Consider the following 56,181-nt stretch of genomic DNA (forward strand, 5'->3'; position numbering starts at 1 on the left):
GAGAGTAGCTGGAACGAGCCAGGCGAGAAGGCCAATGACGACGCCGCTTGCCAGCGTCCACAGGACCCTCCGTCGTCTCTGTCCCGGCGGGCTTTCCAGCGTGCCCGGCACGAGAGCTTCGGCGATCAGTTCGCGCCGACGTAGCCTGGGCGGACTCGGGTTGGGCGCTGCGGCCGCAGAGTCGGGAGTCGTCGCGCCTCGGGCCGGTGCGGGTGGAGTGGCCGCCGGAGCCGGGGCGATGCCCGTGCTCTGCGGGGCTGTTACGGGCCCGGAAGGCAGTGCGACCCCGGTGGGTGGTGCGGAGTGCGTGTTGCCCGTGGCGGAGGAGGTCGCTGCCTCCGGGTCCGTGCCGTGCATGGCGCCCTCGCGGGGAATCGACCGATGGGAAGGGCTCCCATGATGCCCGCTGGCCGGGATGATGCTCAACGGCCCCCTTCGCGGGCACCAGCTTCCGCGAAGTTCTCCGTCTCGCCTCGCCCGGCCCACCGCCCTGCCCTGCCCACCCCTTCGCCCCTCGGTATAGGTCCCGCCGTGCCGTCGAGAAGCGGCGCAGGGCATCGGCGAGCGGCACACAGGCTGGAGGGAGGAGCCTGATGGTTGGTGGCGGGCGCTAGGAATTGCGGTACAACTCTTGCAATGAGCCTCCGCTCGGCGTCCTCTTGGGACCAGTCCAAACAGATGTACCTCTAGTGCTCGCGGTGTCGTTCTAGGACACTATCTGCCTGGGGGTGAGCACATGACTGAACTATTCGCTAAGCGCGAGCACTTGTACGGGCAGGCGTACCTGGAGGCTTTGGGCGCTGTGTCGAGGTGAGTCGCACACGCGCTCAGCGGCGAGGGCAGAGGGAGACGCTGCAGGAGCGGCGGGAAGCTCAGATGCGCCGGCGTGCCGAGACAGCGGCAAGTGCGGCTCGTGGCCAGCAGAGCCGCGCTGCTGCACGCCAACAAATCAAAATGTGGGACCTCGCTGGCTTGGACACGAAGCCCAAGAAGGAAGCTAAGCCCAAGAGCGTTTGGGTTCCGTTCCTCCAGGGTGGCTCACCGGGCCTCGGTAGATAGATTCAAGGGTCGCCGCAGCTTCCCAAGCTAGGAAGCTTCACGCCCTCAGCTCGGGGAGCTCCGGGTATTTGGGGCTGGTCCGGGCGCTGACCTGGGCCAACGGCCACAGCCCGGCGTCGTCGGGCCCAGCTGCCCTCACCGTGGCTCCCCGCTGTTCCCCGCTCGATCTGGTGCGGTTGTGGTGCGGCGTCCTGAGCGCTGCCATACAGGTGTGATCGTCAGAGAAGGCGCCACCCTCAGCACCATGGTTCCCAGCGGCCGGCTGGTGCCTCCACGTGCCCGGCCGCGCGCATCAACCCAAGCTGTCAGGCGTGCCGGCTGCGTCCCGGCTGGAGCGCGGCGCAGACAGGAGAGCAGGTCCGGGCGACGAGCCGCGTGCGCCGCGCTGTGTGCGGCGAGCGCCCTTGACGGGCCAGTTGAGACTTGTCTTCTTGCCCTGGGTCTTGCCGGGGATCTTGGTGAGCTGCTGCTTCCCAGCTCAGGGGCGGTGGGATCGTGCGCCTGGTCGTCGTCGTTGGTCGTCATTGGCTACTGTTGATCAACGTCGGACGGCCCAGAGACGGCCCAGCTTTCGGCCCGTTCGACTACGGCCCGGACCTTCGATACGCCCCGTCTGAACCTCAGCCGACGACAGTCAGCCACGACGACGGGCACGCCGACCGACCACGCACGCGTATGCCTCGCTGCACCCCGCTGACCTCAGCCACGCTGCCGGTGCCGTCGACCCCAGCAAGCCGTGACGGCCGACCCGTGACGACAACGCCTGAGCCAACGGCTTGGGAAGCGGCTATCACTAGGGGCCAACTCGGGCGCAGATTTCGGCGTTCGAGTTAGGCATGACCCGTCCGGCTCGGCTGACACTATTGTCATTCTCCACTGCGCCCTTTTTGATCTGGTGGGCAGTGCCTATGGGGCACATCAGAGAGCGGAACGGTTGGCGGCCGGGAGGCCACCGTCGACGCGGCGCTCCCAGATCAGGTTGAAGCCAGTTCTCCTTCTCGCTGGCCACACGAGTTCAAGTGGCGAGCACGTCCACTTGGGTGTCAAATGGAGATGTAGCTCCTCCAAGTCTGGCCACGCAACGTTGCCAGGAGCGCGCTCCCCTCATGTGCCATGAGCCACTTAAGACTGCACTTCGGATTAGTCATTCAGCAGGCAGACCTTGCCGCGTAGGTGATTTCCGTGAGCGACTCATTTAATGCCAAGCTCGTTTTCGTTACAGGCGATCAGACGGTGGATTGGGCTGTATTGCCGTCCAGTAAATACAGCAGTCGAAATGTGGATGAACGACTGCACGTCTCGGTCAGGTTGTGTTGGCACAAAGGCGGGATTTTTCTCCTGAAGCACATGATCAAGGATGCCCTTGGGAGCAGGACTACGCCAACCTGCGCTGCGAGAGATCCAGAGCCGGCCACATTGTCACCCTACGACAGCGGCTACAATTATTCATTTGCGGTATTTCGGCAAGCTTACGCTGGCGGCAGCAGTAGCAACTATAGGATTGATCAATACCTAGGGTTCCGAAAGAATCGACATCACCGAAATGTCGAATTTGAGACGGACGGGTCAGATCGATGCAAGGTGTTGGTAATAGACGATGCCGCTCTGGACTTCCGCAAGCGGAGAGATCACTGGTTGGCTTTGCTGCCGAAAGCCGAGGATTCCGGAGACAAGCCTTGGGTTGTTCTGAAAATGAGTCACGAAATCGCGAGCGGAGACTTCTGGGAGTGGCTACATAAGCGACTGGTGAATCCGAAGGACTGGGTTCGGGAAAGGCTGATTGTAACCACTGCGGTAGCTCGACTAAGAGATAAAGGGGCTGAAATAAGTCGCGATCTCTCTTGGCAGCGCTCCGCGTACGATCTCCTCACGGAGTTTTCGCGCCCCGCCCTGAGGGATCTGATGGACTGTCCTCGTCTTGTTGTTTCGTTTGGGCCGTCCGGCGCCCTAGTGATTGATAAAAGCGATTATCCGGCTAAGCGGCAGCTCGTATACAACCACGAAGTAATGGAAGGGGATTGGTTGCATAGCCACGGGGACGGGATGATGTTCGGTTATGGGAGCGTGCTTTGTGCATCTCTTGTATCCGAAGTTGTTGCATGCGAACGGCGTGGTACTTCACCCGACTTGGGCGCCGCAGCTCGCAGAGGCCTTGCTGCCATGCAGCGTCTGTACGACCGCGGCTTCGCCGTCAATGGACGAAAAAATCATCCTCCCGAGGGAGAATTCACTTCTCCACGCGTCTTCAGTGGGGAGGCAGCGGATCGCTATGAGTTCAGTACGCTCGATCTATCTCGCGATCCACAGCATGACATAGAAGATCACGGCGATTTGCCGATTCCCTGTGATCTGAACGATGAGGACTCTCCACTGTTCGACATCGCTTGCCGCGGTAAGCCAGCCCTTGACAGGAATCTGGATAAAACGCCCGTAGCCGTTGTTGGGGATTTGCTAACGGCTGACCAGGCGGAAATAGAGGGCCTCCATTCAATTTCCAACATCATGGGCACCTACTGCAGTAGCGGAAGAAATTTGCTCAAGTCCAAACCGCTTGCCGTCGCTGTATTCGGTGAGCCCGGTTCTGGAAAAGGTTACACAGTGGAACAACTGGCTAAGCAATGGAGTAGTAAGGATATAATCCGGTCGCTAACGTTCAACCTTTCCCAATTCAGCTCCTCCCGGGAACTAGTGGGGGCTCTGCATCAAATTCGCGATGTAACTCTTACGGGCAAGGTGCCTCTGGCTATGTGGGACGAATTTGATTCGTCTCTCGACGGTACTCCGCTAGGGTGGCTTAGGTATTTTCTGGGTCCTATACAAGATGGCAAGTTCCAGCAAGAGGATACGATCCACTTGATCGGACCGTCGATATTCATGTTTGCTGGGGGGACTAGTCATAGTTACGAGGAATTCAGTAACAAGGTGAACGACGCGAGTCCAGACGTTAAAGCAAGCGATTTCCTGAGCCGGCTGCGAGGGTTCATTGACGTTGCGGGAATAAATTCGGAGACGCGTGGTCGGCAACCAAGCAAGAAAGTCATGCTGCGCCGAGCCCTACTTCTCAATTCCCTCTTTGGGAAGCATGAAGTAGCGAGGAATGAGGGCAATGCTTACATGGTTGATAAGGGAATATTGCATGCCTTCTTGGTGGTGCCTGAGTATGAACATGGGGCACGCTCCATAGAGGCAATTATTCAGATGAGCAGACGAGGCATGGGTGACCCTTACGAGCGCATATCTCTTCCTAGTCTGGCTCAGCTAAATATGCATGCGGACGGCAATGCTTTCCTGAAGGCTATGCGAGAGCACAGGGATGCGCATGCTTGAGGTTGGTTTTAGAAGTCGGTGCGCATGCCTCACGCGCTACTCCTCCTCCGGGTCGGTGGAGTCTCGATGGGCGAGTCAATCGGTACACGGTCTTGAAAACCGCGTCGTGGCAGCGATGTCACCGTGGGTTCAAATCCCACACCCACCGCAGGTGAACGGCCCCTGACCAGGTGAATCGGTCGGGGGCCGATCTCATGTGGGCTGCCCGTCAACGCCCGTGGTTCCCCGCCGGTTACCGGGCGATCGGGCACGGCAGGGGCACGGCCCTTCGGCTACTCGTAGACGACGGCCGCACTGAGGGCCCGCGCAAAAAAGGTCCAGTCGCCGTCCGGCGGCATCTCTTCGCCGAGGTACCGGTACGAGCCGGGCGAGTCCGTGATCCACGCGGCGAACGCACCGAGGTAGTCCTCCACTGTGCGGTTCTCCCACTCCTTGCCCCGTCGTTGAAAGTCATCGCAAAGGCCATGGATCATGGCGGCAAGGGACTCTCGCGTCATGACTTCCTTGAAGGGATCGGGCGCATCGTTTGACATGGCCGGACCCTAGCGTGGCCGACGTAGCCGCCCGTCGCCTGGGGACGGCTCCACGCTGGCTTTGCAGTCTGGCCTCATCCCGACCAGGTCGATCACGGGGGTCTGTCGACATCGACCAACGGGTGCTGCGCATCGGTTGGTCGGTCGCTGCAGTTCGTCGTCGACCGCTGTCGTTCGCGGCTGTTGGTGTCAGCTGCTGGTGTCAGGAACCGGGGCGGACTTGGCTCGGGCCCACCTTGCAGACTCCCGCCCGTAGCGGATAGCTGCCAGCGTGAGCCCTGAAGCCAGGAAGCATCGTGTGATGGGGTCGTCTTCGGTGATCAGGAAGATCAGAAGCGGTATCACGATCATGAGGTGCCAGTGCGGGTGGTTCCACCGACTGTTCTTGTCTGCCATTTCGCCCCTTCTGCAAGCGGCACCTTAGCTCGCGGTTGGCTGAACGGTTCCCGTGATCCTCAACCCACCACTTACCCCAGCTCCCATCCCGTCTGCCGTCGACCCACACACCGTGGAGCGGGCGTGGTTCAGGGCGTCAAGGTGGAGCGCGCCACTGTACGAACGACCTTGACGCCCTGGGCCGCGTCTGCTCGGCTCTGCCTGGGTCGACGGCAGACGGGATGGGAGCTCCCGCACCAGCCACTCACGGCCGGCACCCGCGAACGGCGCCCCCGCCATCCTGGAGCCTGAGCGCCCCCGCCGGAGGCATGTCCTTGACCTGCGGATGACTTCTCACTTCTGCCCGCTGCACGTAGCGCGCCGCCGGGCGCGGCCAGCCGGGGCGCAGACAGGAGGCAGGCCGCGCCGCAGAGGCGGCGCGCGCCCGCGCTTGCGCGGGCCTTGAACCAGTAGAGAAAGTTTGAATCATGGTCCGGCTGTAGTGGTGATCATCAAGGTTCATGGGCCCGGCTCCTGCTGCTCTGTGGTGTAGAACCCTTGGTATGGGGAGTGAGCGGCGGGAGCTGATGAAGGCGCTTGGGGTGCGCCTTCGAGGACTCCGAACAGAGGCTGGCCTGACGGGTGCCGTCTTGGCGCAACGTGCTGGCGTGGGGCAGCCGACCGTGTCCAAGGTAGAGAACGGACGCATGGTTCCCAGCCTCGACGTCCTGGGCCGCTTGTTGCTCGCTCTCGACCTCGACGAGTCGACCTCTCGCGAAGTGCGTGACCTCCTGGACGCTGTGGAAGTCGCGCCGGACACCGTCGAATCGTCCGACGAGGAGACTCCTGTTGGGGCAGTCCTCGATGAGGCGGTGCGGTCTGCTCGGCTGGTTCGCTCATTCCAGTGCGTTGTTCTGCCGGCGATGCTTCAGAGCGCTGAGTACGCCCGGCACGTTTTCGCGAGTGCGCCGAACTCGACGCCTGAGGCGGTCGGTCGTGCTGTCGCTGCCCGCGTCGAGCGGCAGAGCCTTTTGTACGAGCCGGGGCGGGAGTCGGTGTTCGTGCTCACGGAAGCCGTGTTGCGGACCTGGCCGGGGAATCCCTCGCTGATGCTTGCCCAGTTCGACCGGCTCTTGGCCGTCGAGAGTCTCAGCACCGTGCGGCTCGGGGTGATCCCCTGGCGGCGCGCGGTTCCGGTCATGCCTCGCCATGGGTTCACCTTGTGCGATCAGCGGGCGGTTGTCGTCGAGACCTTCCGCGGTGAGCGAGTCGTGGACGAGTCCGATGAGGTCGCCGCGTACGAGGAGACCTTCCGGCGCTTCGAAGAGGCTGCGATCTTCGGCCGTGAGGTGCGTGAGTTCCTGCTCCGGGTGATGCAGGAGTTCCGGGAGATAGAAGACTTCGCCACCCGTTAGAGGAATAATTCCTCAAGATGCCTGGCTCATCGGTCATGCATGGGAATACTCTGCTCGCTGTGTCGTCTAGCCCCCTAGACGAGGAGGAGTGTTCCCATGTCCCAGAGTTGGTGCCGCATGTTTCCCGGCTTGGCCTGGCAGGTGGCGCAGGCCCGTCACTTCGTCGCCGCCCTGCTTGAGGACGAGGCTTCAGACCTCGTCGACGACGCCGTCCTGGTCGTCGGCGAGCTGGCGGCCAATGCCGTCCGGCATACGCGGAGCGGCTGGTACCGCGGATGGTTCCTCGTGGTCATCCACTTCCGCGACGACCTGGTCCGCGTCGAAGTCGTCGACCAGGGCGGCGATGAGGAGCCCCAGGTTCGAAGTGTGGCCAAAGGCGTGGAAGAGGATGGCCGCGGGCTGATGATGATCGCGGCCTGCGCCAAAGACTGGGGAGTGAAGGACCGACCCTCCGGTGCGCGCTGCGTCTGGGCCGAGCTGGTGCGGAACGGCTCGTGAGGGGCTCACGCGCGGCGGTGATCCGTAGCTGTCTCGTGGGCAGTGGCGGGTGAGCCCTCGGGGAGTGCCCCGGCGGAGGGCCGCGTTCTATGTGATCAGTGTTCATTCGGGCAGGCGACTCCCGCCCATTCCGTCTAGGGCCCTAGACTCCTGGTTACTTCTAGGAGGTGTGGTCATGTCGGACGAGTTGCAGCGGATCATGGCGATCGATGATCCGTACCTGCTCCTGCGTGAGGTCACGACGCGGTTGGCCGACGCGCAGCAGGAGGTGACCGAACTCGCCCGGCTCCGCCGTCGTGTGGTTCAGGATCTCCACTCGCAAGGGCTGTCGTACGCGCAGATCGCCGAGAAGGCCGGCCTGAGCCGCGGCCGGATCCATCAGATCCGGCATACCGGCCCGGCCCCCGAGGGAGCCTTCCTCGGCGCGGGCGCCGTCACGATCGTCACTCCGCTCCGCTGGGACGGCGAGAAGAAGCGCCCGGTCGTCGCCATGGCCGACGTCAACTCCGGGAAGCGACTCGAAGAGTTGGGCAAGTCGTACGGGCTCGACGTCAGCTCCGGCCACGTCCAGGTGAGCGGTGAGGTCGACCTCAACCGAGACGGCCTGGTCGTCGTCTGCGGGCCTGGTATGTCTCAGGCCATGAGCGACCTGTACGCCCAGGACCCGGTACTCGGTTGGGAGCACCCGGAGGGTGAGCCGTGGGCTCTGGTGGACCGGCGTACCGGCACGTCGTACCGCGCGGGAGCAGACACGGAACCGCACCGCCCGCACGACGTCGGATACCTCGGCCGACTGCCCCGCCCGGATGGCAACGGCTCGGTGCTTGCTATCGCGGGAATCCACACCGCAGGCTCCCTCGGCGTCGTGCACCTGCTCGCCTCTGACCTCAGCGCGCTCTGGGGGCAGGTGGGTGAGCGCAACTTCTCCACGCTGGTGGGCGTCGAGTACGACCCCGAGACCGACGAACCGCAGTCCGTCGAACTGCTTACCCCTCTCTACCTGCACGACGAGGAGACGACGACGTGAACGTCGCTCTCCGCTCGCTGTCTGCCGACCCCGGCCAGCAAAACGAGGACTTCGCCGCCGCCGCACCCGGGGCGGCCGTTCTCCTGGACGGGGCCGGCGTGGCCGGGGCGGAGACCGGGTGCACGCACGGCATCGCCTGGTTCTCCTCGACGCTGGGCGGGCTACTGCTGAGCACCATCACCGCGCACCCCGCCTGGTCGCTCGTCGACTGCCTGGCAGACTCGATTCGGGTCGTTCGGTCCTTGCACGAGGGCAGTTGCGACCTGACCTATCGGGCCAGTCCGACGAGTACGGTCGTCGCCGTCCGAGCTGACGCGGGAGCTCTGGAGTACCTCGTTCTCGGCGACTCGACCCTCCTCCTCGCCGACCAGGACGGGAAGACGACCGCCGTCACCGACCAGCGCCTGGACGAGGTCGGCAAGCGACTTCGCGGACCGGTCGACCAACTGCCCACCGGCTCACCCGAACACGCTGCCGCTCTGGCCCTGTACCGCGATGCCCTGACGGGGCTGCGCAACCGGCCGGGTGGCTTCTGGATTGCCGGGCCCGACCCGCAAGCGGCCGAACATGCCCTTTCCGGGGCGGTATCGCTGGAGTCACTGGCGTCCGTGACGCTGCTGAGCGATGGTGCGACGCGCCTCGTCGACTCCTTCGAACTTGCCACCTGGGGAGGAATGTTGACTGTTCTCAGCTCGGCTGGGCCGGATGAACTGATCCGCCAGGTACGCGCGGCAGAAGCTGACGACTCTGAGGGGCAGCGTTGGCCGCGCGGCAAGGCGCGCGACGACGCCACAGTCCTGCATTGGGCGCTGTCGTAGGCCTGGCGACGTCACGCGGACGCGAGGTTGCATACCGCGGAGGTCAGGTCTGGGATCGGTCTCCAGTGGTGTCAGACGTCACTGTCCTCGACTCCGCCTCGCAGCCCCCAGTCGTCAAGGCCTGAGTAGATCAGCGCAGTGCGAGCCGGGGGGAAGGACAGGGATGTGGCTTCGCCCATGTAGACCGCTACCAACGAGTCGGCTCCTCGCCACCACGTATCCGCCAACCCCTTCACCTCTCTCACCGGCTCGTAAGCGTCAAGCGCGATGCTGTCGACGTCGTCGCCGGTGACCCTGGTGATCTGCTTCGCCCACATGGACGCATGGTGGGTGAGTGCAAGCGACTCCACCCATCCCTCGACGGTCGCGTGCAGGGGCGTCCACTGATGTGCGTGGATGCCGAACTCGTTGGCTGGCCCGATCATGAACGAGTAGGGGACTGCGCTTCGCTGATCCCCTGCCTCGAATGACCACCCTCCAGTGGGAGAGCATTCCGGCACGTCAGGGTGGAAGTACCTGGGGCCCCCGTCGTACTGCGGTGCCGGCGGCAAGACGAGACCGCCCCATCGTTGCTGGTAGGCGGCCATTCGGTCGATCACCGCTGCCGGTATGTCCCGCTCAAGCCACCAATGCCTGTCGATCGACGCGGTGTCGACCTTGATGCCGTGACAGCTGACAAAGCTCCGGGCCCTGCGAGTCAGCCGACCGGGAACGTCGCTGTGGAGAGGGAAAGTCACTAGGCGGACGCTACCCCGCGCGGCTGGGCGAAGCACCGGGGGATCAGCTGCATCGGAACCGAATTGGATACCCCCCTAGACAGTTGACGATCCGGCGGTCTACCGTAGCCGTCAACCCCCCTAGACAGTTGAGGCGGGCCGCCCCTCTGCTGTCTAGGGGGGGTATCCAGACTCAAGCGGTGCGGACTGAACGCACCGCCGACCAAATGAGGTTCACGAAATGCGTGTCATCCCCGTAGACGTCTCGGCCGCGACGCTCCTCGTCACCAAGCTGCCCGAGGTCAAGGTGAAGGACCGTCAGACCGGTGAGATCGCAGTCGACCCGGTGACCAACGACCGTCTCATGGTGCTGGAGTTGGTGTTCATCGCGGCGGGCGGATCGGACATGATCAAGGTCACCGTTCCCGAGAAGGGCATCGGTGAAGGCCTGGTGATGGGAGCTCCGGTCATCCTGCCCGGCCTGATCGCCCGGCCGTGGGAGAGCGAGTTCGGCGGGCGGATGCGTCACGGCATCGCCTACCGGGCGGACGCCGTCATGGTCAACGCCCCGGCTCCGGTGCAGGGCTGAACGCCATGACCGACACCGTCTGGACGATGGCACTGTGCCTGCTGGCACTCGTCGCCCTGCTTGTCCTGCGCCGCCGAGCACCAGTCGCCTTCTGGTGGCTGGTCGGCTACCCGTTCGTCGCGCTGCGCGTGCTCACCACCTACCGGGCCACGATGGACGCGTGCGGCCTGACGGTCCCGGCCTCGGCCGTCCGTCGGGCCACGGCCCGGATGATCGGGCGGGAGGCGGCCCCCGTTCCGCCTCGGCGGTCGCTGCCGTGGCCGACCGGTTCCGGGCTCGTGATGCGGCTGCGCATGGCGACCGGGCAGGCTCCCGAGGACTTCATGGCTTCGGCCGACCGGCTGCGCCACGCCTGGGCCGCGCACGCGGTGCACATCCGTCCGACCAAGCCGGGCTGGCTCGAACTTCGGCTGATCGGCTGGGACGTGCTCTCCGACGTGCAGCCCGCACGGCGGTGGAAACAGCGCGGGCCGCTTACCCTTCCGCTGGCGCTTCGGGATGACGGACGGTGGCACGTACGGGACTTCCGTGCCGTGCCGCATGAACTCATCCTCGGAGCGACGCAGTCCGGCAAGTCTGTCTACCTGCGGAACCTGGTGTGCGGCCTGGCCCGGCAACGGGTCGTCCTCGTCGGGATCGACTGCAAATGGGGCGTCGAACTCGCTCCGTTCTCACCCCGGTTGTCCGCGCTCGCCGACACTCCGGACCGGGCGAACGAACTCCTTGACGTCCTGCTGGAAGAGATGGAGGCACGGTTCCGCCTCATCGGTCTCTCGTCTACTGCGGGCCCGGACGCCGTGCTCACCTCGGACGTGTGGGGGCTGCCGGACGCGGTCCGGCCGGTGCCGGTCGTGGTCGTCGTCGACGAGGTTGCGGAACTCTTCCTCGCCGCGAGCCGCGACGACGAGAAGAGGCGGGACGCCATGGTTACCAAGCTGATCCGGATCGCCCAGCTCGGCCGTGCGGCCGGCATCTACCTCGAGGTGTGCGGGCAGCGCTTCGGCTCCGAACTCGGCAAGGGTGCGACCATGCTCCGCGCCCAGCTCACCGGCCGCATCTGCCACCGCGTCAATGACGAGTCCTCGGCGAACATGGCGCTCGCCGACATCGCCCCGGAAGCGGCCCTCGCCGCCACCTCCATCCCGGCCGAACGGCCCGGCGTCGCCATCGTCGGCGACTCCTCCGGCGGCTGGTCCCGCGCCCGCTCACCGCACCTGTCCCTCGACGAGGCGGCGGCCATCTGCCGCGACACGGCCGCCCTGGTGCCGGAACTGCCCCGCCTCGACTCCTTCCGGCCCGCCGTCGCCGTCGAGTCCTCCAAGGCGTTCGCCCCGGCCGGCGTGCCCACCGCCCGCCCGGTGACCGAGTAACCGCACCACCCTCCCCACGGTCGGCGTGACCGCCTCGCGCCAACTCCCTACCCCTCCCATGCCTCGAACAGGAAGGAAGCCCATGTCACGCCCCTCCATCGCCGAGGTCAGCGCGCTCATCGCCGACCTGGCCGCGCTGCGCCAGAACCCGAACTGCACCTCCGCCGAGTACGCGGCGCTCATGAACCGCAAGGCAGACCTGTTGGAGCGCATCGCGGCCCGCACGCCTGGCGACGCCGACGCCGCCGAGGTGGCCCGTCTGGCCCGTGAGCGTGCCGACTCACTCAAGTCCGCCAACTGATCGCACGGAAGGGATCGCGAGCCGATGCGTGCCCAGCTCGCCCGCGTAGATGCGGTGATCGTCCAAGCAGTCATCGCGGGTGCCCTGTCCTTCTCGCACCTTCACGACCTTGCCGATGCGGCCGGGCAGGGCGGTTGGAAGGCATGGGCCTATCCCGTTTCCGTTGACCTGCTGCTGGTTGCCGCCTGGCGTCGGATGCGCGAACAGCAGCGCGCCGGACAACCGGCCGGGGGACCGCGGCTGTGGTTCCTGATCGCATTGGCCGCATCCCTCGGGGCCAACGTCGCCACAGCCGGGCTCCTCGACCTGGACGACGTCCCCGCGTCGCTCCGCGTCGTGGTGGCCGGCTGGCCCGCCGTCGCCTTCTTCGGCGGAACCCTCCTCGCCCACACACCACGCACCCCGGACGCGCCGACGGTCACCACCGCGCCCGAGACGGACACCGAACCCGCCCACGTCCCGGCTGCGGTCGACGCACTCGAACGTGACGCGCTTCCGGCCCTGGTCACCGGCCCGGAATCCGATTCGGAGTCACCCGCAACCCCCGAACCGGTCGCGGCTGTCCGCGCCCCGATGCGTGCCGCGGCCGTCACCCTCCCGCCTGCCCTCGTCGACCGCGCCCAGGCCCTGGCCGAGGAACAACGCGCCGCCACCGGTCTCGCCGCAGACCCCGACTCCGTCCGCGCCCGGCTCGGCCTGCCTCCGTCCATGACGGCCGCTGTTGCCGCCCACCTCTGAGAAGGGACGAACACCGTGAACCCGCGCTTCCGCAACGTCCGCCGCATCGGTCCCGTGCAGGTCGCCTCCTACATCGCCCGCGGCCGCAACCGCCACCTCGCCGCCTGCACCGCACCCCGCTGCGACTTCTCCACCGAGTACGACAGCCGCGCCGCTGCCGAACTCGCCGCCCGCACCCACCGCTGCAAGGCCTGACAGGAGACCGTTGCCATGACCGTCCCGCTCTGGTTCGCCGTGCTCGTCGTCGCCGTCCTCGGCATCCAGCTCGCCCGCCCGCCGTGGTGGCTGGTCGCCCTGCTCCTCCTCGGCGGCTACCTCGTCGCCAACAGCGTCCTCGCCCCCGCCGTCGCCACGCTCCTCGACTGACCACAGAAGGGACCGCCCCGTGTTCACCCCCAAGTACCCCCGCCCGGACACCGCCCCGATCCCCACCAACACGCCCACGACGACCTACAGCCCGTCGGTCTACAACCCCACCGCCTATGCCCCGGCCCCGGTCTCGGCGGCCCCCGCCTCCAGCCGGCCGACGGTCCAACTCACCCCGGGCAGCGTGCTGACCCTCGCCGCCGGTGGGGGAGCCCTGGTCCTGGTCGTCGGCGCGGTCCTGGTCTCGATGCTCCTAGCGGTCGCCATCACTGCCGCTTCCGTGGCCGTCTGCGCGGTCGTCATCCGCTCGATCCTCAAGAGCGACCGCCGCTGACCTCGTCTGCGCAGCATCCCGGCCTGCTCGTGCTGTCTAGCCCCCTATGCAGGCCGGGGTGCCCGTCCCGAACTTCCGCCCCTCCAAGGAGGCACCCGCACATGCGCCCCCAGGCTCCTGCTGGAGCCATCCGCCAACTGGCCGCCCTCGCCCAGTACGGCGACCTCAGCACCTACGCACACCAGGTTCAGCGGCTCGGCGGCTGCGAGCAGCCCGTACGAATGGAGGGCCACCGCCTCGACGTCCACGCCGCGACCGGCGAAATCGTCCGCGAGATCTTCGACCACGACCTTCCCGCCGGACAGCTCCTCATCCGCTGCAACAACCGCCGCGCGACCCGCTGCGCCGCCTGCGCCGAGGTCTACCGCAAGGACACGTACCACCTCGTCACGGCCGGCCTGAGCGGCGGCAAGGGAATCGGCCCGGCCGTCGCCCAACACCCCCTCGTCTTTGCCACCTTCACCGCCCCATCGTTCGGCCCCGTCCACAACCGGCCCGGCGGCGGTCGCTGCCGCTGCGGACGCCTCCACCCGGACGACGACCCCGCCCTCGGCACCCCGCTGAACCCGGAGCGCTACGACTACCGCGACGCCGTCCTCTGGAACGCGCACGCCGGTGCCCTGTGGGCCCGCTTCACCACCTACCTACGCCAACAGATCGCGACGCGCGCGAACATCACCCGTTCCGAACTGCGCCACTGCCTCAAGCTCTCGTACGCCAAGGTCGCCGAATACCAGCGGCGCGGAGCCGTGCACTTCCATGCGGTGATCCGCCTCGACGGTCCCGAAGGTGCCGAGGACTCCCCACCCGTCTGGGCCACGACAGAACTCCTCACCGACGCCATCCGCTCCGCCGTCCGGCTCGCCGAGACCCCCGGCCCGACCCTCGACGGGCGCGCCCACACCTTCCGCTTCGGCGAACAGCTCGACATCCGCCCGATCCGCTCCGCCGACTTCACCGGAACCACCGACCTGACCAGCCGGGCCGTCGCCGCCTACATCGCCAAGTACGCCACCAAGGGCGCGGAGAGCGCGACGGGCACCATCGACCGCCCGATCCGCAACCCCATCACCGACCTGATCGGCACCGACGTCACCGACCACGCCCGGCAGATGATCCTCACCTGCTGGCACCTCGGAGGACTGCCCGAACTCGAAGAACTCCGGCTGCGCAAGTGGGCCCACATGCTCGGCTTCCGCGGCCACTTCTCGACGAAATCCCGCGCGTACTCCGTCACCCTCGGCGCCCTCCGCCAGGAACGCGCCGACCACAACGAAGCACTCACCCGCGAACGCGCGGCCCAGGCCGGCCACCCCTTGCCGGACCCGGAGACCGTCCTTGTCCTCTCGCACTGGCGCTTCGCCGGTACCGGGCTGACCGCCGCCGAATCCTGGCTCGCCACCTCACGGCGACCCGACGCCCCCGACACGGAAGGAGACTCGTCGTGGACCGCCGACGAGACGAACTGATGACCGTCCCGCAGATCCTCGCCGAGCTGGGCGGCGTCTCTCGCCGCACCTTCTACCGCTGGCGTGAGTTGGGATACGGGCCGGCCGCGTTCAAGCTGCCCAACGGAGAGCTCCGGGTGTGGCGGAGTGACTTCGCCACGTGGCTGCGGCAGTTGGAGGCAGCGGCGTGAAGTCACTCGACGTGAAGGTCTGGGGCGTACGTAACCGCGGTACCAAGACGCCTTCCTACGGAGTCCGCTGGTCGGTGGCCGGCAATGTCTTCTCCGACTCCTTCCGCACCAAGGCGCTCGCTGATCACTACCGCTCGAAGCTCATGCGCGCGATGCGTGAGGGCGATGAATTCGACACGGAGTCTGGCCTCCCCGGCTCCATGGAAGAGCAGAAGTCGGCCGTGTCCTGGTACGACTTCGCCCTCAGGTACCTCGCGATGAAGTGGCCCCATGCCGCTCCCAACACGCGGGACGGCATCAACGAATCGCTCACCAGCGTGACGGTGGAGCTCCTCGACGAGCACGCTGGGCGGCCGTCCGACGAGGCGTTGCGCAAAGCGCTCCGCAACTGGGCCTTCGTGCTGCCGGGACCCAACGACCGGGAAGTCCCGGACGACGTGCGGAACGTTCTTCACTGGGTGTCCAAGGCATCTCGCCCGCTCGCCGATCTCGCCGAACCCGCGACGGCCCGTGCAGTGCTCGACTCACTGAAACTCAAGCTCGATGGCGCAGCGGCCGCCGCCGAAACGGTACGGCGTAAGCGCCGGACCCTCGTCAACGCGGCGAACTACGCTGTCGACCTGGGGGAGCTGCGCGAGAACCCGATCACGGCTGTCCGCTGGCAGAAGCCGAAGGTGTCCAACCAGGTCGACCCTCGGGTTGTCGCCAACCCGGAGCAGGCTCGCAATCTCCTGGCGGCCGTCTCCTACGTCGGCGGTCACAGGCGGGCTCGCGGCCGTCGTCTCGTGGGTCTGTTCGCCGCGATGTACTTCGGTGGCCTCCGGCCGGCTGAAGCGGTCGGCCTCGTTGAGACGGACCTGATCCTTCCCGAGCAGGGCTGGGGCTCGGCGTTGCTCCACCGGACTCGTCCGTCGGTCGGCAAGCAGTGGACCGACTCGGGGGAGACCCACGACGACCGCGGGCTGAAGAACCGGCCTACCGAGGACGTCAGGCGAGTGCCCATTCCGCCCCACCTCGTGGCCATGTTCCGCGAGCACCTGGCCACCTTCGGGACCGCGGACGACGGGCGCCTCTTCTTCAGCGAGAAAGGCTCGGTCGTCCCGTCCTCGACCTACTACCGCGTGTGGCAGGAGGCACGGCTTCTCGCGCTCCCGCCGGCCATCGCCTCGTCACCGCTCGCGAGTCGCCCGTACGACCTCCGGCACTCGGCGCTGTCGACTTGGCTCAATGCCGGAGTCGATCCCACCGAGGTTGCCGAGCGCGCCGGCAACAGCGTCGAGGTCCTGCTGACCCGCTACGCGAAGTGCCTCGACGGACGGCAGGACGTCGCCAACCGGCGTATCGAGGATCTGTTGCGCGAATACGAGTGATCACACGAAGCCTGGGCCTCATACTTCCGGCGTGGACATATCCGTCGATGACCAAAAGATCGATCCTGAGTGGGTGGAGGTTGGCAACAACGTATGCGGTGTCCTGCGCGGTTGCCGGGACGCTTCTGCGGTGGCCCAGCACTTCGTGCGAACGGGGTGGAGTTCAAGGTCGTCTTCCTGGCACGGCTACGAAGTCGAAATCAGCTGGTGCCAGCTGGAGGTCGAGCCGATCGAGGGTCCAGACATCCTCCTGAACGGAGTCGTCGACCCTCAACACTTCGACGAACTCGGCGGCGTACTTCACTGCCTCGGTTTGAGCTACTCCCTGGAGCTCTACCAGGGAGACGACGCACTGGTCCGTGAAATGCACGTCTGATCACTGAGTCCACCTGTGAGGCCCCGGCATATTGTCCGGGGCCTCTCTCGTTTTGAGCCCTACCTGCTGCGATGCTTCGGGCTGAGAGTGGACGAGGGGGGCTCGTGGAGCTGAAGGTCACGCGCTGGAAGCGGTACGGACATGATCGCTGGTACGCGAATCTGTCGGATGGCACCGCGGTCGGCTGGGCGGACGTGAGGACGGGCGACATCACCGTCTTGGTCGCTGACTATCGCGATGACGTGATCGCTGTGCTGACACACCACTTACGCAACAACCCTGAGCCGGTCCTGTCGCAGGGGGCACCGGAGGCTGAAGCCCGTCCGATGCTGCCGCCTCTGACGCCAGCTGACGATCTGTCCACCAACCGTCCCGGTGAGTCCCTCCGTGACCTGCTCGACAAATCCGGCCCGGGTCTGATCGAACGAGTCATCTCACAGCTTCTGCGGCGCCCCACGGAGTGGGACTCGTGGCGTAAGGGCCTAGCGGGGGAGAGGAGAGTGGGAGCCGAGCTGAACCGTTTGGCGCGTCATGGCTGGCGGGTCCTGCATTCCATCCCCCTGGCCGACAAGGTGGACGTCGATCACTTGTTGGTCGGGCCCGGCGGCGTGTTCAGCATCAACACCAAGCACCACCACAAAAAGGCCGTATGGGTCGGAGACGATTCCGTGAAGGTCAACCGCGGAAAGCCGGCTCCCTACGCACGCAAGAGCCGGGCGGAAGCGAAGCGAGTAGCTCGAGTGCTTGAGCGCTACTGCGGCTTTCCCGTCCCGGTGGAGCCCGTGCTCGTCTTCGTCGGCGTCGCCGATCTGAAGGTGGTCGCCACACAGCTCAGCGTTCGCGTGTACCAGGAGCGTCAGGTGGCGGCACTGGCGCCGCTCTCCGGGGTGCTGACGGCCGAGCAGGTCGAGCAGGTGTACAGCGTCGCTCGCCATCGACAGGCTTGGAGCCAGGTCTGAGTCAGCCCGTTCCAGCGAGAGGTCAGTCATCTCTGCCGGAAGCGGTTCACCCGTCCCAGCGGGTTGCAATGGCATCTGCGACGCTGAAGGCAGCGTCACATTCGGCGCATTGCGCTTTACCGAAAAGATAGGTCAACTTGCCCGCGACATCGGGCTGGTTGTCGGCAAGCGCGCGACTGTGCAGTCTTTGGGCAAGCCCCTCCAGCGCTGAGGAGTCTGCGGGCTGAAGAGGGATCTTCTTTGCCGCGGTCTCCTTCATGTACATGCTGTCCGTAGTCGAGAAGAAGCCGTACTCACCGAAGGCTATGAAGTTCTCGGCGCTACACGCGGGGCAGGGCACTTCGTACTCGTCGTCGTTCAGGCCGTCGAGTTGTTCGCCCCAGACCGGGACATCTTCGAATCCGAGGAGTGCGGCGAGCAAGTAGACGTAAGTTCCGGGGTCATCGCTCAGGCTCGGATCCCGGAGAGCTTCCTCAGTCAGTTGCAGCAGGTCGGACATCTCCGAGGCGTAGGCCACGTGGGGATCCTGCTCGCCGTATGGCTGGTCGGTGCTGGCCGCGATGGCGCCGGCCAGCACGAGTGGTTGCTGCCTGTCCGCAGGCGACCACTGGCGCGCCATGTCTCGTAGGGCCGGCAAGGCGGCATGGCTTGCCGAGTAGACGGTGCCCTGATGGCACAGGCGGGACCAGAGCTCGGTCCAGTCTGAGTTGTTAGGGGCTTGGCTCACCCTGTCGAGCAGACCGGGGACGTCTTCTGCCGTGCCGTAGGCGTGCTTGAGCTGCGACCAGTCCGTCATGTCGGCGATCTAAGCAGTCGGGTGCCGCTGACTTCACGACCGGGGGCGTGCCAGTCGCCCTGTCGTCGGAAAGCAGTCGGCGACCTGCGGCGATGCTCCAAGATCCCGTCCACGCCTCGTCCACAGACCTCGACATAGGGCGGCTTCGGGCTGCATTTGCCTGCACATACGCCAAGACCCCGTCCTCAGCGAAAGCGCTGGTGGCGGGGTCTTTGGGCACCTAATCCAAGGTGCCCCCGGCAGGATTCGAACCTGCGCACACGGCTCCGGAGGCCGTTGCTCTATCCCCTGAGCTACGGGGGCGTGTCGGTCGTGAGGTGTTGCTCGCGGCGACGGGTAGAACACTACCAGCTCGCTCGGGGTGTTCATGAACGGGTTTCTGCGGGTCCGGGGCGGGGTGTGGGTCGCCCGCACGGGGTGGAAGTGGGGAAAACCCGGACGCGGTGGCCGGTCCGGACCTACTCTCGAGTTGTGCCAGGCGCGTCGGGCCGGGTGCTTGTTGTGGACGACAACAAGGTCATCCGGCAGCTGATCAGGGTCAATCTCGAGCTGGAGGGCATCGAGGTCGTGACCGCGGGCGATGGTGTCGAGTGTCTGGATGTCGTTCATCAGGTGCAGCCGGACCTCGTGACGCTCGATGTCGTCATGCCCCGGTTGGACGGGTTGCGCACCGCCGCTCGGTTGCGTGCCGATCCGCGGACGCGTGATCTCCCCCTTGTCGTCATCAGTGCCTGTACGCAGTACGAGGTCGAGGCTGGTCTTGAGGTCGGCGTCGACGCGTTCCTCGCCAAGCCCTTCGATCCTGCCGAACTCATTTCTGTCGTACGGGAGTTGATGGAGCGTAGGGAAGGTCAGGGTCTGGAGCGGGGGGTCGGGACCGTGCGCGGGGCAGAGGAAGGCGTAGGGGCGGGGAAGGGTGTAGGGCCGGGGTCGGGCACTGCGGGCTCAGGGGCCGAGTAAGGCTTTTCTAGCCCTTCTATCGGACGAACGCGCATCGGCGCTTCGGCCCATCAGCGCGTCGGTAGATCAGTCCAGTCCCGGTGTCCGTCCCGGTCTGTTTGGTCCCGGTGAGGTCGGCCGCCCGAACCCATTCACCCAGCTCGCTCATTCACTGAGCTCGCCCGGACCATTCCATTGCCCATAACGGTCCGCACGGCCCCGCAGCCGGCACTCCGCCCCCTCCACGCCCGGCACCCCGTGCCCTCCGCGCCCGAGGTTCGCCCCCCCCCGCAGCCAGTGCCCCCACCCCTCCCGGTCCGCACGGCCCCCGCAGTCGGCACCCCGCTCCCTCCGCGTGCCGAGGCCCGCACCCGCAAGCCCACACCCCCCACCCCGTCCACATCCCGGACCTCTGGTAAACCGGGTCGCCTACCCACCCCCCTCCTCCCCTACGCTTGTCCCGTGACCCCCGTCGAGCTCTCACGTACCGTGCTGCGCGCGGTGCGTCGTGCTGTCGATGACGGGGAGCTGAGTGTGGTCGTGCCGGGGCGGGCCGTGGTGACCGTTCCGGGGCCCGGTGGGTGTGGGGACTACGCGACCAACATCGCCCTCCAGCTCGCGCGGTCGGCCGGGCAGCCGCCGCAGCGGGTCGCCGAGGTTCTCCGGCCGTATCTTCTCGGTGCCGCCGGGGTCGGTGACGTCGTGGTCACCGGGCCCGGGTTCCTCAATATCAGCCTGCAGGGGGCGCAGGGGTCGGTTCTCCTCGTCAGCGAGATCCTGCGGAGCGGAAGCCAGAGTCGGCGTGGGGGTGGGTACGGGTACGTCGATCGGCCCAGCGGGCAGGTCGTGCAGTTGCATGCCCCTCATGAGGTCCGTGCCGTCGTCGTCATGGATGTCGTGGCTCGTGTGCTGCGTTCGCAGGGCGCCCTCGTCCGTACCAGTTGTGCGGCGCGTCCCGAGCGGGAGTGGACCGAGGTGCTCGGGGTCGAGGTCGACGCGTACGGCACGCCCGACGCGCCGGCTCCGCTCGAGGTCAACGTGCGTCCCGTCCCCGCCGCCCCGGCCGATCCCGTGTCGCTCGGTCGCGATGCCGGACGTTGGGCTCTGCTCCATCCCGCCGCTCATGACCGGCCCCGCATCACCTCCGCGTACCTGTCCCAGCGGGAGGGCAACCCGCTCTTCCGGGTCCGTTACGCCCATGCCCGCACCCGGGCGCTCAGCCGTAACGCCGCCGACCTGGGTTTCGACGCCCACCCCGGAGTCGTCCAGGACGTACGTGACGTACGCGCACTCGAGATCGCGCTCGCCGACCATCCCCGCATCCTGGCCGCGGCGGCGACACAGCACGCTCCCGACCGTCTCGCCCGGCATCTCCTCGCCGTCGCCGACGCCGTCACGCCTCTTCTCCCCACCGTCCTGCCCCGTGGTGCGGAGAAACCCTCGGCCGCCCACCGTGCCCGGCTCGCGCTTGCCGAAGCCGCCGGGACGGTGCTGGCCGGCGGCCTGTCCCTGCTCGGCATCGACGCACCCGACCATCTCTGAAAGAGCACGCCAAAGATGAGCCGTTCCGCCCACCCCGCCGGGCCCCGTCACGCCGACGTCTTTCCGGAGGGGCACTACTCCGCCCCGCCCGCCGATCTCAACGCCCTGCACCCGAAGGTCTGGGCGCACACCGTCACCCGTAACACCGACGGGGTGCTGACCGTGGGCGGTGTCGACGTCGCCGCCCTGGCCGAGGAGCACGGCACCCCCGCCTACATCCTCGACGAGGCCGACTTCCGCGAGCGGGCCCGTGCCTGGCGTACCGCCTTCGGGGCCGATGCCGACGTCTTCTACGCCGGCAAGGCGTTCCTGTCCCGGGCCGTCGTGCGGTGGCTGCACGAGGAGGGGCTCAACCTCGACGTCTGTTCGGGCGGCGAGCTCGCCACCGCCCTCTCCGCCGGTATGCCCGCCGATCGCATCGCCTTCCACGGCAACAACAAGTCCGTCGACGAAATTCACCGGGCCATCGACGCCGGGGTCGGGCGTATCGTTCTCGACTCCTTCCAGGAGATCGTGCGCGTCGCCCATGTCGCGCAGTCCCTCGGTAAGCGGCAGCGGGTGCAGATCCGTATCACCGTCGGCGTCGAGGCCCATACGCACGAGTTCATCGCCACCGCGCACGAGGACCAGAAGTTCGGGATTCCGCTCGCGGGCGGACAGGCGGCGGAAGCCGTCCGGCGGGCACTTCAGCTCGACGGGCTCGAACTGATCGGACTGCACTCCCACATCGGGTCGCAGATCTTCGACATGTCGGGCTTCGAGGTCGCCGCCCACCGGGTCGTCGGTCTGCTCAAGGACATCCGTGACGAGCACGGCGTCGAGCTGCCCGAGATCGACCTCGGCGGCGGGCTCGGGATCGCGTACACCGGCGACGACGATCCCCGCGAGCCCCACGAGATCGCCAAGGCGCTCACCGAGATCGTCACCCGGGAGTGTGAGGGCGCCCGCCTGCGCACTCCTCGTATCTCGGTCGAGCCGGGGCGTGCCATCGTCGGCCCGACCGCCTTCACCCTCTACGAGGTCGGCACCATCAAGCCCCTCGACGGGCTGCGTACGTACGTCTCCGTCGACGGCGGCATGTCGGACAACATCCGTACCGCGCTGTACGACGCGGAGTACAGCGTCGCGCTGGTCTCCCGGACCTCCGACGCCGAGCCGATGCTCGCGCGGGTCGTCGGCAAGCACTGCGAGAGCGGTGACATCGTCGTGAAGGACGCGTTCCTGCCCTCCGACCTGGCACCGGGTGACCTGATCGCCGTCCCCGCCACGGGCGCGTACTGCCGGTCCATGGCCAGCAACTACAACCATGTGCTGCGGCCGCCCGTGGTCGCCGTGCGCGAGGGGGAGTCGCGGGTCATCGTGCGCCGGGAGACCGAGGAGGATCTGCTGCGGCTCGACGTCGGCTGAGCGGGAGAAAAGGCGGGAGAAAGAAAGGGCGGAAGATCTCCTGTCTGGCACCCCTGTGAAAATGAAATAGATGTCTCACGATCCGGACCAGGGATAGAAACTCCGGTCCGGTGAGTGAGACTGGGGCAACCGGAAACAACCGTAGACGGTATGAGGAAACGAGGTCGGATGATGCGTACGCGTCCGCTGAAGGTGGCGCTGCTGGGCTGTGGAGTGGTCGGCTCAGAGGTGGCGCGCATCATGACGACGCACGCCGACGACCTCGCCGCTCGGATCGGGGCGCCGGTGGAACTCGCCGGTGTGGCCGTTCGGCGGCCCTCCCGGGTCCGCGAGGGCATCGACCCCGCCCTCGTCACCACCGACGCCACCGCCCTCGTCAAGCGCGGCGACATCGACGTCGTCGTCGAGGTCATCGGGGGCATCGAGCCCGCTCGTACGCTCATCACCACCGCTTTCGAGTACGGCGCCTCCGTCGTCTCCGCGAACAAGGCGCTCCTCGCCCAGGACGGCGCCGCGCTGCACGCGGCCGCCGAGGAGCACGGCGAGGACCTCTACTACGAGGCCTCCGTCGCCGGTGCCATCCCGCTGATCCGGCCGCTGCGCGAGTCCCTCGCCGGGGACAAGGTCAACCGGGTGCTCGGGATCGTCAACGGCACCACCAACTTCATCCTCGACAAGATGGACTCCACCGGCGCCGGGTATCAGGAGGCCCTCGACGAGGCCACCGCCCTGGGATACGCCGAGGCCGACCCCACGGCCGATGTCGAGGCGTTCGACGCCGCCGCCAAGGCGGCCATCCTCGCCGGGATCGCCTTCCACACGCGCGTGCGCCTCGACGACGTCTACCGCGAGGGCATGACCGAGGTGACCGCGTCCGACTTCGCCTCCGCGAGGGAGATGGGCTGCACCATCAAGCTGCTCGCCATCTGTGAGCGGGCCGCGGACGGCGGGTCGGTCACCGCGCGCGTGCACCCCGCGATGATTCCGCTGAGCCACCCGCTGGCCTCGGTGCGCGGCGCCTACAACGCCGTGTTCGTGGAGTCGGACGCGGCCGGGCAGCTCATGTTCTACGGTCCCGGCGCCGGTGGTGCTCCCACCGCCTCCGCCGTGCTCGGCGACCTCGTCGCCGTCTGCCGCAACCGGCTCAGCGGGGCAACGGGGCCCGGCGAGTCGGCCTATGCCGCCCTGCCGGTGTCGCCGATGGGCGACGTCGTCACGCGCTACCACATCAGTCTGGACGTCGCCGACAAACCGGGTGTTCTCGCCCAGGTGGCGACCGTGTTCGCCGAGCACGGGGTGTCCATCGATACGGTGCGCCAGCAAGGGCGGCAAGACAGCGACGGCGAGGCCTCTCTCGTCGTCGTCACCCACCGCGCGTCCGACGCCTCCCTCACCGGGACCGTCGAGGCGCTGCGCAAGCTCGACACCGTGCGGGGTGTCGCCAGCATCATGCGGGTTGAAGGAGAGTAACCAGCAATGACCCACCAGTGGCGCGGAATCATCGAGGAGTACCGGGACCGGTTGCCGGTTTCCGACAGCACGGCCGTCGTGACGCTCCGTGAGGGCGGCACGCCCCTCGTGCCCGCGCAGGTGCTCTCCGAGCGCACGGGCTGCGAGGTCCACCTCAAGGTGGAGGGCGCCAACCCCACCGGGTCCTTCAAGGACCGCGGCATGACCATGGCCATCACGCGGGCGAAGGAGGAGGGCGCGCAGGCCGTCATCTGCGCCTCCACCGGCAACACCTCCGCGTCCGCCGCCGCGTACGCGGTGCGGGCCGGCATGGTCTGTGCCGTCCTCGTCCCGCAGGGCAAGATCGCGATCGGCAAGATGGGCCAGGCCCTCGTCCACGGCGCGAAGATCCTCCAGGTCGACGGCAACTTCGACGACTGCCTCACGCTCGCCCGTGCGCTGAGCGACAACTACCCGGTGGCGCTGGTCAATTCGGTGAACCCGGTGCGCATCGAGGGCCAGAAGACGGCCGCGTTCGAGATCGTGGACATGCTCGGCGACGCCCCCGACATCCACGTCCTGCCGGTCGGCAACGCGGGCAACATCACCGCGTACTGGAAGGGGTACCAGGAGTACGCCGCCGACAAGATCGCCCTGCGGACCCCCCGTATGTGGGGGTTCCAGGCGTCGGGCAGTGCCCCGATCGTGCGCGGCGAGGTCGTCAAGGACCCGTCGACCATCGCCACCGCGATCCGCATCGGCAACCCGGCCTCCTGGAAGTTCGCGCTGGCCGCGCAGGAGGAGTCCGGCGGCTTCATCGACGAGGTGACGGACCGTGAGATCCTGCGCGCCTACCGGCTGTTGGCCGCGCAGGAGGGTGTCTTCGTGGAGCCCGCGTCCGCCGCGTCCGTGGCCGGTCTGCTGAAGGCGGCCGAGCAGGGCAAGGTCGACCCGGGGCAGAAGATCGTGTGCACCGTCACCGGCAACGGCCTGAAGGACCCAGACTGGGCCGTCGCCGGCGCCCCGCAGCCCGTCACCGTCCCGGTCGACGCGGTGACGGCGGCCGAGCGCCTCGGTCTCGCGTAGCCGGACCGTGCGTCGCCCGTGCGTCACGTGCGGGCGACGCACGGGGGGCTTTCCCGTGCAGGGGTGCACAGGGGGCTTGCGACACGCATCGTGCGCCGCCCGTGCGCCCTATGTCGCCACAGAACCTTCCTTCGATAGGCTGTACTGAATCCGCCCGCCGCATATGCCGCAGTGCCGCGTTGTCGCCGTGTCGTTGCCGCGTCGTCTCCGCGGACTCCAGGGTTCTCCGTACAGGTCTCCCGTACATATCGAATGTCATTCGACAGTCCCGCAGCTCAAGGAGAGTCATCGCGAGATGGCCGGTCCCGCCTTCCGTGCCGCCCCCGTCCGGGTGCGCGTTCCCGCCACCAGCGCCAACCTCGGCCCGGGTTTCGACGCCTTCGGCCTCGCTCTGGGGCTCTACGACGACGTCGTCGTCCGGGTGGCCGACTCCGGGCTGCACATCGACATCGCGGGGGAGGGCAGCGAGACGCTTCCGCGCGACGAGAAGCACCTCCTCGTCCGCTCCCTGCGCACCGCCTTCGACGTCCTGGGCGGCCAGCCGCGCGGCCTGGAGATCGTGTGCGCCAACCGCATCCCGCACGGCCGCGGACTCGGCTCCTCCTCCGCCGCGATCTGCGCCGGAATCGTCGCCGCGCGCGCGGTGACCATAGGCGGCGAGAGCAAGCTCGACGACGCGGCCCTGCTCGAGCTCGCGACCGAGATCGAGGGCCACCCGGACAACGTGGCGGCCTGTCTGCTGGGCGGGTTCACCTTGTCCTGGATGGAGGCGGGGGCCGCTCGGGCGATCAGGATGGAGCCCGCCGATTCCATCGTTCCGGTGGTTTTCGTGCCCGGGAAGCCGGTTCTCACCGAGACCGCGCGCGGTCTGCTCCCGCGCTCCGTCCCGCACGTCGACGCCGCCGCCAACGCGGGCCGGGCCGCACTGCTCGTCGAGGCCCTCACCCGGCGCCCCGAACTGCTGCTGCCCGCCACCGAGGACCGTCTGCACCAGGAGTACCGCGCACCGGCGATGCCCGAGAGCGCGGCATTGGTGGAAAGGCTGCGCGCCGACGGGATTCCCGCCGTCATCTCCGGCGCCGGGCCCACCGTGATGGCGCTGGCCGACGCGGGCACGGCCGACAAGATCGAGGCCTCGGCCGGCGCGGACTGGGCCGCGAACCGCCTGGCCCTGGACCTGAAGGGCGCGTGCGTACTGCCGCTCGCACCCGCTGGTGACAGCCACTCCGGCGACATTTAGGCGCACGGTTGCCGGATTTCGAGAGGGGGAATGTTTGTTGGATCCGGTAGTGTTAACCTCAAGTCTGCACCCGACCCCACCATGGCGAGGTGCTTCGTGTCCCCCTTCGGGACAGACATTCTTCCGGGAGCTCCCCAAGCCGCACTGCGTTCCGTACGTCGTACCTGGGCAGTACGCAGTACAGCGACGCTGAGTGGTCCACAGGGCACGCTCCGGAATTGGTGCGACCACGCCGCGTGACACTGAGTGTCATGGCTCGTCGCGGTAGCGCCATCACCAGCAAATTCTCTTCCGCCGCTTTGGCGGACCACCGCCCCGGCTTCGCCACAGCAAGGACCGAAGTCGGACAGCACAACCGGTCGCCGAGCCAGACAGGCCGACGTCCGCTCCAGGGAAGGACCCTTCGTGAGCGACACCACCGATCTGATGGGCGCACGTGTCGAGGAGACCGCTGCCGCGCCCGCCACGGACGCCTCCGCGCCTGCCACCGGTGCCGGCTCCCGGCGGCGCCGCGGTACCGGCCTCGAGGGCATGGTGCTGGCCGAGCTTCAGCAGGTCGCATCCGGCCTTGGTATCAGGGGCACGGCGCGTATGCGCAAGAGCCAGCTGATCGAGGTCATCAAGGAGGCGCAGGCGGGAGGCGGAGCAGCCGCTTCCAAGGCCACGGCGGCCCCCGCCGGGGACGCCGCCGAGACCAAGCCCAAGCGCCGCGCCACCTCCAAGGCGCGCACCGGCGACGAGTCCGCCGAGAAGAAGGCGGACACCGCCAAGGCCGAGGCCCCCGCCGAGAAGGCCGTGGCCCAGCAGCAGATCGAGATCCCCGGTCAGCCGGCCAGCAACGACGCGCCCACCGAGCGCCGTCGCCGTCGTGCCACCGCCGACGCGGGCAGCCCGGAGACGGTCGTCGCCGAGGCGAAGGCCGCCCCGAAGGCCGAGGCGTCCGCCCCGGCGCAGACCGAGTCCCAGGCGCAGCCGCAGGGCGACGCCAAGGGTGACGTCGACGGTGGCGAGGGCCGCCGTCGCGACCGCCGTGAGCGCGGCCGCGACCGCGGTGAGCGGGGCGACCGCGGTGACCGCGGTGACCGTCGCAAGGGCGACGACCAGCAGGGTGGCGGCCAGCAGCAGCGAGGCGGCGGCCAGCAGCAGGGTCAGCAGCAGAGCGGTGGCCGTCAGGACCGCCAGCAGCGCGACAACGGCCCCCAGGACGACGACGAGTTCGGCGATGGGCGACGTGGCCGTCGCGGCCGTTACCGCGACCGCCGTGGCCGTCGTGGGCGTGACGAGATCGGCGCCGCCGAGCCGCAGGTCGCCGACGACGACGTCCTGATTCCCGTCGCGGGCATCCTGGACATCCTCGACAACTACGCGTTCATCCGTACGTCGGGCTACCTGCCGGGTCCCAACGACGTGTACGTCTCGCTCGCGCAGGTCCGCAAGAACGGTCTGCGCAAGGGCGACCACGTCACCGGCGCGGTCCGTCAGCCCAAGGACGGCGAGCGCCGCGAGAAGTTCAACGCGCTGGTCCGGCTGGACTCCACCAACGGCATGGCGCCCGATTCCGGGCGCGGGCGACCGGAGTTCAACAAGCTGACCCCGCTCTACCCGCAGGACCGCCTCCGTCTGGAGACGGACCCGGGCGTGCTGACGACCCGCATCATCGACCTCGTGTCGCCGATCGGTAAGGGCCAGCGCGGTCTGATCGTGGCCCCGCCGAAGACCGGCAAGACCATGATCATGCAGGCGATCGCCAACGCGATCACGCACAACAACCCCGAGTGCCACCTGATGGTCGTCCTGGTGGACGAGCGTCCGGAAGAGGTCACCGACATGCAGCGGTCGGTGAAGGGCGAGGTCATCTCCTCGACCTTCGACCGCCCGGCCGAGGACCACACCACGGTCGCCGAGCTCGCCATCGAGCGCGCCAAGCGTCTGGTGGAGCTGGGTCACGACGTCGTCGTGCTGCTCGACTCGATCACGCGTCTGGGCCGTGCGTACAACCTCGCCGCCCCGGCCTCCGGCCGCATCCTGTCCGGTGGTGTCGACTCGACCGCCCTGTACCCGCCGAAGCGCTTCTTCGGTGCGGCCCGCAACATCGAGGACGGCGGCTCGCTGACCATCCTCGCCACCGCTCTGGTGGACACCGGGTCCCGCATGGACGAGGTGATCTTCGAGGAGTTCAAGGGCACCGGCAACATGGAGCTCAAGCTCGACCGGAAGCTCGCCGACAAGCGCATCTTCCCGGCGGTGGACGTCGACGCGTCCGGTACCCGTAAGGAAGAGATTCTGCTCGGCAACGAGGAGCTCGCCGTCACCTGGAAGCTGCGCCGGGTGCTGCACGCCCTCGACCAGCAGCAGGCGATCGAGCTGCTCCTCGACAAGATGAAGCAGACGAAGTCGAACGGCGAGTTCCTGATGCAGATCCAGAAGACGACGCCGTCGACGGGCAACAACGACTGACGTCGTTCTGCCGGACACCGAGTGAGGGCCATCCCTGTGCAAGGGGTGGCCCTCACTCGTTTTTCACGGACGGGATACGATCTCGCTCTTCGCAGTTCTTCAGATTCGTACTTCTGATCGAACTGATCCGAACTTCTTGATCCCGAGGGGGGACTTGAGTGGGTACACCCACGTCCGGGGGCGGTCGGCACAGACGCCGGATACGGATAGCACTGCCCGTCGCCGCGGCCGGACTGGCCGTCGCCGTCGCCGGTGCGCTGCTGAGCTCGTCCGCGGAGGCGGCCGAGACGCCGCCGACGCCCAAGGCCACCGCGCCGTCTGCCAAGGAGCTCCAGAAGCGGCTCGACATCGCCCTGGCCGGCGACGACGTCGCGGGGCAGACGTCGAAGGAGACTCTGACTGAGAGCTCCCAGCCCACCAAGGTCGACCCGAAGATCATCGGCGGTACGACCACCACCATCACCAAAGCGCCGTGGATGGCCCAGCTCTGGTACGGCGACGATCGCGGCACGCCCGACAACGAGAGTGACGACATCGGCTTCTTCTGCGGCGGCGCGGTCGTCTCGCCGACGAAGATCCTCACGGCGGCGCACTGCGTCAAGGGCTACGACTGGAAGGCCCACGGCACGATCGTCACGGGCACCTCGCAGCTGCCGTCCGAGGGCGACCTGCACGGCGGCACGGCCAGTGGCGTCTGGCTCCAGTGGAACCACTGGTCGTACAACGCCTCGACGATCGACAACGACATCGCCGTGCTGACCCTGCCGAACCCGGTCAAGGCCACGCCGATCCCGCTGATCACGTCCGCGAACACCGGGTCGTACGTGGCAGGTACCAATGCCACGGTCTACGGCTGGGGCCGCACCACCTCCACCAACGAGGACATCTCCGAGACGCTGAAGACGGCCACGCTGCCGATTCAGTCGGACACCACCTGCGCGAACACCTACGGCGCCGACTTCGTCAAGGGCCACATGGTGTGCGCGGGCACCCCCGCGACCGGCAGCGACGAGGGCACCACCACGTCCTGCAACGGTGACTCGGGCGGTCCGCTGGTCGTCGGCGGCCGGATCGTGGGTGTCGTCTCCTGGGGCGTGAAGGACTGCGTGGCGAGCGGCGCGTACAGCGTCTTCAGCAAGGTCACCACGTATGTCGGCACGGTCTACCCGCGCATCGACGACACCAACCTCAGCGGCGACCACAACGCCGACCTGTGGGTGCGCAATGCTTCCACGCAGACCGGCTACGAGATCGACTCCAAGGGCACCACGCTCGCCCCCCGGCAGTCCTGGGGCACCTGGAGCGGCTACAACCTCCTCCTGCAGAACGACCTCGACCGCGACGGCTACCAGGACCTGATCGTGCGCCGCAGCTCCGACGGGGACGTCTTCTGGAAGCACTACGTGCCCTCCAGCGGTACCTGGGCCACCAAGCTCATCGGCGACAACTGGAAGACCCGCCTGTCGATCGTCACCCCCGGTGACGTCACCGGCGACTCCCTGCCCGATGTGCTCTCGGTGGATTCCGCCGGCGTCCTGTGGATCTACCCGGGCAAGGGCAACGGCAGCTTCGGCACCGTCGTGAAGGCCGGCACGGGCTGGAACAGCTTCAACTTCGTGCGCGGTCACGGCGACTACAACAACGACGGCAGGGCCGACCTGCTCGCCCGCAACAAGACCAGCGGCGCCGTCTACCTGTATAAGGGCCGGGGCGTGAGCGGTACGGGTGCCTTCGCGCCCGGCGTCAAGGTCGCGACCTGGAGCAACACCACGTACAACGCCTTCGCCGCGGTCGGCGACGTGAACGGCGACGGCATGGCCGACCTGCTGGCTCGCACGCCCGCAGGCAAGCTGGTGCTGTACCGGGGCAACGGAGGGGCCACAAATGTGATCTTTTCCGCAGCACTGTCCCTCGGGACGACTTTCAAGCAGTACGACCTGTTCGGCTGAGTCCGGCCGAACGCGCAGGTGAGCGGGGCTGGACCCCGCTCCCCCGTGTGACGCAGCGTGCCCGGTCCACTGCGGACCGGGCACACTGCGTTGTGCAACCCTGTCCCGAGTTTCCCCGTCTGACCTGGCGGAGTGACGATGGTGAGGTTGCACGAGAACAGAGGAGCACATGTCCGCCGAGAGCACGCCGGAGCCCGGAACCCCGGGTGAGACCGGCACAACGAGCGGGGCGGCCGGCAGTAACGGTCCGGGCCACCGCAGGCAGCGTGGCCGACGCAAGGGGGTGCTGATCGCCGCGTGGACCGCCGCGGGCGTCCTCGTGCTGGGCGGCACCGGTGTCGGCTACCTCTACTTCAAGCTCAACGGCAACATCAAGAGCGTCGACATCGACCAGGCCCTGGGCACCGACCGGCCCGCCAAGGCCGACAACGGCTCCGAGAACATCCTCGTGCTCGGCTCGGACACCCGCTCCGGCGCCAACAAGAAGCTCGGCGGCGGCACGGACGACGGCAGCGCCCGCTCCGACACCGCGATGATCATCCACGTGTACGAGGGCCACAAGAAGGCCAGCGTGGTCTCCCTGCCGCGCGACACGCTCATAGACCGCCCCGCCTGCACCGACACCAGAGGTGTCACGCACGACGCCGCGTCCGACGTGATGTTCAACTCGGCGTACTCGACCGGTGGCGCGGCCTGCGCGGTGAAGACGGTCGAGTCGATCAGCGGCGTCCGTATGGACCACTACCTGGAAGTCGACTTCTCCGGCTTCGAGGAGCTCATCGACGAGCTCGGCGGCGTCGAGGTCACCACGACCAAGGCCATCGACGACCCCGACAGTCACCTGAAGCTCAAGGCCGGCACGCACACGCTCACCGGCGAGCAGGCCCTCGGCCTGGTCCGCACCCGGCACGGCGTCGGCGACGGCTCCGACCTCGGCCGCATCCAGCTCCAGCAGGCCTTCATCAAGGCCCTGGTCAACCAGGTCAAGCACGTCGGCCTGTTCACCAGCGGCACCAAGCTGTACGACCTCGCCAACACCGCGACCAAGGCCGTCACGGCCGACTCCCGGCTCGGCTCGCTGAACTCCCTGATGTCCTTCGCGAACGGGCTGAAGGGCATCAGCGCGGAGAACATGAACATGGTCACGATGCCGGTCCGGTACGACCCGTCCAACCTCAACCGGGTCATCGTCGCCGAGGCGAAGGCCGAGCAGGTGTGGACGGCCCTGAAGAACGACCGGCCCATCCCGAAGGCCGCCACCGAGGGCACCGCCACGGGCGAGGCGGCGGGGGTCGTGACGTCCTCGTGAGGGGCTCGGAACACCCCGGGGAATAGATCCTCCCGCCCCCCGGTTTTGGGGGATGCGGCCAGTCCTGGCAGACTGGTACGTCGGCTCCGGTTCACGTTGGTCGTATCCCGCGACAACGACCCGGCGCCCTCCCGAAACTAGGAGACACCTTGAAGCGCGAAATCCACCCCGAGTACGTCGAGACGCAGGTCAGCTGCACCTGTGGCGCCTCGTTCACCACCCGTAGCACGATCGGGAGCGGTTCCATCCGCGCCGACGTCTGCTCCGAGTGCCACCCGTTCTACACGGGCAAGCAGAAGATCCTCGACACCGGTGGCCGTGTGGCCCGCTTCGAGGCCCGCTTCGGCAAGGCTCCCGCCGGCTCCAAGAAGTAGCGAGCCCCTCTTCGCCGGTCCACGGCAGTGTCCCCGCCCAGGGGCACGCCGGGACCGGCGTTTTTGGTCGCCCGCCCTTCCCCCACGCACGTCATTCAGGAGCGCATCATGTTCGAGGCCGTCGAGGAGCTGCTCGGAGAGCACGCCGACCTGGAGAAGAAGCTCGCCGACCCGTCGGTCCACTCCGACCAGGCCAACGCGCGCAAGCTGAACAAGCGCTACGCCGAGCTGACGCCCATCGTCGGCACGTACCGCTCCTGGAAGCAGACCGGTGACGACGTCGAGACCGCGCGCGAGTTCGCCTCCGCCGACCCGGACTTCGCCGCCGAGGTCAAGGTGCTGGAGAAGCAGCGCGAGGAGCTGACGGAGAAGCTGCGGCTGCTGCTCGTGCCGCGGGACCCGTCCGACGACAAGGACGTCATCCTCGAGATCAAGGCGGGCGCGGGCGGCGACGAGTCGGCCCTGTTCGCCGGCGACCTGCTGCGCATGTACCTGCGGTACGCCGAGCGCGTCGGCTGGAAGACCGAGATCATCGACGCGACCGAGTCCGAGCTGGGCGGCTACAAGGACGTCCAGGTCGCGGTGAAGACCAAGGGCGGCCAGGGCGCCACCGAGCCCGGACAGGGCGTCTGGGCGCGGATGAAGTACGAAGGCGGCGTGCACCGGGTGCAGCGGGTGCCGGCGACCGAGTCCCAGGGGCGGATCCACACCTCCGCCGCCGGTGTGCTCGTGACGCCCGAGGCCGAGGAGGTCGACGTCGAGATCAACGCGAACGACCTCCGCATCGACGTCTACCGGTCCTCCGGGCCCGGCGGGCAGTCCGTCAACACCACCGACTCCGCCGTGCGCATCACGCACATTCCCACCGGAGTCGTCGCCTCCTGCCAGAACGAGAAGAGCCAGTTGCAGAACAAGGAGCAGGCGATGCGTATCCTGCGCTCCAGGCTGCTCGCAGCGGCGCAGGAGGAAGCGGAGCGGGAGGCCGCCGACGCCCGCCGCAGCCAGGTCCGCACCGTCGACCGCTCCGAGAAGATCCGCACGTACAACTTCCCGGAGAACCGCATCTCGGACCACCGCGTCGGCTTCAAGTCGTACAACCTGGACCAGGTCCTGGACGGCGACCTCGACGCGGTGATCCAGGCCTGCGTCGACGCGGACTCGGCCGCCAAGCTGGCAGCCGCGTAAGCGTTGTAGGACGTACGCACGACGAGTACGACACGGAGGACTTGCGTGAACCTGCTGCTCGCAGAGGTGGCCCAGGCCACCCAGCGGCTGGCCGACGCCGGCGTGCCCTCGCCGCGCAACGACGCGGAGGAGCTCGCCGCGTTCGTGCACGGCGTGAAGCGCGGTGAACTCCACTCCGTGAAGAACTCCGACTTCGACGCCCGCTACTGGGAGACCATCGCCCGGCGGGAGCAGCGCGAGCCGCTCCAGCACATCACCGGGCGGGCCTTCTTCCGGTACCTGGAGCTCCAGGTCGGCCCCGGCGTCTTCGTACCGCGCCCCGAGACCGAGTCCGTGGTCGGCTGGGCCATAGACGCGGTACGCGCCATGGACGTCGTCGAGCCCCGCATCGTCGACCTGTGCACCGGCAGTGGCGCCATCGCGCTCGCCCTCGCCCAGGAGGTGCCGCGCTCGCGTGTGCACGCCGTGGAGCTGTCCGAGGACGCCCTGCGCTGGACGCGCAAGAACATGGAGGGGTCCAGGGTCGACCTGCGTCAGGGAGACGCCCTGGACGCCTTCCGCGACCTCGACGGCCAGGTCGACCTGGTCATCTCCAACCCGCCGTACATCCCGCTCACCGAATGGGAGTACGTGGCGCCCGAGGCGCGCGACTACGACCCCGAACTCGCCCTGTTCTCGGGGGAGGACGGCCTCGACCTGATCCGCGGCATCGAGCGCACCGCGCACCGGCTGCTGCGTCCCGGTGGTGTCGTCGTCATCGAGCACGCCGACACCCAGGGCGGCCAGGTGCCGTGGATCTTCACCGAGGAGCGGGGCTGGGCCGACGCGGCCGACCACCCCGACCTCAACAAGCGCCCGCGCTTCGCGACCGCCCGCCGGGCGACGCCGTGAACACCCCCCACCCTTTCGACCCGCAGCAGTACGTGTACGAGGAGGCCCGCTAGATGGCACGGCGATACGACACCAACGACGCGACCGACCGCGTGACCGGTCTGCGCGAGGCCGCGTCCGCCGTCCGCCGTGGCGAGCTCGTGGTCCTCCCGACCGACACGGTGTACGGCATCGGCGCCGACGCGTTCTCCTCGGAGGCCGTCGCCGACCTGCTGGCGGCCAAGGGCCGGGGCCGCAACATGCCCACCCCTGTCCTCATCGGCTCCCCGAACACGCTGCACGGGCTCGTCACGGACTTCTCCGAGATGGCCTGGGAACTGGTCGACGCGTTCTGGCCGGGCGCGCTGACGCTCGTCGCCAAGCACCAGCCGTCCCTCCAGTGGGACCTGGGCGACACCCGCGGCACGGTCGCCGTCCGTATGCCGCTGCACCCGGTCGCCATCGAACTGCTGACGGAGGTCGGTCCGATGGCGGTGTCGTCGGCGAACCTCACCGGGCACCCGTCGCCGGAGAACTGCGACTACGCGCAGGAGATGCTCGGCGACTCCGTCTCCGTCTACCTCGACGGCGGCCCGACCCCCGGCAACGTGCCCTCCTCGATCGTCGACGTCAGCCGAGAGGTGCCGCTGCTGCTGCGTGAGGGCGCGATCTCCGCGGACGAGCTGCGGAAGGTCGTACCCGACCTCGAGGTGGCGAATTGACAGCCCCTGACGCGGGGCGTGGCATAGGCAACGGGGAGCGTGCCGCGGAACAGACGACGACGTTCGGGTTTCCGCGCGACAGCTTCCGCATCCTCCACGTCAGCACCGGCAACGTCTGCCGCTCGCCGATCACCGAGCGGCTGACCCGGCATTTCGTGTCGCAGCGGCTCGGGGTGCTGGGCCGCGGGCTGATCGTGGAGAGCGCGGGCACCTGGGGTCATGAGGGCGCGTCCATGGAGGCCAACGCGGAGACCGTGCTGGCCGACTTCGGTGCGGACGCCACCGGGTTCACCGGCCGCGAGCTCCTCGACGAGCACGTCATCATGGCCGACCTGGTCCTGACGGCGACCCGCGACCACCGCGCCCAGGTCATCTCCATGGGCCACTCGGCGGGTCTGCGCACCTTCACCCTGAAGGAGTTCACCCGCCTGGTGAACGCCATCGACCCGGCCACCCTCCCGCCGCTGGACGAAGGCGTGGTGATGCGCGCCCGGGCCCTGGTCCGCGCGGCGGCGGCGCTACGCGGGTGGCTTCTCGCCCCGACCCTCGAGGCGGACGAGGTCTACGACCCGTACGGGGCACCCCTGCCGTTCTTCCGCTCGATCGGCGACGAGATACACCAGGCCCTGGATCCGGTGGTCACAGCCCTCACCGGTGTGCCCGCGCGCGCCTGAAGACGGCCGGCGCCGAGGCCCCGGGTCCGGTGGGCAGCACACAGCGCTCACCGGCGGGCCCGCACGGGCCTGAAGGCGGCCGGCGCCGGGGATCGGGCTCCGGTCGGCACCGCTCTCACCGGGGTTCGCGCGAGCGTGCAGCGGCCGCGCGCGCCCCTCACCCCGGGCCTACATTGGACGTACGTCACCGTCGACGCCCGGAGCACATCATGTCGGTCACCCATGTCCCCGAGGCCGATGTCCTGCGCCGGCAGGACCCCGAGCTGGCCGAGGTCCTGCTCGGGGAACGGGAGCGGCAGGCGTCGACGCTCCAGTTGATCGCCGCCGAGAACTTCACCTCGCCCGCGGTGCTGGCCGCGCTCGGCTCGCCGCTCGCCAACAAGTACGCGGAGGGCTACCCGGGGGCCCGGTACCACGGCGGCTGCGAGATCGTCGACATCGCCGAGCGGATCGCCGTGGACCGCGCCAAGGCGCTGTTCGGCGCCGAACACGCCAATGTGCAGGCCCACTCGGGCTCGTCCGCGATGCTGGCCGCCTACGCCGCCCTGCTCCGGCCCGGCGACACCGTCCTGGCGCTGGGCCTGCCCGACGGCGGCCATCTCACGCACGGGTCGCCGGCCAACTTCTCCGGCCGCTGGTTCGACTTCATTCCCTACGGGGTGGACGCGGAGACCGGACTCGTCGATCACGAGCAGGTCCGTACGCTGGCCCGGGGGCACCGGCCCAAGGCGATCGTGTGCGGGTCCACCTCCTACCCCCGCCACATCGACCACGCCTTCTTCCGCGAGGTCGCCGACGAGACGGGCGCGTACCTGATCGCCGACGCCGCCCATCCGATCGGGCTCGTCGCCGGGGGAGCGGCGCCCAGTCCGGTGCCGTACGCGGACATCGTCTGCGCGACCACGCACAAGGTGCTGCGAGGGCCGCGCGGCGGGATGCTCCTGTGCGGCGCCGAGCTCGCCGAACGGGTGGACCGGGCGGTCTTCCCGTTCACCCAGGGCGGCGCGCAGATGCACACCATCGCAGCGAAGGCGGTCGCGTTCGGCGAGGCGGCGACCCCGGCGTTCGGCGTGTACGCCCATCAGGTGGTCGCCAATGCGAGGGTTCTCGCGGCCGCGCTGGAGGGGGAGGGGCTGACCGTCACCACCGGGGGGACCGACACCCACCTCATCACCGCCGACCCGGCGCCGCTCGGTGTCGACGGGCGCACCGCGCGCGGGCTGCTCGCGGCCGCCGGGATGGTGCTGGACTGCTGCGCACTTCCGCATGTCTCGGGTACCGATGTCATCGCCGCGCACGCCCGTGGCCTGCGCCTGGGCACCGCGGCGCTGACCACGCAGGGCATGCGGGAGGCGGAGATGGCGCGGGTCGCGGCACTGCTGGCGGGGGTGCTGCGGGACGAGGTCGAGAGCAGGAAGGCCCGTGAGGAGGTGCGCGAGCTGGCGCTGGCGTTCCCGCCGTATCCGGGCTGAAACGGGGTGGGCGCCTCGCGTACACACCCTCCCGTGCACCCCCGTGCGTCCCCGCGCACAGCCTCACGTGAAACCATCGTCACTACCCGGTTGTCCTTACACATATGCGCCGTGCGGTAGTCGATAGCTAGGGTGTGGGACTGAGATGGCCAGCGAGACCTGTGGGGAAGCCCGTGCGTGAATACCTGCTGACGCTCTGCATCACGGCCGCGGTGACGTATCTGCTGACAGGGCCGGTACGGAAGTTCGCGATCGTGGCCGGAGCGATGCCGGAGATCAGGGCCCGTGACGTGCACCGGGAACCCACTCCGCGGCTCGGCGGGATCGCCATGTTCTTCGGCCTGTGCGCCGGTCTGCTGGTCGCCGACCATCTCACCAACCTCAACGAGGTCTTCGAGAAGTCGAACGAGCCGCGCGCCCTGCTCTCGGGGGCGGCGCTGATCTGGCTGATCGGCGTCCTGGACGACAAGTTCGAGATCGACGCCCTGATCAAGCTGGGCGGCCAGATGATCGCCGCCGGCGTCATGGTCATGCAGGGTCTGACCATCCTGTGGCTGCCGGTGCCGCTGGTCGGCACGGTCGCGCTGACCCAGTGGCAGGGCACCCTGCTGACGGTCGCGCTGGTGGTCATCACGATCAACGCGGTCAACTTCGTGGACGGCCTCGACGGCCTGGCGGCGGGCATGGTGTGCATCGCCTCGGCGGCGTTCTTCATGTACGCCTACCGCATCTGGTACTCGTACGGCATCGAGGCCGCCGCCCCGGCGACGCTCTTCGCGGCGATCCTGATGGGCATGTGCCTGGGCTTCCTGCCGCACAACATGCATCCCGCGCGGATCTTCATGGGCGACTCCGGCTCGATGCTGATCGGGCTGGTGCTGGCGGCGGGCGCGATCTCCGTCACGGGGCAGGTCGACCCGGACATCATGCGGCTGTTCTCCGGCTCCGAGCGCAACGCGGTGCACCAGATGGTGCCGGTCTACATCCCGCTGCTGATGCCGTTGACGATCATCGCGATCCCGGCGGCCGACCTGATCCTGGCGATCGTGCGCCGTACCTGGCGCGGTCAGTCGCCGTTCGCCGCGGACCGCGGGCATCTGCACCACCGGCTGCTGGAGATCGGCCACTCGCACAGCCGCGCGGTGCTGATCATGTACTTCTGGTCGGCGCTGATCGCGTTCGGCGCGCTCACCTACTCCGTCAACGCGGCTTCCATGTGGATCGTCCTCGGTGTCGTGATCCTCAGTGCGATCGGTCTGGCGCTGCTCCTGCTGCCGCGCTTCCGGCCGCGCACCCCGCGCTGGGCCGAGGCGTTCGTGCCGCCGCGTTACCGGCGTCGGAGGGCCATGCAGGCCGAGGCGCGGGAGTCCGGTGCGCAGGCCGACCGGCACGGGTCGGCGGCCGCCGACCCGGGGCAGCCCGACGCCGGCGACGAGGACGCGCAGAGCCCTGTGACGGTGGGGGTGGCGGGGGCGAACGGGGCCACCGCGATCGGTGGCCGGGGCAGCTCCAAGGTAAGAATCTGACTAGAGCATTGCCAAGTCGTGGGAGAAGCGGTGCGGGGCAAAGCGTCCCAATACCAGACAAGACCCCCGGGTTCCTGCACAGACGCGCACTGTCACTCTCATGTGTGACAGTAGGCACACCCGCCAGGTAAAGACCTCATCAAATAGTTTGTGATACGGTTCACGAGAACCCCCCGGACAGAGCCGAAGGACCGCACTACGACGGTTCATTGGAGTGAGGTGGCGTGAGGTCTCTCGCCCCTCGGGCCGGGACTACGCTCGTCCATGACGACACCCTGCCCCCCTTGAATGCGGAGTTGCCGCCATGCAGTCCAACGACGTACGAACACTCCTGCACTGTGCCCTGCCCACCGCAACCGCGGGTGTGGCGGGAGTCGCGGTGAGTGCCGCCGTTGCCGGCGGCAAGGGAGCGCTCGGCGCCGTGTTCGGTGCGGCTCTCGTCCTGCTGTTCATGGGTGGCGGTCTGGTGGTGCTGCTGCGCACCGCGCGCCAGCTTCCCCATCTGTTCCAGTCGATGGGGCTGTTGCTCTACACCACCCAGATCCTGCTGCTGATGATCGTGCTGATCATGTTCAAGGGGACCTCGGTCTTCAACCCGAAATGCTTCGCCTTCACGCTGCTGGCGGCCACCCTGGTGTGGATCGCCGCGCAGGTGGTCTCGCACATGAAGGCCAAGGTTCTCTACGTCGAGCCGGATTCCGCTCGGGCGTCGTCGTGACCTGTAGGGCCGGTGTAAAGGGACTTCCGCTCTTTTGCTATGGTCTCGCCACAACTGCGGCAGAGCTGGCGCGGGCGGCAGTCGAGCCTGTGACGTCTCACGGTTCGGAGCCCAGTCGCCGCCCCCACATCCGCAAGTCCAGTCCAGTGCCGTCCCGCGGTCGCAGGCCGCGCCGACACATCGAGGTTGCCGTACCCATGCGCCACGCTGAAGGAGCTCGCGGTGAGTAACGCCAAGACGCTCGCCTTCGAGACCGACTGTCATATTTTCGACGGGTGCGGTTTCCCGACCCCCGGCCTGCACTCGTTCCTCTTCGAACCGCTCTTCACCGTCGGCGGCATCGAATTCAACAAGCCGATGCTGCTCTCGCTGGTGAGCACCGTCATCGTCATCGGATTCTTCTGGGCGGCCTTCAACAAGCCGAAGCTGATCCCCGGCAAGCTCCAGATGGTCGGCGAGGCGGGTTACGACTTCGTCCGTCGTGGCGTCGTCTACGAGACGATCGGCAAGCGCGAGGGCGAGAAGTACGTCCCGCTGATGTTCTCGCTGTTCTTCTTCATCTGGATCATGAACCTGTGGTCGATCGTCCCGATCGCGCAGTTCCCGGCCACCGCGGTCATCGCGTTCCCGGTCGGTCTCGCGGCTCTCGTCTACATCGTGTGGATGAGCGTGACGTTCAAGCGCCACGGTTTCATCGGCGGTTGGAAGAACATCACGGGCTACGACCCGTCGCTCGGCCCGGTGTTCCCGATGGTCATGTTCTTCGAGTTCCTGTCGAACGTGTTCATCCGGCCGTTCACCCACGCCGTCCGGCTCTTCGCCAACATGTTCGCCGGACACGTCCTGATCCTGATCTTCACGATCGGGACCTGGTACCTGCTCAACGGCATCGGCATCGCCTACTCGGCGGTCTCGTTCCTGATGGTCATCGTGATGACGGTCTTCGAGCTGTTCATCCAGGCCCTTCAGGCCTACGTCTTCATCCTCCTGTCCTGCAGCTACATCCAGGGCGCGCTCGCCAAGCACCACTGAGCACCTGATCAACATCCCCTGAACTTCCGGTGGCCAACCCCCACCGGCCTGTGTAAAGAGAAGGAAGTTACGGCATGTCCGCTCTCGACACCCTCGCCGCGGTCGAAATCAAGGGCAACCTCGCTGCCATCGGCTACGGTCTCGCGGCCATCGGCCCCGGCGTCGGCGTTGGCATCATCTTCGGTAACGGCACCCAGGCGCTGGCTCGCCAGCCCGAGGCCGCCGGCCTGATCCGTCAGAACCAGATCCTCGGCTTCGTCCTCTGTGAGGCGCTCGCCCTGATCGGTCTGGTCATGGGCTTCGTCTACCCGACGTCCTGATCCGGTCTACGCCGACGAGAGAATTCCACGGAAGGAACTGATGTGATCTCGCCCTTGCTGCAAATCGCGGCTGAGGAGGAGGCCCAGAATCCTCTGATCCCGGAGATCCCCGAGCTCGTCATCGGTCTGATCGCGTTCGCGATCGTGTTCTTCGTCCTGGGCAAGAAGCTCCTTCCGAACATCAACAAGGTTCTGGAAGAGCGTCGCGAAGCCATCGAGGGCGGGATCGAACAGGCCGAGATTGCTCGCACTGAGGCCCAGAGCGTTCTGGAGCAGTACAAGGCCCAGCTCGCCGAGGCCCGTCACGAGGCCGCGCGGCTGCGCCAGGAGGCGCAGGAGCAGGGCGCCGCACTCATCACCGAGATGCGTGCGGAAGGCCAGCGTCAGCGCGAGGAGATCGTCGCCGCCGGGCACAGCCAGATCGAGGCGGACCGCAAGGCCGCCGCGTCCGCGCTGCGTCAGGACGTCGGCAAGCTCGCCACCGATCTGGCCGGCAAGCTCGTCGGGGAGTCCCTCGACGACCACGCCCGCCAGAGCCGCGTCATCGACCGCTTCCTCGACGACCTCGAGGAGAAGGCCGAGGCGTCTCGATGACCGCACACGGAGCGAGCCGCGAGGCATTCGCAGCAGCCCGTGAGCGTCTCGACGCGCTGACGGACTCCACGTCCGTGGACGCGGCGCAGCTCGCCGACGAGCTGGCGGCAGTCACCGCGCTGCTCGACCGCGAGGTCTCGCTGCGTCGGGTCCTCACCGACCCGGCGCAGACCGGCGAGGCCAAGGCCGAGCTGGTCCAGCGCCTGCTCGGCGCCCAGATCAGCGGTGCCACCGCCGACCTGGTGTCCGGCACGGTGCGTTCCCGCTGGTCGCAGTCCCGCGACCTGGTGGACGTGCTGGAGGAGCTGGCGGACATCGCCGACCTCACCGCCGCGCAGAAGGCCGGCAGGCTCGACAACGTCGAGGACGAGCTGTTCCGCTTCGGACGGATCGTCTCCTCGAACACCGAGCTGCGCGCCGCACTGACCAACCGGAAGGCCACCGCCTCGGCCAAGGGCGAGCTGCTGCGCAGCCTGCTCGGCGGCCGGGCCGACGCGGCCACCGAGCGACTGGTGACGCGCCTCGTGACCGCGCCCCGGGGACGTAGCCTGGAAGCGGGCCTCGAGTCCCTGTCCCGGCTCGCCGCGGAGCGCCGGGACCGCATGGTCGCCGTCGTCACCTCGGCGGTACCGCTGAGCGACCCGCAGAAGCAGCGCCTCGGCGCCGCCCTCGCCAAGCTCTACGGCCGCCCGATGCACCTCAACCTCGACGTGGACCCCGCGGTCCTCGGCGGGATCAGGGTGCAGGTCGGTGACGAAGTGATCAACGGCTCCCTCGCGGACCGCATCGAGGACGCCGCCCGCCGCATGGCGAACTAGCAGCAACTCAAGACCGCAGTACGAACTGATGGCGGCCCTGGTTGGGCCGTGCAGAGGATTCACCTCTTTCAGGGGGGAGTCCCCATCCCCCCAAAGTGAAACTTCGGGCCCAACAAGGAGAGCAGGGAACCCAGATGGCGGAGCTCACGATCCGGCCGGAGGAGATCCGGGATGCGCTGGAGAACTTTGTCCAGTCGTACAAGCCGGACGCGGCCTCGCGCGAGGAGGTCGGTACGGTCACCCTTGCCGGCGACGGCATCGCGAAGGTCGAGGGCCTTCCCTCGGCCATGGCCAACGAACTGCTGAAGTTCGAGGACGGCACCCTCGGCCTCGCGCTCAACCTCGAAGAGCGCGAGATCGGTACCGTCATCCTCGGCGAGTTCAGCGGCGTCGAGGAGGGCCAGCCGGTCACCCGCACGGGAGAGGTCCTGTCCGTCGCCGTCGGCGAGGGCTACCTCGGCCGTGTCGTCGACCCGCTCGGCAACCCGATCGACGGCCTCGGCGAGATCGAGACGTCCGGCCGCCGTGCCCTGGAGCTCCAGGCTCCGGGTGTCATGGCCCGTAAGTCGGTCCACGAGCCCATGGAGACCGGCTACAAGGCCGTCGACGCGATGACCCCGGTCGGCCGTGGTCAGCGTCAGCTGATCATCGGTGACCGCCAGACCGGCAAGACCGCCCTGGCCGTCGACACGATCATCAACCAGCGCGACAACTGGCGCTCCGGTGACGTGAACAAGCAGGTCCGCTGCGTCTACGTCGCCATCGGCCAGAAGGGCTCGACCATCGCCTCCGTGCGTGGCGCCCTCGAAGAGGCCGGCGCGCTGGAGTACACGACCATCGTCGCCGCCCCGGCGTCCGACCCGGCCGGCTTCAAGTACCTGGCGCCGTACACCGGTTCGGCCATCGGCCAGCAGTGGATGTACGAGGGCAAGCACGTCCTCATCATCTTCGACGACCTCTCGAAGCAGGCCGACGCCTACCGCGCCGTGTCCCTGCTGCTGCGCCGCCCGCCGGGCCGTGAGGCCTACCCGGGTGACGTCTTCTACCTGCACTCCCGTCTGCTGGAGCGCTGCGCGAAGCTCTCCGACGACCTGGGCGCCGGCTCGATGACCGGTCTGCCGATCGTCGAGACGAAGGCCAACGACGTCTCGGCGTTCATCCCGACCAACGTCATCTCCATCACCGACGGCCAGTGCTTCCTGGAGTCGGACCTGTTCAACGCCGGTCAGCGCCCCGCGCTGAACGTCGGTATCTCCGTCTCCCGAGTCGGTGGTTCCGCGCAGCACAAGGCGATGAAGCAGGTTTCCGGCCGTCTGCGCCTCGACCTCGCCCAGTACCGTGAGCTGGAGGCGTTCGCCGCCTTCGGTTCCGACCTGGACGCCGCGTCGAAGTCGCAGCTGGAGCGCGGTCAGCGACTGGTCGAGCTGCTCAAGCAGGCTCAGTACCAGCCCATGCCGACCGAGGACCAGGTCGTCTCCGTGTGGGCCGGTACCACCGGCAAGATGGACGACGTTCCGGTCGCCGACGTCCGCCGCTTCGAGAAGGAGCTCCTGGAGTACCTGCACCGCAAGGAGCAGGGCCTCATGACCTCCATCAAGGAGGGCGGCAAGATGTCGGACGACACCCTCATCGCCATTGCCGACGCCATCGCCGAGTTCAAGAAGCAGTTCGAGACCTCGGACGGCAAGCTTCTCGGCGAGGACGCCCCGGCCGCGGCCAAGTGACGTAAGGAAGGGACCTGACTCATGGGAGCCCAGCTCCGGGTCTACAAGCGTCGCATCCGATCCGTCACCGCGACCAAGAAGATCACCAAGGCGATGGAGATGATCGCCGCCTCGCGTGTCGTCAAGGCACAGCGCAAGGTGGCGGCCTCCACGCCGTACGCGACCGAGCTCACCCGCGCGGTCACGGCGGTCGGTACCGGCTCGAACACGAAGCACCCGCTGACCACGGAGGCGGAGACGGCGACCCGTGCCGCGGTGCTGCTCCTCACGAGCGACCGCGGACTGGCCGGCGCCTTCAACTCCAACGCGATCAAGGCCGCCGAGCAGCTGACGGCGCGCCTTGAGGCGGAGGGCAAGGAGGTCGACACGTACATCGTCGGCCGCCGCGGTCTGGCCCACTACAACTTCCGCGAGCGCAAGGTCGCGGAGTCGTGGTCGGGCTTCACAGACGAGCCCACCTATGCGGACGCGAAGAAGGTCGCGGGTCCGCTGATCGAGGCCATCGAAAAGGAGACGGCGGACGGCGGCGTGGACGAACTCCACATCGTCTTCACCGAGTTCGTCTCGATGATGACGCAGACGGCGCTCGGCGACCGTCTGCTGCCGCTCAGCCTCGACGAGGTGGCCAAGGAGTCGGCGCCGAAGGGCGAGATCCTTCCGCTGTACGACTTCGAGCCGTCGGCGGAGGACGTCCTCGACGCCCTCCTGCCGCGGTACGTCGAGAGTCGTATCTACAACGCGCTGCTCCAGTCGGCTGCCTCCAAGCACGCCGCCACGCGCCGCGCGATGAAGTCGGCGACCGACAACGCGGGAGACTTGATCAACACGCTCTCCCGCCTCGCCAACGCGGCCCGCCAGGCCGAAATCACCCAGGAAATCAGCGAGATCGTCGGTGGCTCCGCAGCCCTGGCCGACGCGACCGCGGGGAAGTGACAGGTAATGACGACGACAGTTGAGACGGCCGTTGCCACGGGCCGCGTCGCCCGGGTCATCGGCCCGGTCGTCGACGTGGAGTTCCCCGTCGACGCCATGCCGGAGATCTACAACGCCCTTCACGTCGAGGTCGCCGACCCGGCGAAGGACGGCGAGAAGAAGACGCTGACCCTGGAGGTCGCCCAGCACCTGGGTGACGGCCTGGTCCGCACGATCTCGATGCAGCCCACCGACGGTCTGGTCCGCCAGGCCGCCGTCACCGACACCGGAACGGGCATCACCGTCCCGGTCGGCGACTTCACCAAGGGCAAGGTGTTCAACACCCTCGGTGAGGTGCTGAACACCGACGAGACCTACGACGGTGAGCGCTGGACCATCCACCGCAAGGCCCCGCGCTTCGACGAGCTCGAGTCGAAGACCGAGATGTTCGAGACCGGCGTCAAGGTCATCGACCTGCTGACCCCGTACGTCAAGGGCGGCAAGATCGGTCTGTTCGGTGGTGCCGGCGTCGGCAAGACGGTGCTCATCCAGGAGATGATCTACCGCGTCGCCAACAACCACGACGGTGTCTCCGTGTTCGCCGGTGTCGGTGAGCGCACTCGTGAGGGCAACGACCTCATCGAGGAGATGGCGGAGTCGGGCGTCATCGACAAGACCGCCCTGGTCTTCGGCCAGATGGACGAGCCCCCGGGCACCCGTCTGCGCGTGGCCCTGGCCGGTCTGACCATGGCGGAGTACTTCCGCGATGTGCAGAAGCAGGACGTGCTGTTCTTCATCGACAACATCTTCCGCTTCACCCAGGCCGGTTCCGAGGTCTCGACCCTGCTCGGCCGGATGCCCTCCGCGGTGGGTTACCAGCCGAACCTGGCCGACGAGATGGGTCTCCTCCAGGAGCGCATCACCTCGACCCGTGGTCACTCGATCACCTCGATGCAGGCGATCTACGTCCCCGCGGACGACCTGACCGACCCGGCCCCGGCCACCACGTTCGCCCACCTCGACGCGACGACGGTTCTCTCCCGTCCGATCTCCGAGAAGGGCATCTACCCGGCCGTGGACCCGCTGGACTCCACGTCCCGCATCCTGGACCCCCGCTACATCGCGGCGGACCACTACAACACCGCGATGCGCGTCAAGACGGTCCTGCAGAAGTACAAGGACCTCCAGGACATCATCGCGATCCTCGGTATCGACGAGCTGGGCGAGGAGGACAAGCTCACCGTCCACCGCGCCCGTCGCGTGGAGCGCTTCCTGTCCCAGAACACCCACGTCGCCAAGCAGTTCACCGGCGTCGACGGGTCGGACGTCCCGCTGGACGAGTCGATCACCGCGTTCAACGCGATCATCGACGGCGAGTACGACCACTTCCCGGAGCAGGCGTTCTTCCTGTGCGGTGGCATTGAGGACCTCAAGGCCAACGCCAAGGAGCTCGGCGTCTCCTGAGCCTCGTGCTCATGAAGAGGGGCGGGTGCGTCCCGCCCCTCTTCGTACGCCCACGCCGCATCTTCCGGGGGGCGACCCCCGGACCCCCGGCAGAGTCCTGGGGCGGGACCCCGGCACTTCGGTGCTCGGAGCCCTACTAGACTTATACGCAACACCCGGCAGGAAAGCCGGGTGGTGACCCGAGGAGCCACCTTGGCTGCTGAGCTGCACGTCGCGCTGGTCGCGGCCGACCGAGAGGTCTGGTCCGGCGAGGCCACCCTGGTCGTCGCGCGCACCACGTCGGGCGACATCGGCGTCATGCCCGGTCACCAGCCGCTGCTCGGTGTGCTGGAGTCGGGCCCGGTGACCATCCGTACGAGTGATGGTGGAACGGTCGTCGCCGCGGTGCACGGCGGTTTCATCTCGTTCGCGGACAACAAGCTGTCGCTGCTGGCCGAGATCGCCGAGCTTTCGGACGAGATCGATGTCCAGCGCGTGGAGCGGGAACTCGAGCGCGCGAAGGCGGAGGGCGATGCCGCCGCCGAGCGTCGCGCGGACGTTCGACTGCGTGCGGCGGCCTCGCGCTGAGCCAGCGTGTAACCGCTTGACGTCAATCAGCCGCGGTCGGCACCGGAGCAATCCGGAGCCGACCGCGGCTGAGGCAGATACGGATGTTTTTTCCGTTCCGTTACCTATTTTCGGTACCTAGGAGACGAGGAGGTCGGTGTCGATGGTCCTCGCTCTGACTGTGTGCGGCATCGTCGTGGCCCTGGTGGCGCTGGGGTTGTTCGTCTTCGGCCTGCGCCGCAGACTCATCCAGCGGTCCGGCGGCACCTTCGACTGTTCCCTGCGCTGGGACGTCTCCGAGAAACCGGACACGAGCGGAAAGGGCTGGAGCTACGGGGTCGCCCGCTACAACGGCGACCGCATCGAGTGGTACCGCGTCTTCTCGTACGCCTACCGCCCGCGCCGGGTTCTGGAGCGCGGTTCGATCGAGGTGGCCGGCCGCCGTCTTCCCGAGGGCGAGGAGGAGCTGGCGCTGCTGTCCGACGCGGTGATCCTCACCTGTGTGCACCGGGGCACGCGTCTCGAGCTCGCGATGAGCGAAGACGCGCTGACCGGTTTCCTCGCGTGGCTGGAGGCAGCTCCGCCCGGTCAGCGAGTGAATGTGGCGTAGCCGCATTCACTCGCTGACCGGGGGTCCCCCCGGACGAAGTCAGGGGGAGCGTCAATGTCGCTCGACTACACGAACTTGTCTGCGACGGTCACGACAGTCCGCTGTTGATGGCGCTCACCAGCTCGCCGTTGCTGGTGTCTCCGCTGAACTCCCAGAAGAACGCGCCGCCCAGACCCTGGTTCTTGGCCCAGGTCATCTTGCCGGCGATGGTGGCCGGGGTGTCGTAGGACCACCAGTTGCTGCCGCACTTCGCGTACGCCGTGCCGGCGATGGTGCCGGTGGCCGGGCAGGACGTCTTGAGGACCTTGTAGTCCTCGATGCCCTGCTCGTAGGTGCCGGCCGCCGGGCCCGTGGCCGTGCCGCCCGGGGCGTCCTGGGTGACGCCGGTCCAGCCGCGGCCGTAGAAGCCGATGCCGATGAGCAGCTTGCTCGCGGGTACGCCCTTCGCCTTGAACTTGGCCATAGCGTCGGCCGTGGTGAATCCGGCCTGCGGGATGCCGCTGTACGAGGTGAGCGGGGAGTGCGGGGCCGTCGGGCCCTGGGCCGCCCAGGCGCCGAAGAAGTCGTACGTCATCACGTTGTACCAGTCGACGTACTGTGCCGCGCCCGCGTAGTCGGCCGCGTCGATCTTGCCGCCGGAGGAGCCGTCGGCGGTGGTGGCCGCGGTGACCAGGTTGCCCGTGCCGAACTTGGCGCGCAGGGCCTGCATCAGGTTCTTGTAGGCCGCCGCCCCGCTGGTGTCACAGGACAGGCCGCAGGCGTTCGGGTACTCCCAGTCGATGTCGATGCCGTCGAAGACGTCGGCCCAGCGCGGGTCCTCGACCAGGTTGTAGCAGGACTGCGCGAACGCCGCCGGGTTGGCCGCGGCCTGGGCGAAGCCACCGGACCAGGTCCAGCCGCCGAAGGACCACAGCACCTTGATGTTCGGGTACTTGGCCTTCAGCTGGCGCAGCTGGTTGAAGTTGCCGCGCAGTGGCTGGTCCCAGGTGTCGGCGGCGCCGCTGACCGACTGGTCCGCGGTGAAGGCCTTGTCGTAGTCGGCGTAGGAGTCGCCGATCGCGCACTGGCCGTTGGTGACGTTGCCGAAGGCGTAGTTGATGTGTGTGATCTTCGCGGCCGAACCGGACGTCACCAGGTTCTTGACGTTGTAGTTGCGGCCGTAGATGCCCCACTCGGTGAAGTAGCCGAGCTTGACCTTGGAGCCGGTGGTCGGGGGAGTGGTGCCGCCGCCGGTGGTGTGGACCGCGACCGCTCCGCTGACCGGGCCGGTCTGGTCGGCGGTGTCACGGGCCTGGACGGTGTAGGAGTAGTCGGTGCCGGCCGTCAGACCGGTGTCCGTGTACGAGGTCGTCGTGACCGTGGCGACCTTGGCGCCGTCGCGCAGGACGTCGTAGTTCTTGACGCCCTTGTCGTCGGTGGCGGCGGACCAGGCCAGCTTCACCGAGGTGTCGGTGAGGGCGGAGGCGGTCGGGGTGCCCGGGGCGGACGGGGAGGCGTCGCCCGGGACCGTCGTGCCGTCGCAACTGCCGCCGTTGAGCTTGCAGTTGGACGGAGAGCCGGCGCCCGCGCCGTTGAAGCCGAAGGAGACGGAGGCGCCGGCGGCGAGGCTGCCGTTCCAGGACTTGTTCTTGGCGGTCCAGTGGGTGCCGGAGGACGTGACGTCGGCGTCCCAGGCGGAGGTGACGGAGGTGCCGGAGGGGAAGTCCCACTCGACCGTCCATGAACTGATGGCGGTGGTGCCGGTGTTCTTCACCATCCACCTGCCCTCGAACCCGGTGCCCCAGTCCGATGCCTTGGTGTAGGTGGCGGTGGCGGTCGTGGCGGCCTGGGCGGGGCTCGCGAGGCCGACCAGGCCGGCCAGCGGGAGCAGCAGCGTCGCGAACCCTGCCGCGGCTCTGTGTCTGAAGCGCATCCTGCGCCTCCTCGGGGGGAGTCGGGGGGCGTGACTGAGCCTTCACGCCCACGGTGCCGCGAGAATAGAAAGGTCTGGACCACAGGTCAATAGGTCTGGACCACTGCGGTCCGCTAAACCTCCGGAGCCCCATCGGATCCCGCCCGGATCCCCAACTCCTGTGCCAGCACCGCCGCTTGCACCCGACTGCGCAGCTCCAGCTTCCCCAGCAGACGGCTGACGTGCGTCTTCACCGTCGCCTCCGCCATGTCGAGGCGCCCGGCGATGCCCGCGTTGGACATCCCCTCGCCCAGACAGGCCAGCACCTCGCGCTCGCGCCGGGTGAGGGCGTCCAGGACGGCGGGGTCGGCCTTCGGTGCCCGCACCGGCTTCGCGGCGAACTCGGCGATCAGCCGACGGGTCACCGCGGGAGCGATCAACCCCTCCCCAGCGGCCACCGTGCGGACCGCCGACAGCAGGTCCCTGGCCTCCGTGTTCTTCAGCAGGAACCCCGCGGCACCCGCCCGCAGCGCCCCGAACACATACTCGTCGAGGTCGAAGGTGGTCAGCACCAGCACGTCGGCGAGCCCCTCCTCGACGACCTTCCGGGTCGCCGACACCCCGTCGAGACGCGGCATCTGAACATCCATCAGCACCACGTCCGGCCGCAACTCCCGCGCCAGGGCCACCGCCTGCTCCCCGTCCGCCGCCTCGCCCACCACCTCGATGTCGGACGCGCTGCCCAGGATCAGGACGAGCCCGGCGCGTACGGCGGACTGGTCCTCGGCGACGAGGACCCGGATGGCCGAGCTCATACGGGCTCTCCTTCGGTGAGGGGGAACGTGGCCCGCACCGTCCAGCACGAGTCCTCGGGCCCGGCGTCGAACGTGCCGTCCAGCAGCGCCGCGCGCTCCCGCATGCCGACGAGCCCGGCGCCGGAACCTGGGGCGCGGGGTCCGTCCCGACGGCCGTACGGACTCCGCACCCGCACGTCGAGCACCCCGTCGCGCCGGACGAGGGCGACGGCGACCCGGCCCGGGCAGGCGTGCTTCAGCGCGTTGGTCAGCGACTCCTGGACGATCCGGTAGGCGGCGAGTTCGACGGGGGCCGGCACCGCACCGGGCTCGGAGTCGAGGGTGACGTCGAGGCCATTGGCGCGGGCACCGTCGACGAGAGCCTCCAGGCCGTCCAGGGTGGGGGCCGCGGCGGGCTCGCGGTCCCCGCTGCCGTCGCGCAGGATCCCGATCAGCCGCCGCATCTCCGCCAGCCCCTCGACGCTGTTCTCGCGGATGACGGACAGTGCCTGCCTGGACGTGTCCGGGTCGTCGATCGAGAGCGCCGCGGTCGAGTGGATCGCGATCGCCGACAGGTGGTTGGCGACCATGTCGTGCAACTCCCGTGCCATCCGCGCCCGTTCGGTGGTGACCGCCTGGACGCGGTCCATCTCGGCGAGCAGCGCGGTCTGTTCGGCCCGCAGCCGGGCCGCCTCGGCCGCGTCGCGGTGGTTGCGCACGATCCAGCCGGTGGCGGCGGGCGCGTAGGCCACGATGCCGACCACCACCCCGATCAGCAGGGCCTCCGGCACCCGCCACACCGCGAAGGGCACCAGCGTCCCGGCCACCGTCAGCAGTCCGGTGATCCACTGGATCCGGCGGGCCGACGCGAGCGGGCCGTACAGGACGGCCGCGTACATCAGGTCCGTGTACATCAGCACCGTGAACAGGTTGCCCTGGGTCAGGGTGTCCAGGACGATCGCGGCCGTGCCGACCAGCAGGGCCGTGCGCGGCGCGACCCGGCGCAGCACCTCGCAGCCGGCCATCGCACCGAGCGGCACCAGGACCGGCCAGGGGCCGTCGAGGAGCACGATCGGATCGTCGGACGGCCGGGTGCCCAGACCGATGGCGACCAGCAGCAGCCCGCCGAGCAGCCCGCCGACCGCGATGTACACGTCGAAGCGGTGCGGGCGGCGCAGGCGGTGCGGGTCTCGGACGGCCATGTCCTCCATCCAACACGCCTCGCCTCCCGTCCGCCTGCTTCCCGGGGACGGTCCCGAACTGCATCTTTCGATGTACCGCGAGTTCGTCACCGCCGACGACGAGACGCGCTGTGCCGGCCGGGAGCCTGGAAGGGTGAGCGAGAGGAGCGAACCGTGATCGTCGGACTGATCATCGCCTGTGAGGTGGCCTTCTGGGTGCTGCTGGCCGCCGGACTGGCCTTCCGGTACGTGTTCCGGATGCCGCGTCTGGGGCTGGCCCTGCTGCTGTGCGAGCCGCTGCTGGAGGCCGTGCTGTTCGTGGTGACCGCGATCGATCTCAAGAACGGTGCCGAGCCGGACTGGCGGCACGGCCTCGCCGCGGTCTACATCGGCTTCACCGTGGGCCTCGGCCACTCCACCGTCAGGTGGGCGGACGCCCGGGTCGCCCACCGGTTCGCCGGCGGCCCGCCGCCCGTGCGGCCGCCGAAGTACGGCAGGGCCCGCGCCGTCCACGAATGGAAGGTCGCGGGCCGCTGGACCCTCGCCGCACTCGTCGCCGTGGCGCTGCTCCAGGCGGCCGTCCGGTACGTCGGCGGGGACGGCGAGACCGACTCGTTGCGGGCGTGGCAGCTGCGGATGCTGTGGGTGATCGGCATCAACCTCGTCATCGCGGGGAGCTACACCCTGTTCCCGAAGCCCGAGCCGAAGCCCGAGCCGAACTCCGGACCGAAGCCCGAGCCGAACGCCGGACCGGACGGCGGATCGGACGGCGGATCGGAGCGGGAACCGGCCAAGATGCGCTAGCGCTCCCCGCCCGGCACCCAGAGCACGTCGCCGACCGCATTGTTGGCGGTGCGGGCCAGAATGAACAGCAGATCCGAGAGCCGGTTGAGGTAGGTCGCGGTGAGCGGGTTCATCCGCTCACCGTGCACCTCCAGCGCCGCCCAGGTGGAGCGTTCGGCCCGTCGGACGACCGTGCAGGCCTGGTGGAGCAGGGCCGCGCCCGGGGTGCCGCCGGGCAGGATGAACGACCGCAGCTTCTCCAGCCGCTCGTTGAACCGGTCGCAGTCCGCCTCCAGACGGTCGACGTAGAACTGCTCGACCCGAAGCGGCGGGAACTCCGGGTTCTCCACCACCGGCGTCGACAGGTCCGCGCCCACGTCGAACAGGTCGTTCTGGACCCGGGTCAGCACCCCGCCGAGCTCATCGTCCAGTCCGCCCAGCGCGAGCGCCGTGCCGAGCGCCGCGTTCGCCTCGTTGACATCGGCGTACGCGGCGATCCGCAGGTCGGTCTTGGCGACCCGGCTCATGTCGCCGAGAGCGGTGGTGCCCTGGTCGCCGGTCCTCGTGTAGATGCGCGTCAGATTGACCATGCGGCCAATCTAGACCGTCCCGGAGGATCCGTTCCGTTCCCTTGGTCACTGCTGTCGGCGCCCGGGCAGTCCCGGTCCAATCGGCGTGAATCGGACAGTAATTGACGACGTGACCGGCGTCTCACGCCCTGAGACGTGAGCCGCGTTACTAACCGGTCACACAGCGCCTCACGCCCGCTAATCTCCCGCCGAGAGGCATGCGGAGCGGCTGCGCCGGATGGTTGACGCCGGTGACATCGGACGCCTGAGCGGGCAGGGCTTCTACAAGCACCGAAACCGCACAGGCCCCATGGGCCTCACCCCTGCGAGTGAATTCGGTATCGGTTCGCTCACAGACGGCAACCTCCGACCGCTTCCCGCAGTCAGAGGATGCAACACCGGACACCACCACCGCGGAGCACGAGACGCACGCTTAGGGGAGCGCTATGCACATCAGGGGCGACCACGTAGAGCTGGTCGTCGGGGGTCGTCTCGACGTTCGCAGCGCGGCGGATGCCCGTACGGCTCTGCACACGGCCGTGGACGACGGAGTCGGCGACCTGGTGCTCGACCTGTCCGAGCTGGACTCCTGGGACGCCACCGGACTCGGCGTCATCATGGGCGTCCACCGACGGGCCGGACGGTGCGGCCGACGCCTGGTGCTGCGCGGGGTGCCTCCGCAGATGCAACGCCTGCTGGTGGCCACCCGACTGCACCGGATCCTCGCGATCGAGGGCGGTATCGGAGTGGAGTCCCTGCCCAGGGTCTGACCCCCCAGGGGGCGTGGCCTGCGGCGGAAAACAAGCGACGGGCGCAATCCTCACGAGACTGTGACGCTTCGGGCGGCCCGGCACCCCGGGCTGTCGTAGATACTGTGCGAAGGTTTACGGTTCGTCTGCCCGCCGCTCGCAGCCCTCGAGCGGGCACCGGACCAGAAGCGACAGCGCAGTGTGCAGCAAGGCCGGGAGGGGCTACCGCCACACGACGCTTTTGGGGGGCTTGAACCTATGGACCCGAACACCCGGGGACCCGAGGAGTACGGCCAGGACGACGACGGCGGCACGCCGCGCCCGCGCCCGTCCAGGGACCCCCTCACCCCCGACTTCGGCCAGCACACGCCGGCGCTGGCCCGCACCGTGCGGCTCGTCGCGGGCGAACACCTGCTCACGGTCAATCCGGTCGACGGCAGCGAGATAGAACTCTGCCCGCCTGGGGGCCCCTCCCGCTCGAGCGCAGCCGAGAGTGGGGGAGAGATACCGGAGCGCCCCGCCAAGCGCACCGCGGAGCAGCGTGCCGAGGCCGAGCGCGCCGCCCGGCCGCCGGCCCCCGCCGGAACCGCCCGGCCCGCCCAGCCGCTCCTGGGCCGCCAGGACGAACGCGAACAGCTGGTCCGCCTGCTGGCCCGCGGCCGCTCCGTCCGCCTCACCGGCCCGCCCGGCTCCGGCCGCACCAGTTTGCTCGACCTCGTCGCCGAGGACTGCGAGGACCTCGCCCCCGACGGCGTCGTCCGCCTCACCGGCTTCCGCCGCACCTCGGCCGACCTCCTGCACGACCTCTTCCACGCCGTCTACGACGCTCCCCGGTACCGCCCCGAGAGCGACGACCTGAGTGCCCTGGTCCGCGAGATCGGCGCGGTCGTCGTGGTCGACGACCTCGACCTCGGCGGCGCCGACCTCGACGAAGTCCTGGACGCGACGCCCGAGTGCGCCTTCCTGCTCGGCGCGACCCCGGACACCCCGCCGCCCTCCGCCGAGTCCGCCGTCGAGGAGGTCGTCCTCACCGGGCTGGACCGGGCGGGCGGCGTCGAGGTGATCGAGCACGCCGTCGGCCGCGTCCTCACCGAGGAGGAGGCCAACTGGGCCGGCGACCTGTGGTTCGAGTCCGAGGGCCTGCCGCTGCGGTTCGTCCAGGCCGGCGCCCTGCTCTCGCAGCGCGACCAGCTGCGGGCCGGCGCCGACGCGGTCGACGTGTTCGGTGTCTTCGAGGACGCCCGGCCGCTCGCCGACGCCGTCGACGGCCTCGCCGGAGCCGGCGAGGCCGAGGAGATACCCCTGCCCTCGCTCGGCGAGGCCGCCGCGCCCGCGCCGCTGCTCGCCGCCCGCCTCAGCGCCTCCGCCCGCGCGACGCTGCGCTTCGCCGTCGCCCTGGACGGTGAGGTCCCGCACCAGGCGCATCTGCCCGCCCTGGTCGGCGACACCCACGCCGACGCCGCTCTCGGTGAACTCACCGCCTGCGGACTCGTCTCCCCGGTCGGCACCCGCTACCGCCTCGCCGCCGGCGTCCAGACCCAGCTCGAGGCCGCCGGATACGCCGACGACGTCGAGACCCGCGCCCAGTCCGCCGCCCAGCACTACGCCTGGTGGGCCGGACACCCCTCGGTCACCCCCGAGCGGGTCTGCGCGGAGGCCGACGCCGTCCTCGCCGCCCTCGTCGTGATCGTCCCCACGACGACCCCGACGGGCGAGGACGAGGAGTCCACCGCCGTCCAGCTCGCCCGCACCGCCGCGCCCGCCTTCGCCGCGGGCCTGCGCTGGAGCGCCTGGGAGAGCAGCCTGCACGAGGGCGCCGAGGCCGCCCGGCTCGCCGGGGAGTCCGCCGACCGGGCCTACTTCCACCACGAGATGGGCGTCCTCGCCCTCTGCGGCGGGGACGTCGACCGGGCCCGCTCCGAGCTGGAGGCCTCCCTCGCCCTGCGCGGGGCGATCGCCGACAAGCGCGGGACCGTCGCCGGCCGCCGCGCCCTCGCCCTGGTCACCGACCGCTCCGGGGACCTACCCGGCCTCGCGGTGGCGACGGCCGGCGAGGAGGTGCCCGAGGCCCGCCACGAGGAGTCGGCGTCCCCGCCGCGAGGCATCCAGGCGGTGCTCCCGACCTACCCGCCGGAGGCCGAGACGGTCGTCGCCCGCCGTGGTCCCGCCGGCCCGCCCGCCCGTCACAACCGGGGCGGTCTGAAGAGCCTGGCCAAGCGCAACCTGGTCGCGGCCGGTGCGGGCGCGCTGCTCGTCGCCGTCCTCGGCACGGTCGTGACGCTCGGCGCGACCTCCGACAACGACGCCAACGACCCTTCCGACCGGGTCGGCGTCAACCCGTCCGTCAGCACCGGCCTGGACGACGGCGACCTGGACTCCGACACCCCGGGCGACGACAGCGGTTCCGCCGACACGGGCGAGGCGACCAGCAGACCCACCGACCCGGGCCCGGACGGAACGATGGGCACCTCGGACGACCCGTCCCCCACGGGAGAGGCGGAGCCGTCGTCGGAGGCGAGCAGCTCACACGGGTCGGGCGACGGTGGGTCCTCGCCCAGGCCGACATCCAAGCCGTCGTCGTCGAGTTCGGGCTCCGGGTCGCCCTCGGCCTCGCCGTCCGCGTCCAGTAGCGGGACGGGCTCGTCGTCGCCTTCGCCGTCCACACCGCC

Annotated in this window: 54 protein-coding genes and 2 tRNA genes (2 of these 56 running past the window's edge); 47 read left to right on the top strand and 9 right to left on the bottom strand. The window is 68.4% G+C overall.

Going from position 1 to position 56,181, the window contains the following annotated elements; all coding sequences use genetic code 11:
* A protein-coding gene (locus tag ACFVYS_RS16370) for a hypothetical protein (protein WP_389502583.1) crosses the window boundary here: on the bottom strand, positions 1-111 show its start. It extends 804 nt beyond the left edge of the window; 111 of the gene's 915 nt are visible here — the first part of the coding sequence; it begins with the start codon at positions 109-111; the stop codon falls past the left edge of the window.
* 2,130 nt (positions 112-2,241) lie between these two features.
* Between ACFVYS_RS16370 and ACFVYS_RS16375 the strand changes: the two genes are divergently transcribed.
* Positions 2,242-4,386: a hypothetical protein gene (locus tag ACFVYS_RS16375; protein WP_389502585.1), complete on the top strand. Its 2,145-nt coding sequence runs from the start codon at positions 2,242-2,244 to the stop codon at positions 4,384-4,386.
* 54 nt (positions 4,387-4,440) lie between these two features.
* A tRNA-OTHER gene (locus ACFVYS_RS16380) sits at positions 4,441-4,534 on the top strand.
* 124 nt (positions 4,535-4,658) lie between these two features.
* Here ACFVYS_RS16380 and ACFVYS_RS16385 read toward each other — a convergent pair.
* Positions 4,659-4,919, bottom strand: a complete 261-nt coding sequence (locus tag ACFVYS_RS16385) for a hypothetical protein (protein ID WP_389502587.1) — start codon at positions 4,917-4,919, stop codon at positions 4,659-4,661.
* A gap of 938 nt (positions 4,920-5,857) precedes the next feature.
* Here ACFVYS_RS16385 and ACFVYS_RS16390 point away from each other — a divergent pair.
* The 4 genes from ACFVYS_RS16390 (at position 5,858) to ACFVYS_RS16405 (ending at position 9,052) form a co-directional block, all read left to right on the top strand.
* Positions 5,858-6,709, top strand: a complete 852-nt coding sequence (locus tag ACFVYS_RS16390; protein WP_389502589.1) for a helix-turn-helix domain-containing protein — start codon at positions 5,858-5,860, stop codon at positions 6,707-6,709.
* A 96-nt stretch (positions 6,710-6,805) separates the two neighbouring features.
* The gene (locus ACFVYS_RS16395) at positions 6,806-7,207 is read left to right on the top strand and encodes an ATP-binding protein (RefSeq protein WP_389502591.1); all 402 of its coding nucleotides are present in this window, start codon (positions 6,806-6,808) and stop codon (positions 7,205-7,207) included.
* Between the two features lie 175 nt (positions 7,208-7,382).
* On the top strand, positions 7,383-8,234 hold the full coding sequence (locus ACFVYS_RS16400; RefSeq protein ID WP_389502593.1) for a sigma factor-like helix-turn-helix DNA-binding protein: 852 nt from the start codon (positions 7,383-7,385) through the stop codon (positions 8,232-8,234).
* Positions 8,231-9,052 (top strand): integrase, encoded by an 822-nt coding sequence (locus ACFVYS_RS16405; RefSeq protein WP_389502595.1) that lies wholly within the window; start codon positions 8,231-8,233, stop codon positions 9,050-9,052. Before ACFVYS_RS16400 ends, ACFVYS_RS16405 begins: the two co-directional genes overlap by 4 nt.
* A gap of 71 nt (positions 9,053-9,123) precedes the next feature.
* Here the strand turns inward: ACFVYS_RS16405 and ACFVYS_RS16410 are convergent, their stop codons facing one another.
* Positions 9,124-9,789, bottom strand: coding sequence for a hypothetical protein (locus ACFVYS_RS16410; RefSeq protein WP_389502597.1), 666 nt, complete (start codon positions 9,787-9,789; stop codon positions 9,124-9,126).
* A 220-nt stretch (positions 9,790-10,009) separates the two neighbouring features.
* Here ACFVYS_RS16410 and ACFVYS_RS16415 point away from each other — a divergent pair, with 220 nt between their 5' ends.
* The 12 genes from ACFVYS_RS16415 to ACFVYS_RS16470 all read left to right on the top strand — a co-directional run bounded on the left by ACFVYS_RS16415 (position 10,010) and on the right by ACFVYS_RS16470 (position 17,810).
* Positions 10,010-10,357: a hypothetical protein gene (locus ACFVYS_RS16415; protein ID WP_054239926.1), complete on the top strand. Its 348-nt coding sequence runs from the start codon at positions 10,010-10,012 to the stop codon at positions 10,355-10,357.
* A gap of 5 nt (positions 10,358-10,362) precedes the next feature.
* On the top strand, positions 10,363-11,727 hold the full coding sequence (locus ACFVYS_RS16420) for an FtsK/SpoIIIE domain-containing protein (protein ID WP_389502599.1): 1,365 nt from the start codon (positions 10,363-10,365) through the stop codon (positions 11,725-11,727).
* Between the two features lie 82 nt (positions 11,728-11,809).
* Positions 11,810-12,028, top strand: a complete 219-nt coding sequence (locus ACFVYS_RS16425) for a hypothetical protein (protein ID WP_389502601.1) — start codon at positions 11,810-11,812, stop codon at positions 12,026-12,028.
* A 24-nt stretch (positions 12,029-12,052) separates the two neighbouring features.
* The gene (locus ACFVYS_RS16430) at positions 12,053-12,766 is read left to right on the top strand and encodes a DUF2637 domain-containing protein (RefSeq protein WP_389502603.1); all 714 of its coding nucleotides are present in this window, start codon (positions 12,053-12,055) and stop codon (positions 12,764-12,766) included.
* Between the two features lie 15 nt (positions 12,767-12,781).
* A complete protein-coding gene (locus ACFVYS_RS16435) occupies positions 12,782-12,961 on the top strand; it encodes a mobile element transfer protein (RefSeq protein ID WP_030795965.1) in 180 nt (59 codons plus the stop codon).
* A gap of 15 nt (positions 12,962-12,976) precedes the next feature.
* Positions 12,977-13,132, top strand: a complete 156-nt coding sequence (locus ACFVYS_RS16440) for a hypothetical protein (protein ID WP_167467581.1) — start codon at positions 12,977-12,979, stop codon at positions 13,130-13,132.
* Positions 13,133-13,151: 19 nt separating this feature from the next.
* Positions 13,152-13,466, top strand: a complete 315-nt coding sequence (locus tag ACFVYS_RS16445) for a SpdD protein (protein WP_389502605.1) — start codon at positions 13,152-13,154, stop codon at positions 13,464-13,466.
* 101 nt (positions 13,467-13,567) lie between these two features.
* Entirely contained in the window at positions 13,568-14,935 is a 1,368-nt protein-coding gene (locus ACFVYS_RS16450; RefSeq protein ID WP_389502607.1) for a replication initiator, read from the top strand.
* Positions 14,935-15,105, top strand: a complete 171-nt coding sequence (locus tag ACFVYS_RS16455) for a helix-turn-helix transcriptional regulator (RefSeq protein WP_389502725.1) — start codon at positions 14,935-14,937, stop codon at positions 15,103-15,105. Before ACFVYS_RS16450 ends, ACFVYS_RS16455 begins: the two co-directional genes overlap by 1 nt.
* The gene (locus ACFVYS_RS16460) at positions 15,102-16,475 is read left to right on the top strand and encodes a tyrosine-type recombinase/integrase (RefSeq protein WP_389502609.1); all 1,374 of its coding nucleotides are present in this window, start codon (positions 15,102-15,104) and stop codon (positions 16,473-16,475) included. The genes ACFVYS_RS16455 and ACFVYS_RS16460 overlap by 4 nt, the downstream gene beginning before the upstream one ends.
* A gap of 31 nt (positions 16,476-16,506) precedes the next feature.
* The gene (locus ACFVYS_RS16465) at positions 16,507-16,851 is read left to right on the top strand and encodes a hypothetical protein (RefSeq protein WP_389502611.1); all 345 of its coding nucleotides are present in this window, start codon (positions 16,507-16,509) and stop codon (positions 16,849-16,851) included.
* A gap of 71 nt (positions 16,852-16,922) precedes the next feature.
* Positions 16,923-17,810 carry a nuclease-related domain-containing protein gene (locus ACFVYS_RS16470; RefSeq protein WP_389502613.1) on the top strand — a complete coding sequence of 296 codons (888 nt, stop codon included), beginning with the start codon at positions 16,923-16,925 and terminating at the stop codon, positions 17,808-17,810.
* Positions 17,811-17,856: 46 nt separating this feature from the next.
* Here the strand turns inward: ACFVYS_RS16470 and ACFVYS_RS16475 are convergent, their stop codons facing one another.
* Positions 17,857-18,606, bottom strand: a complete 750-nt coding sequence (locus ACFVYS_RS16475) for a hypothetical protein (RefSeq protein ID WP_389502614.1) — start codon at positions 18,604-18,606, stop codon at positions 17,857-17,859.
* Between the two features lie 231 nt (positions 18,607-18,837).
* Positions 18,838-18,909, bottom strand: a tRNA-Arg gene (locus ACFVYS_RS16480).
* A 120-nt stretch (positions 18,910-19,029) separates the two neighbouring features.
* On the opposite strand from ACFVYS_RS16480, the gene ACFVYS_RS16485 reads away from it, so the two are divergent.
* The 26 genes from ACFVYS_RS16485 (at position 19,030) to ACFVYS_RS16610 (ending at position 47,545) form a co-directional block, all read left to right on the top strand.
* Positions 19,030-19,566, top strand: a complete 537-nt coding sequence (locus tag ACFVYS_RS16485; protein ID WP_389502616.1) for a response regulator — start codon at positions 19,030-19,032, stop codon at positions 19,564-19,566.
* Between the two features lie 441 nt (positions 19,567-20,007).
* Positions 20,008-21,087 carry an ArgS-related anticodon-binding protein NrtL gene (gene nrtL, locus ACFVYS_RS16490; protein ID WP_389502618.1) on the top strand — a complete coding sequence of 360 codons (1,080 nt, stop codon included), beginning with the start codon at positions 20,008-20,010 and terminating at the stop codon, positions 21,085-21,087.
* A 15-nt stretch (positions 21,088-21,102) separates the two neighbouring features.
* The gene (gene lysA, locus ACFVYS_RS16495) at positions 21,103-22,494 is read left to right on the top strand and encodes a diaminopimelate decarboxylase (RefSeq protein ID WP_020131197.1); all 1,392 of its coding nucleotides are present in this window, start codon (positions 21,103-21,105) and stop codon (positions 22,492-22,494) included.
* A gap of 171 nt (positions 22,495-22,665) precedes the next feature.
* Positions 22,666-23,964 (top strand): homoserine dehydrogenase, encoded by a 1,299-nt coding sequence (locus ACFVYS_RS16500; protein WP_028807061.1) that lies wholly within the window; start codon positions 22,666-22,668, stop codon positions 23,962-23,964.
* A gap of 6 nt (positions 23,965-23,970) precedes the next feature.
* Positions 23,971-25,029, top strand: coding sequence for a threonine synthase (gene thrC, locus ACFVYS_RS16505; RefSeq protein ID WP_389502620.1), 1,059 nt, complete (start codon positions 23,971-23,973; stop codon positions 25,027-25,029).
* A 295-nt stretch (positions 25,030-25,324) separates the two neighbouring features.
* Positions 25,325-26,269: a homoserine kinase gene (thrB, locus tag ACFVYS_RS16510; RefSeq protein ID WP_389502622.1), complete on the top strand. Its 945-nt coding sequence runs from the start codon at positions 25,325-25,327 to the stop codon at positions 26,267-26,269.
* A gap of 405 nt (positions 26,270-26,674) precedes the next feature.
* Positions 26,675-28,726: a transcription termination factor Rho gene (gene rho, locus ACFVYS_RS16515; protein WP_389502624.1), complete on the top strand. Its 2,052-nt coding sequence runs from the start codon at positions 26,675-26,677 to the stop codon at positions 28,724-28,726.
* A gap of 158 nt (positions 28,727-28,884) precedes the next feature.
* Positions 28,885-30,675, top strand: coding sequence for a trypsin-like serine protease (locus tag ACFVYS_RS16520; protein ID WP_389502626.1), 1,791 nt, complete (start codon positions 28,885-28,887; stop codon positions 30,673-30,675).
* 169 nt (positions 30,676-30,844) lie between these two features.
* Entirely contained in the window at positions 30,845-31,984 is a 1,140-nt protein-coding gene (locus ACFVYS_RS16525; RefSeq protein ID WP_389502628.1) for an LCP family protein, read from the top strand.
* 149 nt (positions 31,985-32,133) lie between these two features.
* The gene (gene rpmE, locus ACFVYS_RS16530; protein ID WP_389502630.1) at positions 32,134-32,358 is read left to right on the top strand and encodes a 50S ribosomal protein L31; all 225 of its coding nucleotides are present in this window, start codon (positions 32,134-32,136) and stop codon (positions 32,356-32,358) included.
* Positions 32,359-32,466: 108 nt separating this feature from the next.
* Complete coding sequence (gene prfA, locus ACFVYS_RS16535; RefSeq protein WP_389502631.1) at positions 32,467-33,543, top strand: peptide chain release factor 1; 1,077 nt, start codon at positions 32,467-32,469, stop codon at positions 33,541-33,543.
* 45 nt (positions 33,544-33,588) lie between these two features.
* Positions 33,589-34,434 carry a peptide chain release factor N(5)-glutamine methyltransferase gene (gene prmC, locus ACFVYS_RS16540; protein WP_020131188.1) on the top strand — a complete coding sequence of 282 codons (846 nt, stop codon included), beginning with the start codon at positions 33,589-33,591 and terminating at the stop codon, positions 34,432-34,434.
* A 53-nt stretch (positions 34,435-34,487) separates the two neighbouring features.
* Positions 34,488-35,135, top strand: a complete 648-nt coding sequence (locus ACFVYS_RS16545; RefSeq protein WP_328479689.1) for an L-threonylcarbamoyladenylate synthase — start codon at positions 34,488-34,490, stop codon at positions 35,133-35,135.
* The gene (locus ACFVYS_RS16550) at positions 35,132-35,809 is read left to right on the top strand and encodes a low molecular weight phosphatase family protein (protein ID WP_020131186.1); all 678 of its coding nucleotides are present in this window, start codon (positions 35,132-35,134) and stop codon (positions 35,807-35,809) included. Before ACFVYS_RS16545 ends, ACFVYS_RS16550 begins: the two co-directional genes overlap by 4 nt.
* A 209-nt stretch (positions 35,810-36,018) precedes the next feature.
* Complete coding sequence (glyA, locus tag ACFVYS_RS16555) at positions 36,019-37,281, top strand: serine hydroxymethyltransferase (protein ID WP_389502634.1); 1,263 nt, start codon at positions 36,019-36,021, stop codon at positions 37,279-37,281.
* Positions 37,282-37,454: 173 nt separating this feature from the next.
* Entirely contained in the window at positions 37,455-38,807 is a 1,353-nt protein-coding gene (locus tag ACFVYS_RS16560; protein ID WP_389502636.1) for an MraY family glycosyltransferase, read from the top strand.
* A 304-nt stretch (positions 38,808-39,111) separates the two neighbouring features.
* Positions 39,112-39,525 carry a hypothetical protein gene (locus ACFVYS_RS16565; RefSeq protein WP_020131183.1) on the top strand — a complete coding sequence of 138 codons (414 nt, stop codon included), beginning with the start codon at positions 39,112-39,114 and terminating at the stop codon, positions 39,523-39,525.
* A gap of 222 nt (positions 39,526-39,747) precedes the next feature.
* Positions 39,748-40,557 carry a F0F1 ATP synthase subunit A gene (gene atpB / locus ACFVYS_RS16570; protein WP_020131182.1) on the top strand — a complete coding sequence of 270 codons (810 nt, stop codon included), beginning with the start codon at positions 39,748-39,750 and terminating at the stop codon, positions 40,555-40,557.
* A gap of 74 nt (positions 40,558-40,631) precedes the next feature.
* A complete protein-coding gene (locus ACFVYS_RS16575; RefSeq protein WP_020131181.1) occupies positions 40,632-40,877 on the top strand; it encodes an ATP synthase subunit C in 246 nt (81 codons plus the stop codon).
* A gap of 45 nt (positions 40,878-40,922) precedes the next feature.
* Positions 40,923-41,471, top strand: coding sequence for a F0F1 ATP synthase subunit B (locus ACFVYS_RS16580; RefSeq protein ID WP_107095541.1), 549 nt, complete (start codon positions 40,923-40,925; stop codon positions 41,469-41,471).
* Positions 41,468-42,289, top strand: coding sequence for a F0F1 ATP synthase subunit delta (locus tag ACFVYS_RS16585; RefSeq protein ID WP_389502638.1), 822 nt, complete (start codon positions 41,468-41,470; stop codon positions 42,287-42,289). Before ACFVYS_RS16580 ends, ACFVYS_RS16585 begins: the two co-directional genes overlap by 4 nt.
* A gap of 134 nt (positions 42,290-42,423) precedes the next feature.
* Positions 42,424-44,013 (top strand): F0F1 ATP synthase subunit alpha, encoded by a 1,590-nt coding sequence (gene atpA / locus ACFVYS_RS16590; RefSeq protein WP_267018398.1) that lies wholly within the window; start codon positions 42,424-42,426, stop codon positions 44,011-44,013.
* 21 nt (positions 44,014-44,034) lie between these two features.
* Entirely contained in the window at positions 44,035-44,946 is a 912-nt protein-coding gene (locus tag ACFVYS_RS16595; protein WP_389502640.1) for a F0F1 ATP synthase subunit gamma, read from the top strand.
* Positions 44,947-44,952: 6 nt separating this feature from the next.
* On the top strand, positions 44,953-46,389 hold the full coding sequence (gene atpD / locus ACFVYS_RS16600; protein WP_389502642.1) for a F0F1 ATP synthase subunit beta: 1,437 nt from the start codon (positions 44,953-44,955) through the stop codon (positions 46,387-46,389).
* 192 nt (positions 46,390-46,581) lie between these two features.
* Positions 46,582-46,956, top strand: a complete 375-nt coding sequence (locus ACFVYS_RS16605) for a F0F1 ATP synthase subunit epsilon (RefSeq protein WP_057584029.1) — start codon at positions 46,582-46,584, stop codon at positions 46,954-46,956.
* 142 nt (positions 46,957-47,098) lie between these two features.
* Positions 47,099-47,545: a DUF2550 domain-containing protein gene (locus tag ACFVYS_RS16610; RefSeq protein WP_020131174.1), complete on the top strand. Its 447-nt coding sequence runs from the start codon at positions 47,099-47,101 to the stop codon at positions 47,543-47,545.
* An 88-nt stretch (positions 47,546-47,633) separates the two neighbouring features.
* On the opposite strand, the gene ACFVYS_RS16615 is transcribed toward ACFVYS_RS16610, so the two are convergent.
* The 3 genes from ACFVYS_RS16615 to ACFVYS_RS16625 all read right to left on the bottom strand — a co-directional run bounded on the left by ACFVYS_RS16615 (position 47,634) and on the right by ACFVYS_RS16625 (position 51,441).
* Entirely contained in the window at positions 47,634-49,457 is a 1,824-nt protein-coding gene (locus ACFVYS_RS16615) for a glycosyl hydrolase family 18 protein (RefSeq protein WP_389502644.1), read from the bottom strand.
* A gap of 113 nt (positions 49,458-49,570) precedes the next feature.
* Entirely contained in the window at positions 49,571-50,251 is a 681-nt protein-coding gene (locus tag ACFVYS_RS16620; protein ID WP_389502646.1) for a response regulator, read from the bottom strand.
* The gene (locus ACFVYS_RS16625; protein WP_389502648.1) at positions 50,248-51,441 is read right to left on the bottom strand and encodes a sensor histidine kinase; all 1,194 of its coding nucleotides are present in this window, start codon (positions 51,439-51,441) and stop codon (positions 50,248-50,250) included. Before ACFVYS_RS16625 ends, ACFVYS_RS16620 begins: the two co-directional genes overlap by 4 nt.
* Positions 51,442-51,585: 144 nt before the next feature.
* Between ACFVYS_RS16625 and ACFVYS_RS16630 the strand changes: the two genes are divergently transcribed.
* Entirely contained in the window at positions 51,586-52,215 is a 630-nt protein-coding gene (locus ACFVYS_RS16630) for a hypothetical protein (protein WP_389502650.1), read from the top strand.
* On the opposite strand, the gene ACFVYS_RS16635 is transcribed toward ACFVYS_RS16630, so the two are convergent.
* Positions 52,212-52,784, bottom strand: coding sequence for a cob(I)yrinic acid a,c-diamide adenosyltransferase (locus tag ACFVYS_RS16635; protein ID WP_389502652.1), 573 nt, complete (start codon positions 52,782-52,784; stop codon positions 52,212-52,214). The two genes, ACFVYS_RS16630 and ACFVYS_RS16635, sit on opposite strands and share 4 nt — an antisense overlap.
* Positions 52,785-53,209: 425 nt before the next feature.
* Here ACFVYS_RS16635 and ACFVYS_RS16640 point away from each other — a divergent pair, with 425 nt between their 5' ends.
* Together ACFVYS_RS16640 and ACFVYS_RS16645 are read left to right on the top strand one after the other, a co-directional pair.
* Positions 53,210-53,533: an STAS domain-containing protein gene (locus ACFVYS_RS16640; protein ID WP_020131168.1), complete on the top strand. Its 324-nt coding sequence runs from the start codon at positions 53,210-53,212 to the stop codon at positions 53,531-53,533.
* Positions 53,534-53,770: 237 nt separating this feature from the next.
* On the top strand, positions 53,771-56,181 hold the 5' portion of the coding sequence (locus ACFVYS_RS16645; protein ID WP_389502654.1) for an ATP-binding protein. The gene runs 157 nt beyond the window's last position; only the first 2,411 of its 2,568 coding nucleotides appear in the window; the start codon lies at positions 53,771-53,773; its stop codon lies off the right edge, out of view.

The sequence above is a fragment of the Streptomyces sp. NPDC058295 genome, assembly GCF_042880655.1.
In the GTDB taxonomy this organism is placed as follows: Bacteria; Actinomycetota; Actinomycetes; order Streptomycetales; family Streptomycetaceae; genus Streptomyces; species Streptomyces coriariae.

What these genes read in the sequence shown, in the direction of transcription:
- ACFVYS_RS16385 (WP_389502587.1), bottom strand. Translation starts at nt 4,919, where the DNA reads ATGTCAAACGATGCGCCCGATCCCTTCAAGGAAGTCATGACGCGAGAG.
- ACFVYS_RS16390 (WP_389502589.1), top strand. Translation starts at nt 5,858, where the DNA reads ATGGGGAGTGAGCGGCGGGAGCTGATGAAGGCGCTTGGGGTGCGCCTT.
- ACFVYS_RS16395 (WP_389502591.1), top strand. Translation starts at nt 6,806, where the DNA reads ATGTCCCAGAGTTGGTGCCGCATGTTTCCCGGCTTGGCCTGGCAGGTG.
- ACFVYS_RS16400 (WP_389502593.1), top strand. Translation starts at nt 7,383, where the DNA reads ATGTCGGACGAGTTGCAGCGGATCATGGCGATCGATGATCCGTACCTG.
- ACFVYS_RS16415 (WP_054239926.1), top strand. Translation starts at nt 10,010, where the DNA reads ATGCGTGTCATCCCCGTAGACGTCTCGGCCGCGACGCTCCTCGTCACC.
- ACFVYS_RS16420 (WP_389502599.1), top strand. Translation starts at nt 10,363, where the DNA reads ATGACCGACACCGTCTGGACGATGGCACTGTGCCTGCTGGCACTCGTC.
- ACFVYS_RS16425 (WP_389502601.1), top strand. Translation starts at nt 11,810, where the DNA reads ATGTCACGCCCCTCCATCGCCGAGGTCAGCGCGCTCATCGCCGACCTG.
- ACFVYS_RS16430 (WP_389502603.1), top strand. Translation starts at nt 12,053, where the DNA reads ATGCGTGCCCAGCTCGCCCGCGTAGATGCGGTGATCGTCCAAGCAGTC.
- ACFVYS_RS16440 (WP_167467581.1), top strand. Translation starts at nt 12,977, where the DNA reads ATGACCGTCCCGCTCTGGTTCGCCGTGCTCGTCGTCGCCGTCCTCGGC.
- ACFVYS_RS16450 (WP_389502607.1), top strand. Translation starts at nt 13,568, where the DNA reads ATGCGCCCCCAGGCTCCTGCTGGAGCCATCCGCCAACTGGCCGCCCTC.
- ACFVYS_RS16455 (WP_389502725.1), top strand. Translation starts at nt 14,935, where the DNA reads ATGACCGTCCCGCAGATCCTCGCCGAGCTGGGCGGCGTCTCTCGCCGC.
- ACFVYS_RS16470 (WP_389502613.1), top strand. Translation starts at nt 16,923, where the DNA reads ATGCTTCGGGCTGAGAGTGGACGAGGGGGGCTCGTGGAGCTGAAGGTC.
- ACFVYS_RS16475 (WP_389502614.1), bottom strand. Translation starts at nt 18,606, where the DNA reads ATGACGGACTGGTCGCAGCTCAAGCACGCCTACGGCACGGCAGAAGAC.
- lysA (WP_020131197.1), top strand. Translation starts at nt 21,103, where the DNA reads ATGAGCCGTTCCGCCCACCCCGCCGGGCCCCGTCACGCCGACGTCTTT.
- ACFVYS_RS16500 (WP_028807061.1), top strand. Translation starts at nt 22,666, where the DNA reads ATGCGTACGCGTCCGCTGAAGGTGGCGCTGCTGGGCTGTGGAGTGGTC.
- thrC (WP_389502620.1), top strand. Translation starts at nt 23,971, where the DNA reads ATGACCCACCAGTGGCGCGGAATCATCGAGGAGTACCGGGACCGGTTG.
- thrB (WP_389502622.1), top strand. Translation starts at nt 25,325, where the DNA reads ATGGCCGGTCCCGCCTTCCGTGCCGCCCCCGTCCGGGTGCGCGTTCCC.
- ACFVYS_RS16525 (WP_389502628.1), top strand. Translation starts at nt 30,845, where the DNA reads ATGTCCGCCGAGAGCACGCCGGAGCCCGGAACCCCGGGTGAGACCGGC.
- prfA (WP_389502631.1), top strand. Translation starts at nt 32,467, where the DNA reads ATGTTCGAGGCCGTCGAGGAGCTGCTCGGAGAGCACGCCGACCTGGAG.
- ACFVYS_RS16545 (WP_328479689.1), top strand. Translation starts at nt 34,488, where the DNA reads ATGGCACGGCGATACGACACCAACGACGCGACCGACCGCGTGACCGGT.
- glyA (WP_389502634.1), top strand. Translation starts at nt 36,019, where the DNA reads ATGTCGGTCACCCATGTCCCCGAGGCCGATGTCCTGCGCCGGCAGGAC.
- ACFVYS_RS16565 (WP_020131183.1), top strand. Translation starts at nt 39,112, where the DNA reads ATGCAGTCCAACGACGTACGAACACTCCTGCACTGTGCCCTGCCCACC.
- ACFVYS_RS16575 (WP_020131181.1), top strand. Translation starts at nt 40,632, where the DNA reads ATGTCCGCTCTCGACACCCTCGCCGCGGTCGAAATCAAGGGCAACCTC.
- ACFVYS_RS16585 (WP_389502638.1), top strand. Translation starts at nt 41,468, where the DNA reads ATGACCGCACACGGAGCGAGCCGCGAGGCATTCGCAGCAGCCCGTGAG.
- atpA (WP_267018398.1), top strand. Translation starts at nt 42,424, where the DNA reads ATGGCGGAGCTCACGATCCGGCCGGAGGAGATCCGGGATGCGCTGGAG.
- ACFVYS_RS16595 (WP_389502640.1), top strand. Translation starts at nt 44,035, where the DNA reads ATGGGAGCCCAGCTCCGGGTCTACAAGCGTCGCATCCGATCCGTCACC.
- atpD (WP_389502642.1), top strand. Translation starts at nt 44,953, where the DNA reads ATGACGACGACAGTTGAGACGGCCGTTGCCACGGGCCGCGTCGCCCGG.
- ACFVYS_RS16610 (WP_020131174.1), top strand. Translation starts at nt 47,099, where the DNA reads ATGGTCCTCGCTCTGACTGTGTGCGGCATCGTCGTGGCCCTGGTGGCG.
- ACFVYS_RS16615 (WP_389502644.1), bottom strand. Translation starts at nt 49,457, where the DNA reads ATGCGCTTCAGACACAGAGCCGCGGCAGGGTTCGCGACGCTGCTGCTC.
- ACFVYS_RS16620 (WP_389502646.1), bottom strand. Translation starts at nt 50,251, where the DNA reads ATGAGCTCGGCCATCCGGGTCCTCGTCGCCGAGGACCAGTCCGCCGTA.
- ACFVYS_RS16625 (WP_389502648.1), bottom strand. Translation starts at nt 51,441, where the DNA reads ATGGAGGACATGGCCGTCCGAGACCCGCACCGCCTGCGCCGCCCGCAC.
- ACFVYS_RS16635 (WP_389502652.1), bottom strand. Translation starts at nt 52,784, where the DNA reads ATGGTCAATCTGACGCGCATCTACACGAGGACCGGCGACCAGGGCACC.
- ACFVYS_RS16640 (WP_020131168.1), top strand. Translation starts at nt 53,210, where the DNA reads ATGCACATCAGGGGCGACCACGTAGAGCTGGTCGTCGGGGGTCGTCTC.